This is a genomic window from Pseudomonas sp. TAE6080, from assembly GCF_018732265.1.
Lineage (GTDB): Bacteria > Pseudomonadota > Gammaproteobacteria > Pseudomonadales > Pseudomonadaceae > Aquipseudomonas > Aquipseudomonas brenneri.
Window position 1 is genome coordinate 1 of sequence record NZ_JAHIDY010000009.1, and the last position, 57,671, is coordinate 57,671.

Genomic DNA, 57,671 nt, shown 5'->3' on the forward strand with positions numbered 1-57,671 from the left:
AAAAGCTAGCAGCGTGAGAACCGAAAAGAATGTCCGAAATTACTGGACCAGTTCAATCCGGCTCCTACAGGGGCCCGCCACCCAAACACCGAGTTCAGGCGATGCGTAGCAACTAGTCCTGCATTCAGGCCAGTTCGTTCAATCACAGTGATGTGTTGTTGCTACCGAACCCTTCATAACAATTTTGATGCCTTTTGCCCCCGAGCACGCATTCCAACTGGGCGCATTGGACTCTTTGCCGCCCATCGCGCCTACATCCGGTGCCTTGATCACTGGTGTGGGTGGAAAAAGCCAGTTAAACAGGAGTTCAAGTGGAGCGAAAATTATGAACATTTCCTCATTCATCTCTCCTCCTGGATAGTACTTTCCATTTTTATACCCCCCTGCGTAAATCGGTGCAGACACAAGAACCAGAACGGCCAGCACCATCGTGAGAAATACCCGTGCCCTTTTCATGCAAACCTCCTCAACTGTATAGCGTTGGTTCCTGATGACCTATGGCGTCTCTCAGGGCAACTCAGCCACCACGGCAATATCGTTTTGTGACGCGTCAGTAGACACACCTGAAACAAAGGTGCCGCTGTAAGAAATGCTGTTCAACATGCTCTGAAACCCACCGTTGATCGGGGGAATGGGTCGGGTGCCATTAGTAGGATCCCAGGTGCAGGCGACGGGGTACTTATTGCTATTAGTGCAATCCATCGCAACCGTGTCATTTTCTGTAAGGCTGAAAGCCTGGGTACTGACACTGCCCGGTAAAAACGGAATCGGCTGCACGCTGAAGCTGGAGGTCGTCTCCTCCCAAAAGAAATCCGTGGTAAAGCCCGAAGGCGCAGTGCCTCGCGCCAGCACATGCCCGGCATTGTTCACCGCAAGCCCGGAGTTCATTGCATTCAACGGCAATGTCAGCAGTAGCGGAGTGCTAGTGGGTGTAGGCCAGAATGCTGTTTTGCTGCTGTTGGTGGCCGTGTGGGGATAAATGCAAGTTCCCACGGCTTGATTCTGATCGTTCATATCCACCGCCATGCAGTAACTTGCACCGCTTGGCACAGGCAAGTCAGTGGTGGTGTAGCCACTCGTACCACGCTGGGCAACCCTTGCCACGTTCCTGCCGTTGACCGGACAGTTCATCAGAACGCTGGGGTAACCGTTGACCAGCGTATTGTTCACCACCGTTGCGTTACACATGTCGCCCCAGCCGGAGATCCGCTCGGGCGTGGCAACACCCGGCCGATACAACACAACAGTAAATTCGCTCTTGCCGCTGACACTCCATCCCAGCACCGCGCCTTGCTGGTTCTGGGCCCTTGCAAAGGTATTGACATCGGCGGGACGCAGCAGGGGAAACAACAGCGATGCCGGAAGTGGCGCTAGTTTGGTCGGTGCTGTCGCCGGTGCGGCGGCACTCCAGGTCACGGCAAAAGTGAAATTGCTCGCATCGAGACAAAGCCCGACCATCACCCCGCTATTGCCAATCGCCCCGACCGAGCAGGGCTGATTGGCCGCAAGCGGCGGCAACACTTGCTGGGGCCCAGCCGTAGAGGCCGCATACCAGGGTGCATCGTTGGCACTGGGGGTGGCCGAGGTGCAGTTTCCCACGGTCTGGCCGCTGTCATTGACCGAGGCAGCGGCACATTGCTTACCCGCCGCATTGCCCAGATCAACAAAGGTTGCCGCACTCACTGTCGCGCCATAGCCCCACAGCAATGTGCCGCCGAAGATCGCGTATTTAAATAAGTTCTGCATACTCAGCCCGTCCCTGGAAATTTCCGCCTTCGAGTCCAGCGCATAAACCACCTGGCATGCGCTGCATCTGAGAAGGAGTAAAAACCTGGACGAGCGATCAAACAACTGTCAAATCTGACAGCTTACGCACAAGCAAAAAGCGCTCTATAAAGAGCAGTTACCCAGCTTGACCCTGCCCAAACCGATAAATCGACAGGCAATACAGCCCCAACGCCGCCACCGCCAGCAAGCCCCCCGCCGCGCCAATCCAGGCAAAGCCGAAGTGCCCGCCAACCCAGCTGCCCAGCAACGCCCCGCCACCAATGCCGATGTTGTAGATCCCGGAGAACATCGCCATCGCCACATCCGTGGCATCCGGCGCCAGCACCAGGACCTTCGATTGCAAGGCCAAGCCAAAGGCCATGATTGCCATGCCCCAGAACACGCTCAACACCACCAGGTACGAGACATCGCCGCTCAATGGCAACAGCAGCCCCAGGCACAGCGCCAGCACCGAGACGGCCACCAGCAGAAAACGGTAGGGATTGAAACGGTGCAGCAAACTGAACAGCAACGAGCCAATGATCCCCGCCCCGCCAAACACCAGCAGCACCAGGGTCACCGCATTGCCTCCCAGGCCAGCGACGCCTTCGACAAAAGGCTCGATGTAGCTGTAGGCAGTGAATTGGGCAGTGACCACCATTGCGGTCAAGATATACAACGCCACCAGCGCCGGGCGCTTGAACAGCATCGGCAGGCTGCGCAACGAGCCGGAGTTCTGGCTCGGCAACAGCGGCAAGGTGCGCGCCAGCCAGAACACCAGGGCGGCGGCAAAGCCGGCGATCACAATGAATGTGGTGCGCCAGCCCATGGCTTCACCCAGCAGGCGACCCAAGGGAATCCCCAGGACCATCGCCAACGAGGTGCCTGTGGCCAACAAGCCCAGCGCCTGCACCTGCTTGCCCGGCGGCGCCAGGCGCACCGCCAGGGAGGCGGTGATCGACCAGAACAGCGCATGGGACAAGGCGATGCCGATACGGCTGACCATCAACAAGCCAAAGCTGGTGGCCACGCTGGAAAGGATATGGCTGGCGATAAACATGCCGAACAACACGATCAGCAGCTTGCGTCGCTCAACGTTGCGGGTCAGCAACATCACCGGCAGCGACGTCAATGACACCACCCACGCATAAATCGTGAGCATCAGGCCGACCTTGGCGATGGGCATGTCGAAGCTCGCGCCGATGGCGCTGAGCAGGCCGACCGGGACAAATTCCGTGGTGTTGAATACAAAGGCGGCCAACGCCAGGGCGATGACCGGTTGCCAGTTGGCTTGGGGGGGAGCCGCGGAGGTAGTCATATAAAGATGTTGTACTCGATCGATGGCCTGTCAGGCCGTTGGCTTGATCGCCCTGCGCAGCGGGGATCGGGTGAGACAGTGGAGGATCTTACACGCATACAAAAGGGTGAAGAATCTACTTTTCTCTCTGCGTGTGCGGGTACCCCGCCGGCAAGCCTCGACGGCGCAACTATTGAGCATTATCAGAAAGCCGAAAAGGAATAACCCGCAAACTCTTCATCGCCTATTTATCTGTAAGACTGTCACTTTTTACAGTAGCCAAGGCATTATCGACACACCACTATTTATATAGGCTACGTCTCTATGTGACGTGCATAGAAACCGACTTATTCATCGGAGGTGTGTCATGCCAGAGATTACAAATGGTGCAAACCACAAAGATAAAATTGCTCCAGACTCTGAAGTCGAGAAACTATTCACGAACATCGGCATCGGCTTTGGGTGCGAGGTCATCTATATAAATAAAAACGACACCAGCTCTACCACAACCCTCACGGGCATTCTCAAGAGCTATGACATGCCGAATAGAAAACTTGTGGTAACCCGGCAAGGTAAAGATGAAGAGCTAGACATGAATTATCTATCTGAAATTAGCGCATTCCAAGACGCCGATATCGCCCCCGCCAGTCGAAAAGCACGAAAAGATAGATTAACAAGACTGCTGCACTACCTGCTTGGCTACGTGCCCCCGAGCGAACCGTACAGAGCTCCCCCCTCCAACAGACCATCCGAAGAGTTCGCAGATATTGACCCGCATGAGATGAGGGACTTCTTCGCCTATGGCATCGAAACAATCATCAATCAACTAGAAGCAAGCGAAGGCCTTAGCCCGTACAGGGCACCAGAAGTCAGCACTGAAACCCTAGAGCGTTTTTCGCGTTGGGCCGACGGTGTGAAATAACGATCATGAGTCGATGTGCGCCTTCATCCCCGCCATGCTTTCCGGGCGGTTGGCATAGCGCTGGGCCAGTACCGCGCAAACCATCAATTGAATCTGATGAAACAGCATCAACGGCAGGATCAACACGCCTATGGTGCTGCCGGCGAACAACACCTGGGCCATCGGCACCCCGGTGGCCAGGCTTTTCTTCGACCCGCAGAACAGGATGGTGATGCGATCTTCCTGATTAAACCCAAACGCTTTGCCCAATAGCGCGGACGCTACCAGCACCAGCGCCAGCAAGATGCAGCACGCCACCACCAGGCCGCCCAATTCCCAGAGGGGGATCTGGTGCCAGATCCCTTCGGTGACCGCTTCGCTGAAAGCGCCGTAGACCACCAGCAGGATCGAGCCCTGATCGACGAATTTCAGCCAATTTTTATTGCGCCCCACCCACTCGCCGATCCAGCGCCGGGCGATCTGCCCGGCAATGAATGGCAGCAGCAGTTGCACGCTGATCTTGAGAATGGCATCCAGGGTAGAGCCACCATCGCCGTGTACGTTGAGCAGCAGAGTCACCAGCAACGGCGTGAGGAAAATCCCGAACAGGCTGGACGCCGCCGCACTGCAGATCGCCGCCGGGATATTGCCCCGCGCCAGCGAAGTAAAGGCAATCGCCGACTGCACCGTGGCCGGCAACGCACACAAATAGAGCATGCCCATGTACAAGTCTTTGCCGATCATCGGCGCCAACAGCGGCTTGAGCGCCAGGCCCAGCAGCGGAAACAGCACGAAAGTCAGGCTGAACACCAGCAGGTGCAAACGCCAGTGCCCGGCCCCGGCGACGATGGCCTGGCGCGACAGTTTGGCGCCATGCAGGAAGAACAACAGCGCGATCGCCAGGTTGGTCACCCAGCCAAAGGCCACAGCGGTCTGGCCGCTGGCTGGCAGCAAGGAAGCAAGGAGCACCGTGGCAATCAAGGTCAGGGTGAAATTGTCGGGTAAAAACCGGGGGCGGGTCATGGGCTGTTCTTCCGGGGGTTGCCAGGGCGTTGTGCCGACTCTAACGTAACGATCTATTACCGACTAACGCCAATGAGCCAGTAAATGCCGCCTAAAGGACATGCAAAGGCCGTTCGCCGCACCATCCCCGGGCTCTCCAGCCTGCCGCGCCCGGTGTATGGCCGCACCGAATCCCTGCCCAACCGCGCCCTGACCCGCCGCCATAGCCATCCGTGGGTGCAGTTGTCCTATGCAATCAGCGGGGTGCTGGAGATCCAGACCAGCGCCGGGCGCTTTATCGCTCCGCCGCAACGGGCGGTGTGGATCCCGGCGGGGATGGCGCACCGCGTGTTCAGTTCGCCCCATACCGAAATGCGCAGCTTGTACCTGGACTGTAGCGTGACGACCTGGGCGGCCGAGCGCTGCCAGGTATTGGCGGTGAGCGACCTGTTGCGCGAACTGATCCGGCGTTTCAGCGAATTGCCGGTGGAATATGCCGAGGATGGCCCGGACGGCCGCCTGGCGCAGGTGCTGCTGGACCAATTGGCCGCCGCACCGCAGGTCGACTTGATGCTGCCGCTGCCTGTGGACAGCCGGTTGCGGCAGATCTATCGCAGCTTGAGCCTGCACCCGGAACAGGCGACCACCTTGGGGCAGTGGAGCCAAAAGCTGGGCATCAGCGAGAAAACCTTGAGCCGGTTGTTCTTGAGCGATACCGGCCTGACATTTCGCGCCTGGCGCCAGCGGTTGCGATTGCTCGGCGCCCTGCCCGACCTGGAACGCGGGGAACGGGTGACGGATGTGGCGCTGGGGTGTGGGTATGAGTCGGTTTCGGCGTTCATCGCAGCGTTCCGGCAGCAGTTTGATGCGACGCCAGGGGAGTTTTTTCGCTGATCTCTGGCCCGCACCACACCTTCAGCGCAACACCGAAGAACTCGCCCTCACCTGCAACTGCGGCGCCAGCATGATCGATTCGACAGCCTCACCCTGGATGCGCTTGAGCAATAGCTCAACCGCATGTCGGCCCATCTCGGCCAACGGCAGGCGCACGCTGGTCAGTGGCACCATCAATTCATTGGCCAGCGGTATGTCGTTGAAACCCACCACGGCAATGTCCTTGCCCGGCATCAAGCCCTTGTCACGTGCGGCCCCCATCAAACCGATGGCCAGGAAGTCATTGACCGCAAAAAACGCCTGGGGCCGTGGGCTCAGGCCCAACAGATACTCGCCCTGGCGGTGCCCGGTCAGGCTGTCGAAAGGACCATTGAGCGTCCACTCCGGGCGTAGCGTGATGCCTTGCTCGCGGTAATAGCGGGTAAACCCGCGTGTGCGATCAGCTCCGGTCGAGGCATGTCGTTCACCCGCCAGAATGGCCACCTCGCGACAGCCCAACTGGTACAAGTGCTCGGCCGCCAGCCAGCCGCCCAGTTCATCGTCACTGCACGCAGCCAGATGCCCGGCAATCTGGCGACTGACCAGCACGTAAGGAATGTGTTTGCGCGTCAGAAGGTCGAGCAGCGGCTGGCTTTCGCCCACATGTGAATCACCGACGATCAGCCCCGCCACCGAGCGGCGCAAGGCGTGTTCGGCACGTGCCATCTGGCGTGTTTGCTGGTCGTCGGTATTGGAGACGAAGGTCAGGTAGCCGGCCTGTTCGGCGGCACTGTCAATGCTGTCATAAATAGTCGCCATCACCAGATCGGTGAGCCTTGGCATGAGCACACAGATTTCCTGGCTTTTGCGCAACTTCAGGCTCGATGCCTGGGTGTTCGGCCGATAGTCCAGCTCTGTGGCCAATGCACGAATACGCGCCACCACGTCGGCCGACGCCGCACGCTCTACCCCCGCCGGGTCGCCATTGAGGACCCGGGACACGGTGGAAACATGCACGCCAAGTGCGGTCGCCATGGACTTCAAGGTGGCTGGGCGAGATGGGCTCGACATGGTTGAGAGGCTTCCAGCAGTCGGTTATTTAGCGCGCAGAGTCTACCCGAACAGGCGTGTCGCAACCGCAGATAAATCTTTGCCCAAACGTTTGACTAAAATTTTCTGCCGCCTTACATTTCGCTAACCCAAACGTTTGGGTAACACAATAAAAATACGCCGGACGCGGCCGACTTTTTGACTTCTGCCATCATTTTGAAGAGTCAGATCCCTATGAATAGCCCCGCTATCCCGTCTTTCCGCTATCAGATTTTCTTCTTGATCATGCTGATGGCCTTGCTCAACTACATTGACCGCGGCGCGATTGCCTATGCGTCGGCGAGCATTCTTCCCGAGTATGGTTTCGACAAAGCCGACTGGGGCAATGTGCTGGGTTACTTCGGTTACGGCTACATTCTTGGGGCACTGGTCGGTGGCATCCTGGCCGACCGCTTTGGTGCCAAGCGCATCTGGCTGATCGCCGGCGCCACGTGGTCGATCTTCGAAATTGCCACGGCCTTTGCCGGCGATTTCGGGCTGGCGTTCCTGGGCGGCTCGGCCATGGCCGGTTTTGCCACGATCCGCGTGATGTTCGGGTTTGCCGAAGGTCCGGCGTACTCGGTGATCAACAAGAGCGTGGCCAACTGGGCCACACCCAAGGAGCGCGGTTTCGTCGTCTCGGTCGGGCTTTTGAGCACCCCATTGGGCGCGCTGCTGACCGCGCCCGTGGCGGTGGGCCTGCAAACCCTGACCGGTAGCTGGCGCAGCATGTTTGTGGTGCTGGGTGTGGTCAGTCTGATGCTGCTGGTCTTTTTCATGACCCGCTTCACCAACACCCCGGATGAAAACCCGCGCGTGTCCAAGGCTGAACTCGACTTCCTGCGCAAAGAGCGCGCCGAAGCCGCCAATGCATCAACGCCCACCACCAGCGTGGCGCCGATCTGGCACTTCTTCAAGAATAAGGACCTGCTGCTCAACGCCGTCGGTTACTTCTCGTTTGTATACGTGACCTTCCTGCTGCTGACCTGGACCCCCAAATACCTGCAGGACGAGTTCCACTACAACCTGTCGTCGCTGTGGTACATGGGCATGATCCCGTGGACCGGCGCCTGCTTCACCGTGCTGTTGGGCGGCAAGATTTCGGACCTGCTGCTGCGCCGCACCGGCAACCTGAAAGTCGCCCGCAGTTGGCTGGCGGCGACCTGTCTGCTGCTGACAACCCTGTGCTTCATCATGGTTTCCCAGGCCCAGACCGTCTGGGGTGTGATTGCCCTGATGACGCTGGCCAACGCGCTCAACGCACTGCCCAACTCCGTCTACTGGGCCGTGGTGATCGACACTGCGCCGTCCAATCGGGTTGGCGCCTACAGCGGCATGACGCATTTCATCGCCAACACCGCTTCGTTCATCGCCCCAATGCTCACTGGCTACCTGACCGTTCGTTACGGCTACTCATCGATGTTCGTGGCCGCTGCCGTGGCCACCGCGCTGGGCATGAGCGCCATGCTGATGGTGCGCCCAGGTGGTCGTCAGCAAGCCCCGTCCTCTATACCCGCCGTTGTTTGATGGAGTTGCTTATATGAGCCTGGTGAAGCCTACCCACGCTGGATACTTTTTTGGCCTGTCGATCGTCACGCTGGCCGAGCGCCTGCGTGCCGGCAGCGTGACCAGTGTCGAGCTGACGCAAGCCGCCCTGGACAGCACCGAACGCTTGAACCCGCTTTTAAATGCGTTCGTCAGCGTCGATGCACCCGTCGCACTGGCCCAGGCGCGCAAGGCCGATGCGCTGTTGGCCCAAGGCCAGGACCTGGGCCCGCTGCACGGCATACCGGTAGCGGTCAAAGACAACATCGACACGGTTGACTACGTCACCACCTACGGCTCAGCGCATTTCGACGGCTTCCAGCCGGACCACGATGCGCTGTGCGTGCAACGCGTACGCGAGGCCGGGGCAGTGATTATCGGCAAGACCTTGACCCACGAGTTCGCCTACGGCCCGACCGGCGACCGCTCGCTGCAAGGGGCTGCACGCAACCCGTGGGATACCCGTTGCATCACTGGCGGCTCCAGCGCCGGCAGTGCCGCAGCGGTGGCCAGCGGCATGGTGCCGCTGGCGCTGGGTACGGACACCGGCGGCTCGATCCGGATTCCATCGGCATTGTGCGGCACGGTCGGCTTCAAGCCCTCGTTTGCCTGCGTACCGGTAGAAGGCGTGTTCCCGCTGTCCTCCAGCCTCGACCACGTAGGCCCCATCGCCAACCACGTTGAAGATGCGCGCCTGCTGTTCGAGGTGTTGGCAGGCCGCGCTTGTGCGCCGGCTGCCAATGCGCAACCACTGCGGGTGGGCTGGATCACCCATGGCAGCTTCGGCCCGGTCGACGCCGAGGTGAATCGACAGGTCTATCAGGCGGCGCAGCAGCTGTTCGGCGACGCGCTGCAGGAGACTGACGAACTGCAAACAATGGCGGCCGGCATGAAGGACACCTTGCAGACACTGCAACGTGCCGAAGCCTTTGAGGTGCATGCCGAGCGCATGCGCGATGCGCCGCACACGTTTGACCCTGAGGTACGCGAGCGCCTTGAGGTGTCGCGCGAAGTCAAAGGCTGGCAATACATTCGCGCACAGGCCAGCCAGGCGCAGTACAAAGCGGCGATGGCACGTTTGTTCGAACGTTATGACTTGCTGGTCTCACCCAGCGTGCCGATTACCGCCACCGAGGTTAATGCGCGCGAAGTCCGGGTGGGTGAACAGACCATTGATGTGCGCGCCGCCGTGCTCAGCCATACCAGTGCCTGGAACCTCATCGGACTGCCCTCGATCAGCCTGCCGGTGGGGCACGTGAGGGGCATGCCGGTGGGATTGCAGGTGATTGGCGCGGCGGGTGAGGACGATCGCTTGTTGCAGGTGATGAGCCAGCTGATTGTGCCGATTACAGGTGGTGACTGAACTACCGCTTTCGCGGGCAAGCCCGCTCCCACAGGGGGGCTCGGTGTGGCGGGGAATTTTGCTTACGCTGCAGAACGAAGGTGGGAGCTGGCTTGCCTGCGATAGCGGTGTATCAGCCTACAGAATGGGTGGCTGAACCACCGCTATCGCGGACAAGCCCGCTCCCATCCATCACTCACGCGACGAAGCCAGAATCGCCTGCAACAGCACATCCGCCCCGGCCGTCGACCAATGCGGGTGGATCTCTTCCGCCTCGTTATGGCTCAAGCCATCCACACAGGGCACAAAGATCATCGCCGTCGGCGCGACCTTGTTCAGGTAGCAGGCATCATGCCCGGCGCCGGAAATCATCCGCCGATGGCTATAACCCAAGGCCTCGGCCGAGGCCCGCACCACTTCCACGCAGTCACTGTCGAAGGCAATCGGCGCGTACTGGAAGATCTGCTTGACGCTGGCCTGCAAGCCAATCCCTTCAGCAATCCGGGCCACCGCCTCATGCAGTTGCTGGTCCTGCACACCCAGCACCGCTTCATCGGGGTGGCGGAACTCGACACTGAAGAACACCCGCCCCGGCACCACATTGCGCGAGTTGGGAAAGATATTAGCCATGCCCACCGTCGCACGCCCTTCGGCGCCTTGGGCCAGGCCGATCTGGTTGACCGCTTCCACCACCCGGGCAAAGCCCAGCAGTGCATCCAGGCGGTGGTCCATGGGCGTGGTGCCGGCATGGGCACTGCGCCCGCTCAGTTCGACTTCATACCAGCGCTGGCCCTGGGCGCCGGTAACGACGCCGATGGTCAGGTCCTGGGCTTCGAGGATCGGGCCCTGTTCGATATGCAGTTCATACGCCGCATGCACCGCCTGGCCACCCACCGGGTGCGGACCGGCGTAGCCGATCTGCTGCAACGCCTGGCCGATGGTCACGCCGGCCTTGTCTTCGCGGGACAAGCCGTATTCCAGGTCAAACACCCCGGCATACACCCCCGAGGAAATCATCGCCGGAGCAAAACGCGAGCCTTCTTCGTTGGTCCAGTTGACCACCTCGATCGGCCGGTCGGTCTCGATGCCCAGGTCGTTCAAGGTGCGCAGCACTTCCAGGCCGGCAAGCACACCGTAGATGCCATCGAACTTGCCGCCCGCTGGCTGCGAGTCGCCATGGGAGCCGGTCAGCACCGGGGCCAGGTGGTCATGGCGGCCAGCGCGGCGGGCGAAGATATTGCCCATGGCGTCCACACGAATGCTACAGCCGGCCGCCGTGCACCAGGCCACAAACAGGTCACGCCCGCGTCGGTCTTCGTCGGTCAGGGCCAGGCGCGACACGCCACCCTTGGGCGTGCCACCGATCTGCGCCATTTCCATCAGCGAGTCCCACAAGCGCTCGCCGTTGACCCGCGCCAGAGCGCTCACGAGCGCGGCTCCTGGGGCTTGGCGTGGTAGCGGAAGTCACAGCTTGGCGCGCCGCCCATGATGGTCTGGGTGCGCGTCAATTCAATATTCGGGTTGTAGCCGACGATAAACAGCTCGTCGCGGTTGCACGACAACAGGTGGCCGATCTCGCCCAGGCCCATTTCGTGGTACATCTCGGCATAGCGGCAGCGCTTGACGTCATAGTCGTAATGCTCAGCGTCACTGGCAATGATCTCGACTTTCAGCGCATCGTCCTTTTCCCACAGCACTTGCAGCTCAACGAAGCTCTTGAGGTCGGCGCCCTGCTCTTCCTGGGCGGCAAAGTGCTTGCCCGCCTGAATCGCGGCGTTGCCCACCGCTTCGCCAATCACCGCTGCGGCAAAGGCCTTGCCCTGCTCGCGCACGAGGATTTCGTAGATCGGCTTGATGATCTCGGCTTCGATGCGCCGGCGGGCCAGGATGCCCAGTTCACCTTCCAGTTTGCTCATGGTGTGCCTCATTCAAATGGCTGCGAAGATCCAATGTGGGAGCTCCCTTAATAAGAAGCTCCTACATTGAAATTCAGCGCGTTACTTTTTACCGCCAGCCACGCTCACCGGTTGCCATTGATTGGCCTTGACCTGGTAAACGGTGAACGACGGGTTCTGCAGATTGCCCTGGGCATCGAATGCGATGGTCCCGGTCACGCCCGGATAGCTGATGGAGCGCAGTACTGGCAGGTACTTCTGCGGATCGGTAGAGTTGGCCTGCTCAATCGCGGCGATCAGCACGCCCACACCGTCATAGGCGAAAGGTGCGTGCAGCTCGATGTTGCTCTTGAAGCGCGCCTTGTAGGCCTCTTCAAATGCTTTGCCGCCTGGCATCTGCGCCACGGCCAAGCCCGGTTCCAGGGCAATCACGCCCTCGCCTTCGTTCTGTGCCAGTTGCAGGAAGGTCTGGCTGACAAACCCGCCAGCACCCATCAAGGGTGCCTTGATCCCCAATTGCTTGATGCGCCGGGCCAGCGGTGCAGCCTGGGAGTCGACACCGCCAAAGAAGATCAGGTCCGGGTTTTGCCCGCGGATGTTGGTCAGCACCGCACTGAAGTCGATGGTCTTGTCGTCCACGTACTCACGCGCAACCACCTTGGCGCCACCGGCCTCGATGGATTTGACGAACTGGTCCGCCAGGCCCTGGCCGAATGCGGTGCGGTCGTCGATCACGGCGATGCGCTGCGCCTTGAGGGTCTTGAGCGCGTAGTCACCGGCTACCTGGCCGCCGTCATCGTCGTGGCCCATGATCCGGAAACTGGTGTCGAAACCTTGCTGGGTATAGGCGTGACCGGTGGCCACCGGTGCGACCTGGGCAATCCCGGCGTCATGGTAAACCCGCGCCGCAGGAATGCTGGTGCCGGTGTTCCAGTGGCCGACCACGCCGACCACGCCTTCGTCCACCAGGCGCTGGGCCACGGTGACGGCGGTGCGTGGATCGGACTGGTCATCCTCGGAAACCAGTTTGTAGGTCACGGCCTCGCCATTGATTTTCGGGTGCTTGGCGTTGGCCTGGTCAATGGCCAGTTGCGCGCCGTTTTCCAGGTCCTTGCCGATCCGCGCCGACGGGCCGGTCAAGGGTCCGGCCAGGCCGATGAGTACCGTCTGGTCGGCCTGGGCCACGCCGCTCAGGGCCAGGCTCAACAACAGTACGCGTTTGAAGGGGGCAGTCTTGTTCATGCTTTTTTCCTGTTTCTCATCAGGCCCTCATGGCCTGTGGGGTGGGCGAAACACGCCGGGCGTCCGGTGGCGTTTGTATTTAGGTTATTCACCGAGGTAAGCACTGCGCACCTCGGGGTGGTCGAGCAATTGGTCGCTGGCACCGCTGAGGCTGATGCGCCCGGTATCCATCACATAGGCGCGGTCAGTCACTTGCAGCGCAAGGCGCGCATTCTGCTCCACCAGCAGCAGGGTCATGCCCTGGCGGCACACATCATCGATCACCTGGAACAGTTTTTCGACCATGATCGGCGCCAGGCCCATGGACGGTTCATCGAGCACCAGCAGCCGTGGCTTGGACAGCAACGCACGGGCCAGGGCGAGCATCTGCTGCTCGCCACCGGAGAGCAGGCCGGCCGACTGCTGCAAGCGTTCTTCCAGGCGCGGAAAGTGTTCGAACAACTGGCGGATTTCCAGGTTGACCTGCTGTGGGTCGCGACGCAGGAACGCGCCGGCCTGGAGGTTTTCCAGCACGCTCATGCGCGCAAAAATGCCACGCCCTTCCGGCACCATGGCGATGCCCAGGGTCAGGCGCTCATGGGGCGCCAGGTTGAGGATCGAGCGACCGGCAAAGCGGATCTGCCCCGCAGCGGCCGGCAGCAACCCGGTCAGGGCCTTGAGGCTGGAGCTTTTGCCCGCGCCATTGGCGCCGATCAACGTGACCCGCTCGCCTTCATCAATATGCAGATCCAGGGACTTGACCGCCTCGATGGCGCCGTAGCGCACCTTCAGGCCGGCAATCTGCAACAACGCTTCAGACATGGGCGCCGGCTCCCAGGTAGGCCTGGATCACTTGCGGGTGGCGGCGCACTTCGGCAGGCGCGCCCACGGCGATCACGCGTCCGTAGTCCAGCACGCTGATGCGGTCACACACGCCCATCACCAGCTTCACGTCGTGTTCGATCAGCAACAGGGTATGACCGTCATCGCGGATTTTTTCCAGCAGGCTGCGCAGTTGCACTTTCTCGCTGGCATTCATCCCCGCAGCCGGTTCGTCAAGGGCCAGCAGGCGCGGCTCGGTGGCCAGGGCGCGGGCAATTTCCAGGCGCCGCTGGTGGCCGTAGGACAGGCTGTCGGCGCGGTAGTTGGCAAACCCGGCCAGGCCGACATAGGCCAGCAGGCGGTGGGCATGGGCGCGGGTCTGTGCTTCTTCCTCGCGCCCGCGCGAATGCCCGCTCAAGGCTGCCCACACGCCGTTATGGGTGCGCACATGGCGCCCGACCATGACGTTTTCCAGGGCGCTCATGGCGTTGAACAGGCGGATATTCTGGAACGTGCGGGCGATGCCGGCGCGGGCCACCTGGTGCACCGCCGTGGGCTGGTACTCCTGGCCGTCGAGTTGAAAGCGCCCGGAGTCCGGGGTGTACAGCCCCGTCATCACATTAAAGAAGGTGGTCTTGCCGGCGCCATTGGGCCCGATCAGGCCGTAGATCTCCCCGGCCTCGATGCTCAAGCTCACGTCATCGAGCGCGGCCACTCCGCCAAACTGTTTATTGACCTTCTCGATCTGCAATAACGGATGGTTCAAGGTGCACCTCCTGTGCGGCTCGGCCAAAGGCCGGCGGGTCGATACAGCATCGCCAGAATCAGCGCCAGGCCGTAGAACAGCTGGCGGATAATTTCCGGGTCCACCAGCACCTGGCCAAACAGCGCCTGCTGCAAGGGGCCCATGCTGGCGCGCAACGCTTCGGGTAGGGCGGCGAGCAACACGCAGCCCAGAATCACCCCGGGGATATGCCCCATGCCACCGAGCACCACCATGGCCAGCACGGCGATGGACTCGTTGAGGGTGAAGGATTCCGGTGAAACAAAGCCCTGGAACGAGGCAAACAGCGCCCCGCTGATACCGCCGAACGCTGCGCCAATGGCAAATGCCAGCAGTTTCAGGCGCAAGGTATTGAGGCCCATGGCCTGGGCCGCCTCTTCGTCCTCGCGGATCGCCATCCACGCGCGGCCGATGCGCGAGCGCTCAAGGCGGATGCAGGCAAACAGGATCAGCACTACCAGTGCCGCGAACAGGTAGTAATAGAGGTAGACCGAGGGCAGGCGCAGGCCGAACAACTCCTGGGTGCGCCCCAGGTTGACGCCCAGCAAGGTCACTGGGTCGACCTGGGCGATGCCTTTGGGCCCGTTGGTGAGATTCACCGGGCGGTCCAGGTTGCGCAGCAGGATGCGGATGATCTCGCCAAAACCCAGGGTGACGATGGCCAGGTAGTCGCCGCGCAGGCGCAGGGTCGGCGCCCCAAGGATCACCCCGAACCCGGCCGCCAGCAGCGCTGCCAGCGGCAGAATCAACCAGATCGAGGTGTGCATGCCCTCCGGCAGCAACGCCAGCAAGGCCGGGAACTGTTGCAACAGATGAGGCGACGAGAGCAAGGCCGCCAGGTAGGCACCCACTGCGTAGAAGGCGATAAAGCCCATGTCCAGCAGGCCGGCATAACCCACCACGATGTTCAGGCCCAGGGCCAACATGATGTACAGCAGGGCAAAGTCCAGGGTGCGCACCCAGGTATTGCCGCCGGCATGCCCGACAATCCACGGGGCCAAAACCAGGGCCAGGGCGAACAGCAACAGGCCCAGGCTGGCGCGTTTGCTCGAAGGGCTCACAGCGGTTGCCAGGCTCATGCGCGGGTCGCCAGTCGTTCGCCCAACAACCCCTGGGGCCGGAACACCAACACCGCGATCAACACGATAAAGGCGAACACGTCCTGATAGTTGCTGCCGAACACGCCGTTGGTGGCGGCACCGAGGTAGCCGGTGCCCAGGGCTTCGATCAGCCCCAGCAACAGGCCGCCGAGCATGGCGCCCTTGAGGTTGCCGATGCCGCCCAGCACCGCCGCGGTAAACGCCTTGATGCCGGGCAGGAAGCCCATATAGAAATGCGCGCTGCCATAGTTGCTGGCCATCATGATGCCCGCCAGCGCGGCCAGGGCGCCACCGATGGCGAAGGTCATGACGATGATGCGGTTGGGGTTGATGCCCATCAGGCTCGCCACTTGCGGGTTCTCGGCCACGGCGCGCATGGCCCGGCCGAAACGCGTGCGCTCCACCAGCAGCAACAGCCCGACCATCAGGCTCAACGCCACGCCAATGGTGGTCAGCGCAGTGGCATTGGTCACGGCGGCATGGGTGGCATCGCCAGCCAGCACTTCGATGGGGGCAAGGGGCAGCAACTGCGGGAACATCTGCGGGTTACGGGTCCAGACCAGCATGGCCACGGTCTGCAACAACAGCGACACGCCGATACCACTGATCAACGGCGCCAGGCGCGGCGCGTTACGCAAGCGCCGATAAGCGACGCGCTCGATCACCACCGCCAGCACCGCGCAGAAGGCCATGGCGATCATTGCCGCGACCAGCAGCAACAGCACCGGCGGCATATCCGGGAAGGCCGCCTGCAGCACACGGATCACCGACAGGCCCACCAGCGCACCGATCATCAACACATCGCCGTGGGCAAAGTTGATGATCCGCAAAATGCCGTAGACCATGGTGTAACCCAAGGCCACTAGCGCGTAGAGACTGCCCGACAGCAAGCCGTTAAGCAGTTGCTGGATAAACGCATCCATGAGAACCATCAACTCCATACACAAAAACGTCGGTGCCAGGGCGCGCCGACTAAAAGCCCGAGCGCGGAACACTAGTTATTTATTCTGTTTTTATCAAATATCTGAAAGGAATATGTTTATACCAAATAAAAAACGCCCTATTTACGGCGTTTATTCCATACAAAAGCCGCTTTATTTATCTTTTTACTTGGTATTTAATTCAACACATGAATAATTTAGAACAATTAGCCAACGATCCACCGTTGCGTGCCGTGCGCACCTTCGAGGCCTTTGCCCGCCATGGCGGGGTGAATGCCGCCGCCCGCGAACTGGGGGTGTCGCCCTCGGCCGTCAGCCATCAGTTGCACTTGCTGGAAAGCTTCCTGCAACAACCGCTGACCCTGCGCCAGGGCCGCAACCTGGGGCTGACCGAAGAAGGCCGCGAGTACTACCGGGCGATTCGCTCGGCCTTCGCGGTACTGCGCAGCGCCACCGAACATGTGCGGGAAAAAAGCGCGACGCGCCAGGTCACCATCAGCCTGATTCCGATGTTCGCGACCAACCTGTTCATCCCGTGCCTGCCACAATTTCTCAGTGCCAACCCGGCGCTGGACATCAACATCACCTACGCCAACCACCGCAGCTACCCCAGCGATGCCGCCGACCTGTCGATCCGCTTCGGCACCGGGCACTGGCCGGGCTATCACAGCGAGCCACTGATCAGCGGCGCAGTCACGCCGTTTTGCAGCCGCCAATTCCTGCAGCGCCACGGCCCTATCGCCACACCGCAGGCGCTCAGCGAACTGCCGCTGCTGCACGACGAAGAACGCGGCACCTGGGGGCAATGGTTCGATGTCGCCGAGGCCAGTCACAGCAACACGCACAATGGTCTGTTATTGGAGGACGGCCAGTTGACCCTGACCGCCACCCTCACCGGCCTGGGCTGCTCGCTGCTGCGTGCGCCGTTGGTGGCGCCCTTGGTGGCCAGCGGTGAGCTGGTGCAATTGTTTGATGTGCCGGTCGATGACGGTCGCCAGTATTACCTGTGCCGCCGGGCCAACAGTGAGCTGTCGAGCGAGGGCAATAACCTGTATGAGTGGATCAAGGGCCACCTGGGCCACACCCCCTGACAGTGAGCGGGCAAGTCTTGGCGACTGCCCACGCTGTCGGCTGGTATGATGCCGCGCTTTGAAAAACCAGCCGTAGACCTGCGAGGAAATGCACCGTGAGTAACGACGCAAAAATGACCGGCGACCTGTTCGAAGTGGACAAGCGCCTGTCGCTCAAGCCCGTGGTGGACTTCAATAGCTACCTGCTGGCCGCCTTTGGTGACGGCCCTTGCACCTGCGTGCGCTGCATTGCCAGCGCAGGTGACGAGAAAGGCTACGAGTATCAGCACACCTTCAACTTCCAGGGCCACACCGCCCACCGCCGCTTTGCGTTGACCGCAGGCAGCGATGTGTTGCAGATGCTGAAAAAAGCCTGGCTGTCATACACCAAGGCCGAGCTGCCTGGCAGTGGTGACTTGGCGCTGGAGACGGTGAAGGAATTTGTCGAGCCGCAGTTGCACAAGCGTTTGCTGCCGCTGTTGCTGGCCAGCGGGTTGGTCAAGGATGTCGAGGGTGGGTTGCAGCTTCAGGCTGTGGCGGCCTGATAGGCAACCGCATCATTACAGCAAATGCATAACCCTGTAGGAGCGAGCTTGCTCGCGAAGGACGTCAACGATAACGCGTGCTTACTGAATGAATGCGGCGCCTGTAAGTTCTTCGCGAGCAAGCTCGCTCCTACAAAAAGGCTTGACTGACTGGCATTAGGGCAAGCCCGCTCCCACAGGGATGGCTCTGCTGCTTGCACCTCAACCAAACCACTCCCGCCGTTCCTCGAACGTGTTGACCACCATCGCCACTATCATCTCCACCTCCTGCGGATGCGCCGCCCCGGCATTGACCGCCATCCATACCTGGCGCTGCATGTCCTGGGCAAACAACCCTGGCAGTGCCATCAAACCCCGGTCAAAGCAACTCATGTAGCGCGGCAATAACCCGATGCAGGCGCTGCAGCGGATCATCTCCAGCATCAGCGGATACGCCTGCACCTGCACCACACCCGCCAATCGCTGCTCCACCACTTGGTTCCACGGCGCCAAGGCCTCGACCAACCCATCGGGCTGCCATTGCACCAACATGTAGTCCGCCAAGTCATCCACACTGTCCGGCCGCGCGGCCAGGCGTGAGTAGCGCTTGGCGATATGTGGCACGTAATCCAGGCAAGCCAGCGCCTGCGGTGGATGGGTCGCAAAACCCGGCCCGGGCTGCGGCGAGTCGACACCCGCCAGCCACAGCACCACGTCGGCCTCCACCGCCTGTAATGCCTGCGGGCTGTCGATGGAGACAATCTCCAGGCGCACACTGGCGTTGCGACGCAGCAGGGAGATCAGGTCGCGCCCGAGGATGTCGTGCAGGATGGTTTCAGCCACCGCCAGGCGAATCAAGGGTTGCTCCTGCACAGGCAAGCGCCGTTCGTTGGCCAGGGTCACCAGGCGCGCCTGCAATTGCAGGCCATCACGGCTCAGGGCCAGGACGTTGCCCTGGTAGCTGAACAGTGAACGGCGCATCTGCTCTTCCAATAGCGCCAGGCGTTTGCGCAGCAGCGTGGCCTTGATGTTCAGGCTGCGCGCCGCCTGCATGAAGCAACCGCAACGGGCGCTGATCAGGAAGTAGCGCGCCACCTCCGGGTCGATGCCGGCGGCCAGGGCCAGCCAGGCTTCCCGGGGTTCGCCGGGCGCGCGGTAGGGCATCATGCCCTGGGGTGCAGCGGGCTCTAGATAGTCCATGGGGAACTCCCTGTCTTAATGGGTCTGTGCATCCATGCGGGCAGCCGTTTTTATTCCAGCACCTTGTTCAATTGCGCACCGTCGATGCTCAAGGTGGCAGTGTTGAGCATGCCTTCCAGGTAAGCCTTGGCGATCTGCTCCTGGCGCTGGGCTCGCAGGGCCTCGGTCAGGCGTGGACGCAGTTCATCGAGGCTGGCAGTGCGCGCCGGTTGTTGCTCGGTCAACTTAAGCACATGGAACCCCGCTGCGCTTTGCACAGCCTGCGATACAGCGCCCGGCTTGAGTTGCGCCACCACGCTACGCACCTCCGGCACCAGTTGCTGCAAGGGTTGCAGCCCCGAATCAGCGCCACGCCCGGCGCTGCCCGGTTCTTGGGAATACTGGCTGGCCAACCCGGCAAACTCCGCCGGTGCGGCCTGGGCCCGACGGCTCAGTTCCTGGGCCTGACGCCGTACGGCCTCGGTACTTTGCGGGTCATCCACCGCGAGGAAGATCTGGCTGACCCGGTACAACGGCGGCGTCATCCACTGCGCCTTGCCGCTGTCATAGGCCTGCTGCAACTCGGCGGCGCTGGGGTAATCGGCCGGTACCTGGCTGACCGACAACAGGTAGTCGCGAAACACAATCTGCTCGGTGGCAGCGCGAGTCTGTTGTTCCACTTGCGGACGCTGGCGCCAGCCCTGGGCATCGGCCTGTTCGAGCACTGCTTTTTGCGCCAGGCGCGAGCGGATCCAGGTTTCCAGGGCGCCACGATTGGCGCGCAATTGCTCGCGCGACTCGGCCGGCAAGGTGGCCAGCAACGCTTGCAGTTCCGACACGGCCACCTGCTGATTGCCCAGGCGCGCCACCGCCGGGCCGTCCGCGGCGATCACCGGGGCTGGCTGCTGGGCCGCGACCGGGTCGCTGCCCGAGCGCAGGCCCAACCCGACCGCCACCACCAACAGGGCCAGCGCACCCACCACCAGGGTTGGTTTTTTCACAGCGCCAGCACCTCTTCGCGGGTCTCAACACCAGGTACAGCCTGGGCCTGCAATTGCGCGGCGGTCTGGCTGTATTCACGCAGGTAAACGATAAACTCCTGCAACAGCCGGTCCCACAATTCCAATTGGCTGCGCAGATACAGAGCACCGACGCCCGCCACCACCACGTCCATTTCCATCAGCAGGAATTCACCCTGCACCGACAACCGGGCAAAGCGTCGCGAGGTGTTCCACGCCTGGGTCAAGCCTTCGGGCAGCTCACCCTGGACCCGCAGCGCGCAGCTGTAGGTGAAGTCCACGTAGGCGCCCTGCTCTGGCGCCGGATTACCGAAACGCACGGCAAAACCGATGCCCTGGCTGGCGCTGAGCAACTGCACGATGCCGTTCTGTTCGCTCTGGTTGACCCGGTAGCCGGCCTCTTGCAGCAACTCGGTGAGGCTCTGGGTGGTCACGCTGCTCATCAATTGGCTCATGTTCGTCTCTTCCTTGGTTGATCAGTGATTGAGCGCCGCCTGGGGCGCATCAAAGCGGCTGTTGTACAAGCCGTCGCCAAACCCCTGGGCCAGTTCCTCGAACTTGACCCGCGCGCCGCTGGCGAACGGTTGGCGGATGCTCATGACCTCGGCCACGTCGATTTTTTCGTAGGCCGCGAGCAACTCCTGGGCCACGCCATACATCTGTTGATTCTTGGCTGAACATTGCTGCACTTGTGTGTCACGTTCGCTTAATTGCGCCTGTAGGCGTGCGCGCTCGGTTTCTTTGCCACGGGCCAGCACCAGCAGTTCCTCGTAGGCTTTCTTGAACTTGCCGGTCTGCTCGGCACTCGCCGCCACTTGCGCCTGGGCCTGGCTGTGCAGGCTCTGCTGCTGGCCGGCCAGTTGCTCGGCGACGCCGCGCGCCTTGTCCAAATCGGCGCTCAATTGTTTGATCTGCACCTGGGCCTGCTTGGCCTGGTTTTCTGCGGCAATCCGTGCGGCAGCGGCCTGGGCCTGCTCGCTTTGCAGCGCCTGCAATTGCGCGGTGGTGCTGCGCAGCTGAGTACGCAGGCGCTCCTCCATGCCTTCGGCCGAGGCGCCAGTGGCGACCAGGGCCAGGACCAGCCCGCAAATTCGCATGTTCATGGGTTTCTCCCGACGCGTCAGAAGCGCGTATTCAGTTCCAGTTGCATCACGTCGACTTCAAACGGCGCGCCATACACTTCGGAAGCGCTCAACCAACGGGCGCTGGCGTAGATGTTCTTGTCGATGCCGTAGTTGCCGCCAATGAAATAGCCCTTGGCGTTGGTGCCACCGAGATGGAACGACGAGTCGTTGAAACCGTCCGGCAAGGCATCTGGCTGGATGTACTTGTAGCCAGCCAACAGGTTCCAGTCACCGGCCTTTTTCATCTCCAGCGCGCTGCCGAGGGTGAACTGCACCATCAGCGCATTGCCGCCACTTTCAAACTGGCCCTTGCTGTTGATGTTGTTGACGATCTCGCCTTCGCTGCGCTTGAGCATTTCGCCCTTGTCGTAGGCCAGGTTGTGAATGAAGTTGGCCTGGCTGCGCAGCTTGAAGTCCTGCGGCAGCTCGCTGTCCCACACCAGGTTCAGGTCCAGGACATCGAACTTGGAGGCCAGGCCCACGTACTGTGGCTGCGGGGTCAGGCCCGGAGTCGCCGGGTTGGCGTTGATATTGCGCAGCAGGAACACGCTGTTGCCCTTTTGCATAAAGGCCACGCGCGAACCGTCGGTGTCGCAGCCCGGCGCACCGGCCCACGGCGAGCAAGGGCTGGAGCGCTGGCCTTCGATGTCGTCGAAGCGGTAGTAGGCCAACGCGCCCTTGAGGCTGTTGCTGCGGTTGATCTTCCAGTTGGCGCCGATCTGCCCGCCGAACAGCCATTTGGTGTCGCTGTCTTCTTTGTCGAAACCGTTGCTGCTGGCCGTGTCGGAGGTGTACTCCACCGGGAACGCGCCGATCGTGCCGAACAGGCCCCACTCGTTGTTGAGGCTGTGGTTGAAGATCGCCGCCACACCGTCGAAGTTGAGGTCGTTGGAGTACATCATGTCGGTGGAATAGAACGGGTTGGCGATCCGCCCACCGGTCAGGGTCAGGTCCTGGGTGGCCTTCCAGGTCAGGTAGCCCTGGTCGAGCCAGATGTCTTTCTTGCCAAAGCCACCGCCCAGGGTCTGGGTGGTGGACACCGGGTTGTTGTCGGAGCCGGTGCCGATGCGGATACCGGCAGTCCACTCGGGCGAAATGATTGCCTTCATGCCCAGGCGCGCGCGCAGGCGGAACAGGTTCTCGCGGTCCTCGCGGGTGTTGAGCAACGGCGGCAGGCGGGTATTGGTGTCTTTATTGACGTCGTAGGGGCCGTTCTCGTTGAGCTTGGCGTAGTCGACGATTTCGTTGCTGTTATTGCCCGAGAAAAACCGCGATTCATCGCGCAGGCGAATGTCACCGTCAAAGCTGATGCGCGATACCCAATCCGGAAAGGTGTTGGGCTGCGCCCAATTCTCTTGCTTGGCGGTGGCCATGACTTCGGCCTTGACCTGGTCGCGGATCTGATCACGCACGGCGGCTGGCACATACTGCACCCGCACATCCCCTGGCGCCGCCGCAGGCCCGGCAGCCACTGCCGTCTGGCGCGCCTGCACCGCCTCTTTCTCGGCCTGGGCGATCAGCCCATCGGCCTGTTCCTGCTTGAGCACGCCTTGCTGCACCAGCAGGCGGATCAGGTTGATCGTGGCGTTTTCCGAGGGCGCGACCGGGGCGGCCGTTGCCTGGCCAACCAGGGTCGCGATGACCATGCCGACCGCCAGGGTCAATCGATTCACGTGGGAAATCATCTGCACACAACTCCTGTAGAAAACTGCAAAAAAGGTTCACTCACTCCGGGCGTCGGCCCTTGAGGGACAGGCGCACCGGCAAGGTCAGGGAGGCCGGTGTGCGTTCTTTCAAACGAGGCGTGGCCCGCAGCGCCGCCAGCACCTGGGCATCGGTGTCGGCATCGCCGCTGGACTGGGCCAGCTCCACCCGCGTCACCTCGCCATCGCCGCTCAACCACAAGTCGGCCTGCACCGCATAGGCCTTCTTGCGCAACTGCGGGTCTTCACGCAGCAGGCGCTGGAACACCCCGGCCAGGTACTGCTTGAACGTACCCGTGCCCAGGCCGCCCGCGCCCGACCCAGCCATGCCGCCACCCTTGCCGGCACCGACGTTGAAACCGTCGTTACCGGCCTGGGCATCGCCGTCGATCTGCATCGGGTTGGCCAAGTCGTCGGCGGGGCTGGGCGGTGCCTGCTCTTCGGGCTTGACCTCCTCCGGCGCGGGGGTTGGCTCGGGTTCGGGGATTGTTTCCTCGACCTGGGGCTCGGGCTCCTTGGGCGGTTCCGGCGGCGGTGGCGGTGGTGGCGGCAACGGGATAATCATCGGCACCTTCGGCGCTTCGCGGCGCACGCCACTCATGTCATTGGCCCACTGCCACAAAAACCACGCGGCCACGGCGCCCACCAGCAGGCCCGCGCCCCACTTCAGCAGGCGCAGCGGCGACTTTTTCACGGGCGTGGGCGGGATTGGCACGTGTGCGGTCATGACGGTTTTCCGGTGACCAGGCCAACCTGGGACAGCTCCAGGCGGCGCAACAGATCGAGCACCTCAATGACCTTCTGGTACTGCACCGTGGCGTCGCCGCGCACAATCACCGGGAACTCGGGGTTCAGGGCCTTCTCGATGCGCAGGCGCTCTTCCAGTTCACCCAGGGTCACCGGGTAAGCGTCGAGGAACACCTGGCCGCCGTCGTTGACCGAGATCGCCTTGGTCTTGGCCTCGGACAACGACACCGAGGCACTGGCCTTGGGCAAGTGGATCTGGATCCCTGAGACCTGGGCCGTGGCCGTGAGGATAAACATCACCAGCACCACCATCAGCACGTCCACCAGGGGCGTGATGTTGATGCTGTCGACGGCGGCGTCTTCTTCATCATCGTGGGAGGCATTCACAGAAGCCATGCGGGTTCTCCTCAGGCCGGTACGTGGGCGGGCTGGACGCGACGATGCGCGGCCTCGCTGGACTGGCTCTCGCCGTGCATCTCCGCCAGGCGAGTGATGAACTCATCGACGAATACGCGCATGTCGGCGCTGACTTCCTTGTTGCGCGTGATCAGGCGGTTGTAGCCAAACAGCGCAGGGATCGCGACGAACAGGCCCATGGCCGTGGCCAGCAAGGCGGCGGCCATGCCCGGGGCGATCGCATTGATGTTGACGTCACCGGCCATGGCCGTGCCGAGGAACACCACCATGATCCCCAGGACCGTGCCGAGCAGGCCGATGTACGGGCCGCCGGCGATAGCGTTGGACAAGGTCGAGAGCTTGGCGCTGAGTTGCTGGTTTTCCCGGGTGCGCACACCGTCCATGGAGCAGCGGATGGCTTCGATGGTGGCCGCCGACACCGAGCTGGTGTCGGCGCCCTGGGCGCGGCGGGTGCGGATTTCCTGGACTGCGACGCGGTACAGGCGCCAGAGCGACGAGTGGGTCAGGCGCTCGGCCAGGAGCTGGTCGTCGTAGTACATTTCCAGGCGGGTGCCGATCTGCGCGAACTGCTCGCGGAAAACCTCATTGGCACTGCTGACGCGACTGACCATGCGGTTCTTGCGGATCATGATGACCCACGACTGGAACATCATCGCCACCAGCACCAGGATGATCACCCAGGCATCGATCGGCACGGCCTTGAGCAAAAAGCCCAGGCTGCCAAAACCGAAGCCGGACTGTTCTTCGTCCACGCCATAGGCCAGCAGTTTCGACTCGGAACCCTGGGCACTGGCATCGGCCAGCAACACCCCCGCCGCACGCGCCACCTTGGACAGGCGCAGTTCATCCATCGCCCCGGTAAATGGCAGCAAGCCGCTGGTGGATTGCGGCAGGTCGGCGCCGATGGCCAGTTGTGAGTTGAACGCCGGCATCGCCTGCGCCAGGCTCGCGGTTTCACGGCCGTTGACGTACAGCGTCACGCTATTGCCAGCGGCGGTGAACGCCAGGTGTTGCCATTGGCCGGGGTTCAGCGGCTGGGTCGACACCGCGCGCTGGCCGTCGATCTCGATAAACGGCGTGCCCTGGTTCAAACCCAGCAGCAGGTTGGCGGTGCCTTCACGTCGGGCCAGCACCACTTGTTCACCGCCAGCCTGGTCCAGGCGCAGCCAGGCGCTGAAGGTAAAGGCACCGTTGGCGGTGTGCTGCAATGATGGGCTGGCCGGCAACAGCAAGGGCTGGCCGCTGAACTGCAAGGCCCGCCCGATCACGCCGTCGATGCTCGCACCGGTGGCGTTCAGTGCGGTGTTGCCATAAGCCGTGGTGTCACGGGCCGGGGTGCCGTTGGCGCCATCGAAATGGTAAAGCGCGGTGTAGCTCGGATCGAACGTCAGTTGGCCGTTGCCGGTCGCCGGGGCTTTCTCGTTGCCGTAGTACATCCACAGGTCCTGGCGCTGGCCGCCTTCGACCTTGGGCATGTCGACCCAGATCAGCGCCATGCCCATCAGCGGGTCAAAGCTTTCGATCTGGTGGTTGAACACGGTCTTGTCGTCGGCGCTGACAAAGCGCAGGTCGGCGCCGTCTTCCTTGACCCCGTCGAAGGTGAAGTTGCCGGTGTGCAGGCGTACCAGCAAAGCAGTGCGGCCCAGCGCCTGATTGATCGCGGCGCCTTGGGGGGTGGTGTCCACCGAAATCTGCTTGCGGTAATGCCAGTCGTCCTGCCACCAGGCATGGGCGGTGGCCGGGAGCGCGAAGCCCAGGCAGATCAACAGGCTCAGAAATAGGCGTTGCATGTGAAGGGTTCTCCGGGAAAAAGGGGTCAGAAAGTCGCCTGCACACTGAAGTGCAGTCGCGAGTCCTGTTTCTGGGTGTTTGGTCCATCGAGCAGCGGGTAGCCCCAATCCAGGCTGCCGGACAACCACTTGCTCAAACTGGCGCGGGTGCCGAGGCCGACGCTGGCCAGGCTGTATTCGTCTTCCTGCTCGGGCAACGGGTCGTGCAGGCGCAGGCGCGCACCTTCGGCAAAGGCGTAGAAACGCCATTCCTGCACATAGCTGCCGAGGAACTTGGCCAGGGACGGCGTGCGCAGTTCCTGGGAGAGCAAGTAGCCCTCATCCCCGGTACGCTCGGCGGCCAGGTAGCCACGGATCGAGGTGGCACCGCCGGCGGAGTACTGCTCATTGGACACCAGCGGCCCGGAGGCCAGTTGGAAGGCGGTCTTGGTCGCCGACTGCCAGTCGCCGGTGAAGGTGTAGGTGTAATTCAGGTCGCCCTTGAGCACGGCAAAACTGGGGCTGGCCTGGTCGCGCTTGTACTGGAACTCTTCGGCGTCGCTGCCGTAGCCAAAAAACGCACGGGTGCCGACCACCAGGTTCAGGCCCAGGCCCAGCTGCGCCTGCTCGGTGTAGCGGTAGCCGTTGTAGCCGAAGGTCAATGGCGCGTACTTCAGCGGGATCTGGTCGCGACTGCCGCCAAACTGCATCTGCTCGTCGAAGTCCTTGAAGTCCACCCCCACCGACAACGAATTGGCCCAACTGCCCGTGGCCGGCAGGTTGTAGATCGCCGAGACGCCGTAGGAGTGGCCCTTGCCCAACACGTTGCTGCCGCCAATCGTGGCGATATTGCTGTCGGACTGGTAACCGGAGAACTGCAAGGTCCAGCGCTCGTTGAGCGGTGCGCTGTAGGAACCCGACCAGACCTTGGCGTTTTCACTGTCCTGGGGCGCCGTGAAAAAGGTCAGGGACACGCTGTGCCCCAGTTGCCAGAGGTTGTCGTAACCCAGGGTCGCGACGCTGCGCAGTTTCTCGGTGTCGGCGCTGTAGTCGTTGTTCAGGCCGAGGCTGGCGTGCCAGGGATTCTGGTCTTCGACCTGCAGGTCCACATCCATGGTGCCGGGGCGCTGGCCCTCGCGCACCAACGGCGTGACCTGGCGCCCTGCCCCGCGATTCAAGCCCGCCAGTTGAGTCTGTACCGTGGCGAAATCCGGCACTGCACCCTCCTTCAGTGCTGGCACCTCTTCGCGGATTTCCACCGGCGAATAGTGCTTGGCCCCCACCACTCGCACACGGCCGACCTTGGTCTCGCTGACTTGCAGGTAGACGATGCCGTCATCGACCTTCTGCTCGGGCAATTCGACAAACACCGACTGATAACCACGCGCCTGGTAGATTTTCTGCAACGCGTCGCGGGCACCCTCGATGTCGACCAGGGTCTTTTGCGGGCCGAGGAACGGGTACACCGCCTCCTCGATGGCCCGGGCATCAAGCACGGTATTGCCGCGCACGAAGTACTCATTGACGTCCACCCGGCGCACCGCGGCCTCTTCCTCGGCCCACACCGGCGGCGCCAGCGCCCCCAGCGTCAGGCAACACAGTGCCAACGTTGATTTGAACAGATGCGTCACACCGCCCCCTGGATTACTGAAGTTATTGGCCTTCACTGTTGTTGGCACAGCGTTTGGCCTGCTCAATTGCTGGATGTCGAGGTATTGGCATGCCGTGCCAGCCAGGTGTGCAGCAGCGCGAAGTTCAAGGAGAACTCCGGCATGTGCAGCAAGGCGCCACAGAACACTTCACCGATGATTTTCTGGATCAACTGCACCGCCCGTGGATTGCCCAGGAGCGTGGCGATATCGCGTTGCAGGATGTGGATGCCCCAGACCCGCTGGGTCAGGTCCAGGCCGACGAACCAGCGAAACAGCAGGTTGTAGTTGAGCTGCTCATGCAGTTGCTGTTCGCTGGGTACCGAATAGAGCAGTTGCAGCAGCAGGATCTGCAACACCGTGCGCGGGGCGATGAGCATGCCGGGCTCGGCATTCAGGGCCTGGAGCAAGTCGCGGTGCTGGTCGAGCACCTCGTCGATCTGCGGGCGCAGCAACACCAGGGAGTGACCGGCGGGTATGTAGCTGGACACTTCTTTCAAGGCGCCCTGCCAGTCCTCCTGGGACACGATCCAGACCCAGGGCGCACCATAGCGATAGACCGAAACCGGCTTCTTGCGCGCGGCTTCGACAATCTTTGACAGGCGCTGGTCAAGCTCCTGCATGCCTACTTTCGAGTAGCGTTCCATAGTTCCCATCCGCCCCACTCCTGGCCTGTTTCGCGTGCTTGAGCGCGTTACATAGGCAAGACGGGGGGACGGGGGAGCTACCGAACTTTTGTCACAAAAGCTTCACTCTTTGACGCCCCCCTGTGTAGGAGCCGGCTTGCCGGCGAAGGTCGTCAACGATAATGCGGGGGGCCTGACGGGACGTGGTGATCTTGCGTTTTTCGCGAGCAAGCTCGCTCCTACAGATGCTGCACGCCCTGCAAGGGCAGCTCATAAGACTTCTTCACCGTGCGCACCACCAGCGTCGACGAGTACGTGCGAATCGGAATATCGTGGTAAGTATCGAGAAACCGATAGATGTATTCGGTGTACTCCGTGGCATCGCGAAACTTGGCCACCATCACAAAATCAAACTCCCCGGTCATCAGATAACAGTCCTGGATCTCCGGGTGACTGGCCAGGATGTGCTGCATCTTGCGATCAATGTCGTTGCTGTCCTTGTCGAGCTTGATCAAAAAGAACGCGGTGACCTGGATCCCCAGCTTTTTTTCATCCAGCACCGCGACTTTCGCCTTGATGATTCCTGCACTCTCCAACCGCCGGATGCGCCGGTAACAACTGGTCGAGGACAGCCCCACGCTGTCGCTGAGCAGGTCCAGGCTCTGGGTGCAATCCTTCTGCAATTTGCCGAGAATTTTCAAATCCATGGCGTCTGTCATTATTTCCACTTCTTCCTTGAGAAAACTGCAATGAATCCGCCGTAACGGCCGGCCAATTTGCACAAATCACTGCACAGTGGCCCGTTACTATCAAATCCAGCTTAGCAGCCCCGGCAGATCCAGCATGGGGGCCGCATGAGAGGGATCCTATGATAGTCGCCAAACCGACATGGACCGCTGATATCCAAGGGCTTTTCACCGCGCCTTACTGGATACCATCCGCAGATCGCGCCATCGTCGCAGGCTCGTGGGTGCGCTGCATGAACGCCTACGACGTGTTCCTCGAAGACCCCGATTCGGTCAAGACCTGGTCAGAAACCATCTACCAGCACCTGGCGTCGCGCAATATGCCGCTGACCCTGGATGATCGGCAGTTCTGGCCCATCGATGCCCTGGAAACCTTCCGCCTGTGGGTCAACCAGGGCTGGCGCCTGAACAGCTTTTCGCCGTTCGACATCGCCGAGCGCATCCCGCCTCCAGACCTGCCGCACCCGGTCAAGCGCGTGCGCCAGGACATCCGCGCGTTGAGCCAGGCACAACTGGACCTGTACCGCGCGCGGCTTGACGACGTGATGCAGATAGGCAACCCGGACAGCGGCTCGCCCTGGCAGCGCTATGCCTATATCCACACCAACTGGTGCCTGCATTACCAGGAGGCCTTTGCCCTGTGGCATCGCGCCTACCTGCTGTACCTGGAAGCATTGATCGACTGCCCGATCCCGTACTGGGACTGGATGGCCGAGGACGCCAGTGTCGATGGCAGCCCCCAGGCCGGCCTGCCCCAGGCCTTTCTCGATGAAACCTATGTACACCCGCACAGCGGTGAAGTGCGGCGCAACCCGTTGCGGTATGCGGCGGCCAAGGACGGTCGCTCGAAAGTCTGTGCCTCGGGCAACGTCGAGGGCGTGGACTGCCGGTTCGTGCAACGCAACCCGCTGTTCTATACCCAGGGTGACCAGCAGCGCCTCAAACGCACCCAACTGTATGGGATGAGCCGGATTTTCCAGCAGCAGGTGGTCGACGCCCTGACGTTCAAGACCTTCAGCCAGCCCCAGGGCGTGCCGGGGTATCCCTGGGCCAATATCACCGTGTTTGATCCACCGCAAAAAGACGAGTTGTACCCCAACCGCACGCTGAACTTCGATGGCCTCTACGAGCAACCCCACGACAACTATCACGGCTGGATCGGTGGCGATATGGCCGACAACGCCTACACCGCGTTTGACCCGGTGTTCTGCTCCTACCACGCCAATATCGACCGTGTGCTGGAACTCTGGATCCGCGCCAACCCGGCGGCGCAGTACACCACCCAGTGCCTGCTCCAGCCGTTTGCCGGCAGCCAGGCCGAGACGGTGACCTTCACCAGTGCCGATGCCTGGCGCTATACCACCCTGGGCGATATGGCCCAGGACAGCCGGCATATCGGCTATGACTACGGCACGCCAGTGGCGCCGCCGTTTGGCGCACGCCGCGCCAGCGCGAAAGCCTGCTGCCCGCACAGTGCCGCGCCTGTCCAGGAGCAGGTGCAGGCCAGCGGCCCGTGGGTGGTGTTCGACCATGTGCGCTGCACCCACGACACCTACCTGATCGACGTCTTCCTCAACCAGCCCGACGCCACGCCACAGCAAGTCAACGCCGATAACCCGCACTACGTCGGGCGTTTCAGTCGTATTGGCATGGGGCTGGTGGATGACAAGGGTCGCTGCATCACCCACGGCGTGTGCCGTGCGCTGAATGCCGCGCGCAGTGCCACGGCATTGCACCTTGGCCCCACGCACGCCGTGCAGTTGAGCCTGCTGGTCACCCATCTCGATAGTGGCCGGGTATTGGCGCCGCAAGAGTACGCGCCGCTGCCTGGCTTTATCGCCCAACTGGTGTGGGACGACCCGCGCCAGACCGTTGCCGACCCTCCCCCGAGTGCCGGTTGCTGTGCAGCTACCCCCACACCCCATGGAGATCTGACATGAGCACGCCCTTCAAGCAATTCACCTCCCCCGCTGGGCAAGCGCCAAAGGACTACAACAAGCTGGGCCTGGAAAACCAGTTGCCGCAATTTGAAACCGACTGGAACAACGACGTCACCGGCTGGACCGAGGCCGCGATCATCGGTAACCCATGGTCGGGCCTGTATGACGCGCCCCGCTCGGGCTACTACAACCCGCTGGTCGAGGGTTATGGCCCCGACACCCCGCCTGCGATCACCTGGCAGCCCTTCCCCAACCGACTGTGGACCTTTTTCTACAGCAACGGCACGGCGGTGATCCCGCAACTGGGCGGCAAGGCCATGACCCTGCAACAAGTCATGGAACTGACCGATAACGGCCAGATCACCATCAACGACACCCTGTACAGCCTGTACGACCCGGACAAGAAGGGCACCCTGCTGCAACTGCCGGTAACCCGCTGCCCGAGCATCGACTGGCAGGGTAAATACAAAGACTTCTCGCCCTCGGGGCCACGGGGCTGGCTGGACGAATACTGCGAATGGTCAATTGTGCGCGATGCCAATGGCGACATGCGCAAGATCACCTTCACCAGCGAAAACCCGGCGTACTTCCTGGCGATGTGGCGCATTGATCCGAATGCCGTGCTGGGGCTGTATCGCGACTACATCGACCCGGCCGTACAACTGGAAGACCTGTACCTGCGCTATAGCGCCGACTGCCCGACCGGCAAGGCCGGCGACCCGGTGATCGACCCCACCACGGGCCAGCCCGCCTACGACACCGTCAACAAGTGGAACGCCGGCACCGCCTGCACCCCCGGCCAGTTCGGCGGCGCGATGCACCTGACTTCCGGCCCCAACACCCTCAGCGCCGAGGTGTACCTGGCGGCAGCGGCCACGATCATGCGCCCCCTGAGCAGCAGCCAGAGCCCGCAATCGTTGATCTGCTGCGCGCAATACGGGCAGAACTATCGCAACTCCGACCCGCATATCGGCTTTGCGGCCAACGGCGTGGCCGTCGAAAACCGGATTTCGCTGACCAACCCCATCGCCCTGTACCTGCAACAGCCCACCAACTTCTCGGCGTGGAAAGGCCCGCAGGGCCAGGATGTCAGCCAGTACTGGCGCATTACCCGAGGCACCGCCAAATCAGCGGTCAACGGCTCTGACCAAATTCTGCAGGCGGTGTTTGAAGTGCCGGCCAGCGCAGGATTTTCGATCAATGACATCACCATCAACGGCCAGGCTGTCGACTACGTGTGGGTGATTGCCCAGCAGTTGTTGGTGGGCCTGAGTGTGACCGCCACGCCGATCAGCAGCACGCCGCCGTCGTCGCCTTGTGTGCAGGACCGGGTCAATGGCTTGCAACCCTGGCCGGTGCAATTGCTGCCGCTGGACCTGTTCTACGGCCAGTCGCCCACCGACCTGCCGGCCTGGCTCGCCCAAGGCACCAGCAACCAGTTTGCCCTGGTGGTACAAGGCGCCGACCTCAAGACCACCGCCGCCACCGCGCGGATCCAGTTCAGCAACCCCGGGGTCACGGCGCAGGTCACGAAATTTCTGCCCGATGCCTCGGCGATTCCCGGGCAGACCAACTCCGGTGGGACCCAGGGTTACATCATGACCATCACCGTCGCGCCAAACGCTGCGCCTGGGCTGGTGACGGTACGCGCGCTCAACCCGGGCGAGGCGGATAACGTCAGCGCGGCGGACCATCCGTGGGAGTCCGGGCTGGCGTTGGTGCCGTCCACTTAAGGGCAAACACCGCCCCCTGTAGGAGCTGGCTTGCCAGCGCCTACAGGACCGTTATCAGCTTCACCTTCATGCAAGGAGCGCGATCATGCACAAGTTCCGCTTGAGCAAACTGCTGCTGGTCAGCACGCTGCTGTCCCTGTTTTTCCTGCCCTCGGCCCAGGCATCGGATGCCGACACCTGCGTCCAGCAGCAGTTGGTGTTCGATCCCAACAGCGGCGGTTTTCTGCCCGTCAACAATTTCAACACCACCGGCCAGAGCTTTATGGACTGCTTTGGCTGGCAGCTGTTTATTGCCCTGAACTGGCCAGTGGATCCCGGATGGCCAGCCAATGCGGCCCTCGCGGGCGAGCCGAACCGCAAGATCACCATGGCGCAATTTGGCGTGCCCCAGGCCGCAGGGCAACCCATGGCCACCGCACCGGTGTGGGCCAGTTACAAAGACGCCAACGATATCTTCCTGCCCGGCGCCCGACCGCCCACAGGCTGGGGCGTACAGACACTGGTGCCGTCCAATTGCAGCAGCGAGGGCAGCCTCAAAGCCTTGTCGGTAGGGGCGCGCAAGTTCATGAACGCCACCTCGGAAAGCGCAATCAATGCCCGGCATCGCTTTCACTTGTCCAGCGGCACCCTGGCCACCCTTCCTGACCCGATCATGGAAGCGGCCGGCGGCTGGCTGACCGATCAGACCGGCAACCTGGTGTATTTCGAACGCAAGGTGGGCAAGGCCGAATTCAACTACATCGTCAACAACCAGTTGTATGACGCCGCCCAGCAACTGGCCGTGGCGCAGAACGTCGACGGCCAGCACCCGGCCGGCTTGTCGCTGCCCGCTGGCGAGGAGCTGCGCTCGATGCCCAAGACCCCGCTGCCCCAGGACCAACTCGGAGCACTGGAGCTCAAGGCCGCCTGGCGGATTCTCACCGGCCAGCCCCAGCTCTACGGACGCTACCTGACCACCGTCGCCTGGCTCAAGGACCCCGCGACCCTGCAATGCAACCAGCAGGTAGTGGGCCTGGTGGGCCTGCATATCATCAACAAGACCCAAAGCTCACCGAACTTCATCTGGACCACCTTCGAACAGGTCGACAATGTGCCCGAACCCGGCCAAGTGCCCGCACAACAGCCGCCGGTTGAAGGTTTCACCTTCAACAACCCCGACTGCACAGGTGGCCCGGACGTGTGCACGCCCAATGTGGCGCGCATCCAATGCCAGCAGCACAACCCGGATCGCCAATGCACCGAACCCTACCCACGGGACCAGCCGGTACAGACCACCCGGGTCAACCCCGTGCCCTCAGAAATGCAGGCGCTCAACGCCGCAGTCCAGGCCAGCTTCGCCCAGCAGACCCAGGGCCAGTCAGTGTTCCAGTACTACAAGTTGATCAACGTGTTGTGGATCACCTCACCGACGCCGCCGAACATACCGGAGCCGGGGCCCAAAGCGACGGTACCGCTGTCGTACGGCGCCTTCATCAGCCAGGACAACGTGCCGGTGGCCAACACCACCATGGAAACTTACGTGCAGGGCAAGGAATGCAACGTGTGCCATCAGAACGCGACGATCGCCGGCAGTACCACCCTGGCCTCGGACTTCTCGTTCCTGTTCAACAATGCCGACTCGGCTACACAAAAAGGCCTGATCAAACGTGTACAGGCTTTCGAAACCCTCAAGGACGTCCAACCATGAAACGCTCACTTGCCACCCTGTTGCTCGCCCTGCTGACAGTCCTCAGCCCCCACGCCCTCGCCCACTCGGCCCACGAACTGCACGCCGTGAGCAACGGCGCCGATGCCGATGTACCGGGCAACCACGGCATGTTCATGGTCGGTTCGCAGACCTTGTTCCTGGTGCATATGCCGATGTTCACCACGGAAAAACACATGTACCAGATCGTCCTGCAGGCCAGCCTGCCGGCTGACGTGATGACCAAGTACCAGGCACTACGCGCGGCCAATCCGAGCAAGCCGTATAACCTGATCAACGTCGATAACGACACCTTCACCTTGCCCCAACTCAAGTCCGGTGAAGTGACCTCGTTCAAGGCGACGATCTATGACGGTTACTCCAATGACGGCGGCGGTACACCAGGGCCGGTGCTGTTTGACAACGTGCCGGTGACAGTTCAATCGGTGGTGATCTACCGGCCGTTCAACCTGGGCATCGACCGGCCCAAACAGCTGGTGTACACCTTGTTTGGCCGGGGCAAGGAGGCGCACCTGACCCACTACATCGCCCAGGATCCGGACTTCCAGGAGATCATTACCCTGCCTGGGCCGCCAGCGCCGTTTTCGGCGGCGCAATTGGTGTCTACGGTGGATTTGAACTTCACCACCGTGCAGTCGTTGCCGATTGTCTGCCAGTCGCCGCTCAAGCCTGGGGTCTATCCGACCTTGCTCGAAGGCCGGGCGGATGCGCCAGTGGCGTTGGACCTGGGGCCGGCGGCGCAACGGGTCTGGTATTCGACGGGGAATTTGTTGAACAAGACGGATCCTTGTCAGCGTTAGGCGAGGCGCCTGATCGTCGAAGCGTACGCGTACCCCTGTGGGAGCGGGCTTGCTCGCGAATGCGGTGGACCAGCTAACGCTTGCGGTGACTGATACACCGCATTCGCGAGCAAGCCCGCTCCCACAGGTAAGCAGCTTCGCACTTTGCTTTTGCTCTTGCTTTTGATCTTAGGCGCCCCGTTAAACCACGATGGCCGCAGGCAGGTATTGCGCAGTCGGCACCCCGGCAGGATGCCGGGGTAGCCGCGACACCGGATATGCACACTCTCCCTACAAACTAATCTGCCCCCGCTCCTCATCCGTCAACCGCGCCTTGGCCTGTTCACTCAAAGGCCCCGCCCCCAACACCTGCACCGGGCTGTGCGGGTCATACGCCGGCGCCCTGCGTGCCTCTTCCTGCCCCCGCTGCACCGGCTCCGCGCCGAACCCCAGCACTTCCACCGTCACAATCGACGCCCTGCCCTGGCGCGCCGCTGCCTGTTGATTGCGGGCCGCGTCTTCGGCCGCCTGGGACGCTGCCGCCCCCGCCGCACTGGCCGAGCTCATCGCCCCGGTGTTGACCGCCGCCGACACCGGTACCCCCGACGATTTGCCCTGGGTCTGGATATTCGCCGCGTTGACCACCCGCAGCGCGGCAATGTTGATATTGCCCGACACACGGATCCCCGCCTCACCCGCATCAATGGTGCCCAATGGCGCAATCAGGTCGATATCCCCCGCCGGCACTTCCGGGATCGGGTTGAGGGTGGCGATGCCCGCCCCGGTGCTCGGCACCGACGGCGACAGGCTGACATTGCCCCAGTTGTCGTACACCCGCCGTGGCGGGGTGTAGACCACGGTGGTCTTGGACCCCCGCCCGGCGTTGATATCGCCCGCAGCGGACCAGCCCATGATCGAGCCGCCAAAGGTGGTCATGATCCGGCTCTGGCCCAACAGGATGCTGTCCAGGGAATACAGCTGGATATCGCCCGCGCCCTGGGTGATGACCCCGGCCGTCGACGGTGGCGCCGCGCCCTCGATACCGAAGGTCTGGCCACCGCCCGGCGTGAGCATCTGGATCGAACCACCGAAGTTGGTGTGCACTCCGGCGCCGCCAAACAGTGTGATATCGCCCTTGTAGGCAATGGTATTACCGGCCACGTCCTTGTCCGGGAACAACCCGGCAATCGCCGCCCGGCCGCGCACATAGCTGCCCTCGCGCACGCCACCGGCCTGGTTGTACTCGCGGCCGGCAGCCTTGAGTTCAGCGAAGTACACCTCACGGGCAAACACCCGCTGCTGCTCCGCTGGCAGCGCCGCGTAATAGGCCCTGGCCTGTTGGCTGTCACCGACAAAGCCGAAACGCCCGGCCAGCCAGTCCAGCAGTTCACGCTCGTAGGTCTTGGCAACCTTGCCGCCCAGCAGCGTCAAGGGTTCGCCCGCTTGCAACTGGTTCTCAGGGTTCAGGTAAGCCTCGACAAAACGTCGGTAGTCCGGGCCGTTGGGGCCGGCTCCGGCTTGCATGACGATACTCGTACCGGGACGGCTATCACCCGCTGCCACAGCGCCAAGGCTGTTGACGCTGACCTTGTCCTCCATGAGGATGTTGCGCCCTGCCATCAACTCCAGCGTACCGGGCCCCGCCGCATTGAAACTGCTATAGAGAATGTCGCGCCCGGCACTGACGATGGAGACATCAGTCAGGCCGTTATGCACAAACAGGTTGGCGTCGAAAGCATATTCACCGGTCGCCGATTCACCACCGCTGGCGCCACCCAGACGCGTGCCGCTACTGACGATGTCACGCCCGGCCAGCATCCATACCGGACCTGCGCCTTCATAAAACGTTTGCCCCACACGCGGGTCACCGGCACTGGTGATGGTCAGGGCACGCCCACTGTTGACGCCCAGCAGGTCGCCGCTCAGCGCATAAAAGCGCGCAGGGTCCAGGGTATCGCCCCACAACGTGCTGGCCGTGTTGGCACCGAAGGTGAACAGTGGGGAAAGCCCCAGGCGCGCAATATTGCTATCACCGCTAAGGTTGCCACTGCCCGCGATCGGCAGGGAGTTGGCAAAGCCCAGGAACGCCGGGTTGAGGATCGTTGCCAGGCTGTCCGGCGCGGCGCTGGAGCGACTGACGGTCAGGTCGCCGCCATAGATCGAATCCCCAGCCAGCAACTGCAATTGGCCGTTGGCCGATGGCGCCAGCACCAGCGCCGCAAGCGCTGGCATCGAGCCGGGGTTCGCAGTCGCCGCCCGCCCGTAATACAGGCTGCCGCTGGCGGCCACCGCACGTAATGTGGCGGGATAGACTGCCGCCATGTCTGTTTCCAGGGTCTGGGTCAGCGGTGTCAGGTTGCCGCCGGCAGAGAACAGGTCCACTGCCGTGTTGCGGGTCCACAGGCTGAACCAGCTTTGCCCGACGCCGTTGACCCCATTGTTAACGTAGGCCAGGGCATTTGTCTGGGCGACGCGCCCTGGATCGGCCACATCCTGCAACACCAGGTCCCCACGGGTGGCCAGGTTGAAGGTCGCATCACCGGGCAACAGGCTCAAGCCACCGGCCGCCGAGGCCGATGTGGCGCGCAGTGGGTCATAGGCGCGGACTTCACTGGGGCTCTGGTCGATAGCCCGGCTGCCATACCGCAAGGTCAGGCTGCCCAGGGCACCGCCGGTCAACTGCACATTCCCGCGCAGGTTCACCAGCGCGCCATTGAGGTGATCCATAGCGATCTGACTGCCTGGATTCACCGCGCCGCCAACCCGCAGGTTCAAGTCGCCACCGCCGGTCAATTGCAGGCTGCCATCAGCCGCTACGCGCCCGCTGCTGCCCACCGCCAACACCACCCCTTGGCTGCGCAAGTTCACCGCCTGAGGTACATAACCGGCAGCCAACGGCCGGATGATCCCGGCATCGCCGCCCACCTCGACATTCAGGTTGCCCCCGCCCAATGTGCCGAAGCCGGTGAAGCCCAGCATCTGGTCGGCGCCTCCCGCCTGGGCCAGGTTGGTGGCGTAGGAGCCAAAGTTGATCCACCAGGCAGTGGCTTGCGCCTCAGGGCCACTCAAGCCATTGCCCTGGCGCCACAACCAGTTGCCGACATTCGCCGAGTCTTGCCCACGATCGCTCCTGACCGGGCGGCCCGAGACACTGAGTGACGGGCTTGTGATGTTACCGGTCAGGTTCCCGCCCACTTTCAACAACAGGTTGCCACCCGCCTGCGGGTACCAGGCGCGGTACACACTGTCGGCGCCGCCGTTGACCAGTTTTTCGTTGCCGCCCACGCTATTGCCCAGCACCTTGCCATTTTCGCCCAGTGCCCGCGGCAGGTTGTAGGGGTCGTTGGCCGAGGTGCCCGTGGAAGAACTGCCAGCGGTGTAGACCCCGTACAGCGATTCCATGCTCAGGTTGCCAGCCGCCAGCAGGTCCAGGTCGGCGGCGCCAGTGCGGATCACACTGAAACGGCTGCTGCCCCCTGCCACCAGGCTGTAGGCATCACCGCCGGACTCACAGGAACCGGGGTAGTCAGTACATGTTCCAAGGTTGCCGGCGCTCACGGGTTTGCCGACCATGCTGGTGTCGCCGTAATTGTCGATGGAGCCCTGCTCGGTCCACACCAGCACACCCTCGGCGAACATACCGAAATGGCTGTCGGCCAGGCGCAGGTTGCCGGTCGACGGATACGGCTGCAGCAGCCGACTGTCAGCCGCCTGGGTGTCGGCCCCGGCCACCAGGCGGATCGACCACGCCTGGGAGCCTTCCGTCAGCATCGGCGCAACGCCCCAGTTCTTGCCCTGGCGCCCCGCCTCCTCGACGCGCAACTTCACCGACTTCACACCGCCCGACAACTTGACGTCAGTACCTGCCGGCAGCAGTGCGCCACGGGGCAGCGCCTTGCTGCCATTGAGGGTCACGAATGCCGTACTGCCCAGGCGCCCGGGCAATGGCACGCCCTTGGGCCAGATAAACGCCCGCACGCTGGTGTTGCTGGTCAGCAGGGTGCCGGCCCCCAGTACAGTGCCGCTCGCCAGGGTCTGGCTCTGGCTCAGCAGCGTCCCCGCAGCAAACAGCTCCTTGCCGGAGGCATCCAGTATCGCTGCCGCCAGCACCGTACCCGCAGGCAGTACCAGAGGCTGGCTGAGGGTCACCGGCACCGGCAGCCGTGTACCGTTCGCCAGGCTCAGGGCCTTGATCGACACATCGAAGTTGAGCACCGCACCCGCCGGAAACTTCGTGCCGTCAGCCAGGGTCACGCCCGTACCCGGCACCACTTGGGTGCCACCGGTGTAATCGATACCGGGGCGCAATACCCAGCCGTTGTCATCGTCGGTCGGCGGTGGCGGCGCAAAGCCGTCGGTGATGCTGCCGTAGATATTCAGGTCGCCGCCGGCGCGCAGGGTCAGGCGACCCACTTCGCCGGAGCCGTAGATATCCGCGTTTTTCTGGGTATGCGGGTTGAGGCTGGCGTAACGATAACCGGAGAGGTCAAGATCGCCCTGCACCACCAGATCGCCCTGGGGCGTCTTGCTGACAATCTCCACGCCCGGGCGCAGATGGAAAGCGTCGGCATAGGTGGCGTTGTTCAAGCCTGCCAGTTTGTTTTGCAGCAGGTCGTTGTTCTTCAGGGCAGCGTTGATGAACAACACACTCAGGGCATGTTTGGCGTCGAGGTACTTCTGGTCAATCGCCTGGTACGGGCGCCCGCTGGCCGTGGCATCGGTCTTGGTCGCAGCGTCGTCGTAGCTGATCATGCCGTTGAGCGCAATCGAGCGCGCACCCTGGATATCCAGGCGGCCACGGGCATCGATGGCAATGTCATTGCTGCCCAAGCGCGGCGCATTGAGTTCCAGGGTGCCACGGCTGCGACCATCATTGCCCGCCGCCTCGGTAGCGTGGCGCAGGTCAATGCGTACACCATCGGCGAGGGTCAACTGGCCCTGGCCCGAACCGAGCACCACCGTGGCGCGGTTCGGCGCATCGATGATCTGGCCATGGCTGTCCACTCGCAGTTGGCTGCCATGGGCATCGAGCACGGCGCTGCCGTCCAGGGCCAGGCCTTTTTTGGCCAGCAGGTTGATGCTGCCCACCCGCTCGCCACTGGCATCCACCCGCCCGGTAACGCGCAGGCTGCCATTGTCCAGCGAGACACTGACGCTGTTGGCCTTGATGTCATTGCCAATGCTCAGGTCGCCCTGCTTGAGCTGGAAGCTGCGCGCGCCAAATACCTGGCCCTGGTTGAGCCGCTGGTTGAGAGCAGCAAACTGCTCGTCCAGGGTACCGCGAGTGCCCAGGCGCTGGGCCTGGACCTCAACCGCACCGGCCAGGTACGGCACCAGCGTGCCGCCGGCATCGTAGTCACCGCTGCTGCCCGCCAGGAGCTTGCCCGCCAGGTCAACCACACCGCCGGCTTCACCCACCGCCACCGCCCGCAGCTTGCCCGCCTGGTTGTGCTGCGCCGACAGGTCGATGGTCGAGCCTGCGGCCTGCAGCACATTGCCCTCGCGGCTTTGCAACGAGACCTCGCCACCCGCGCCGTATTTAGTCAGATCGTTGAAGACGATGGCGCGCCCGGCCACATCAATCAGTGCGTCATCGCTCAAGACCACGTCGCCACGCGCATCGAGGGTGACCTTGCCGCTGGGCAACACCACCGCACTGGCCAGGCGGATGCTGTCGCCCTGCAACGCCAGCTCACCGCCCTGGCCTTCGACCTTGCCACGCACACCCTTTGATGCCGCGATATCCAGTACGCCACCGGCGGTGATGCGGTTGACCGATCCCGCCTCACCGGTCAGCAACGGCGCCAGGATGTTCAAGTTGCCACCCGTGTAGGCAAACCCTTTGATGGGGTCGTAAGCGCCCTGGCGCTGATAGACCGACAGGCTGCCCTTGTGGTTGGCGGTGATGCGCTCGCTGGCCTTGAGGTTGACGTCGGCAAATCCCAACGCGAGGCGGTCGAAGCGCTGGGTGGTGCTCGGTTGGGCAAAATCGCCATAACCCAATTCGATGCGCTCGGCGCTGATATCCAGGCGCCCGCTACCACTGCCGGCCCCGCCCGCGATTGCCGCGCCGGCAGGTGTTTGAGCACCGAGCCAGATCAGGTTGGCGGTGTGAATGCTCGCCACATCACTGGCGCTGCCGGCCCCGTAGATCGCCGGGGTGGCGAGCATCAGGTTGCTCAGCAACGATTTGCCGGTCACTGCGTCATACGTATCGAGGGTGCTGGAGCCATAGAAGTTGAAACTGTCACGGGCCGAGAGTTGCAGGGTTTCCAGGGCCGGCGCGCCGAATTGCGTGTCGCCACGCAACAAGCGATTCAACACATCCTGGGTCAGGGTCATGCCGGCCGGCAGGCGATTGCCGGCCGCCGCCTCGGCCAACGCTTGCGGGCTGCCGACGTTGATGCTGGCCAGCCCCAGGTTGAGATGACGGGTGCCGTAGCGCACCTCATCCCCCATCTGCAACGTCTTGTCGGTCAGGGCGACGATACTGCCGTCTGAATACAGGGCAGTCTGGCCATTGCAGGGCGCGCTGTTGCACACCCCCAGATTGATGCCGCCACTGGAAGCACCGCCCGCCTGCACGGCGTTGACCACGTTGAGCAAGCCGTTGGAGACCGCCAGCATATTCGCGACCTGGTAGACAAAACCGTCGCGTGCGTCATAACTGGCCTTGCCCCGACCAATCGTATTGATCGAGGCGCCCTGCTCCATGACGATCTCGCCGGTGGTACTCACCAGGAACACTTCCGGTGCGGCCAGGTTCGCCCCTTCACGCAAGGTGATAGAGCCGCTGTTGGCGCCGACCACATTGATGTAGTTGCCGCTCTGGCCATACGAAACCTGGGTCATCCCGCCAATCATCAGGCGTGCCGCGCCCAGGGCGTTGAGGCTGTCCGCCCTCACGGTGACGCCCCCGAACCCATCAGTGGCCGCCTTGCCTGGCGCCACCACTTCCATCCCACCGGTCCCCATGTTCATCACCGCAACCGTGCCGGCATAACCGTCAGTTGCCGCCTCGAAGCGGCCGATACCGGCGAAGGAAAAGGCGTCTGCCCCGCCACCGGGGTTCAACGCCAGTTTCAAGGTCTTGGCATCCACCGGCAGCAACGCCCGTGGCACGCCGAGCTTGGCGGCATCGGCCACGGCGAACTGGGCATAACCGGTTTCGTTGTACTGGGAGTAACGGCGCAGGGTGTCGGCCGAAGTCAGGATCAGCTGGCTGGCCACACGGTTGCTGATCCCGGTATTGACGATGGACAGGCGCCCGGCAGCCGCCCATGAGCCATTGCGCAGTGCCTGTGGCACGTCTTCGGTCCCGCGCCCCGCCAGGCCGTTGATTTCCACACGGAACGCCCCCGGCATCAAGGCATAGGTGGAGGGCATCAGGGTATAGGTCCCCGCAGCCAGTCCCGGTACGCCAACGTCCAGGGTGATTTGCTGGCCGATCAACGGGTCTACCGCACCGCCCTCCGGTGCCACCGGGGCATAACCCGGCTGCACCCCAGGCACGATGGCGTAGACCGGGTTGCTGCCCAGGCCCGGCAGGACAAAGCCGCCGTTGGTGCCGATCTGCATCAGCGGGTTGTAGCGCGCATCGGTGGAACCGCCGCGTCCGGAAATAAACCCGGCGCCGAGCAATTCGCCGCCACCGGACAGGTCCAGCGTGGCCTCTGGCAGCACCGCCACCGATTGACCGCCAAGGATCACCCCCACATTGAGGTCGCCATTGAGGTTCGCAATCGCCCCCTGGCCAAGGAACGACACGGTCTTACCGTTGTACTGGTAGACCTGGCCATCCACCGTGCCACCGTAGGGCAACACCAGGCCCTTGCCGCTCACCGAAGTCAGGCTACCGGGCAGCAGCTCGACTTTTTGGGTGCCCAGGATGCCGACTTCGATCAGCCCCAGGGGGGCGCGCACGACCCCGCCCTGCTGGATGGTCGGGCCGCCCAGTTGCAGGCGACCGAAGGCCGAGTAAGGGACAGCGCCTGCTTCGTTGCCAGTACTGGCGATGGTCAGGGTACGCGTCGGGTCGTAGCCGGCAACCCCGTCCACGTAGCCAGCCAGCACCCGTGCCCCGACTTCGGTCGCCGGGTACAACTGCGCTGCCCGCAGGGTCATGTCGCCCCGGGTCATGACCTGGGTACTGATGCCCAGGGCGATTGCATCCGCGCTGGCCCCGGCGAGGAAACGCAGGTCACCCTGGCTGCTCAGTTGCACATCATCGAAACCACGCCGTTCGACACTCACCTGGCTATTGTCGGCCTGAGTCAGGCTGCTCTTGTTGCCGAACAACACATTGCCGCGTACCTCCAGCAGATTGGCGCTGGCGTTGAACACCGCCTCGGTGGCGCGTTGCGACATGGCGCTGGTCAACACCGGATGCAGGTATTGATCCTTGGCTTCCAAGGGCGCAAGGATGCCCGCCAACAGCAGGTGAGGTGCCGACAGATTGACCCGGGCATCTGGCGCAGCATTCTCACTCAGGCCGAGGGCGCCGCTGTACAGGCGCAGGCTCTGGCCCATCTGCAGCGATAGATCACCGTCAACACTCAGCAGGCCATTGCTCAGCAATGCCAGGTTGTCAAAGCCACCGGCGCTGACCTGATCCACGCCCAGGCGAGCATGTCCATATTCCAACTCGACAGCCGCAGCCTGGGCAGTGCCCGCCAGGGTGCTGTCCTGTCGGGTCTGGCTGAGTACCAGCTCCCGTGGCTTGAGCACCCGGTCGGAGACCGCATTCTTGATGTAATAAGGGCTTTCCAGGGCCAGGGCCAGGCTCCCGCCCGATGCACCGGCACCGCCGGCCTGGGCCACAAGGCTGCCGTCCAGGTACAGGCCATTGTTGGAGGCAATATTGATGCTGCCGCCATTGCTGGCCACCTGCACCCGGCCCCGACCCGGCAGATCCAGGCCCGCCTGGGCACCGGAAGCATCCAGGCGCGCGCCATCGCGTACCACCACAAACACATCACTGGCCTTGGCAATGCCGGTGGCGAGGTCAAGTTCGCCGCCGAGGCTGATCGTGCCGCCATTGCGCACCAGGCCATAACTGCGGCCACGACTGTCCACGGCACTCGCCGCCCGCGCGGCCACATCGATCAGCGCCTGCTCGCCAACCCAGATCGAACGCCCGTGACCCGCGGCATTCACCGCCTCGGAACTGGCCACGTTCAGGCCACTCAGGCTGACGCTGCCGCCCCAGGCGTTGAGCGTGCCATTGAGCGTCAGTTGGCCGACACTGCGCAGGTTGATCGCCTGGCCCGGGTCGACCGTGATGACCGCCCCCTGGCCCACGCTCAGCGACGTAGTTGCCAATTGCGCAGCGGTGGACTCCTGATGCCCGGCCGTCAGGCTCAAGCTGGCGCCTCGACGCTGGCTCAGCACGCTGTTGAGCGCATCCTGCTGATACAACGGGGGTGTCCAAAGCTCCATCAGGCTGGCCGGATCACTGCCGCTCGGCACCGTCTGCACCTGCTCGCCAACACGGTAGACCGGCATGTCGACCGCGACCTGAGTGCCGTCAGCGACGATCAACCCTTCATTGCCAGTGATGTCATACGCCGAGAACCCTTTGTTGAAAAAGTCTCCCGCCAGTTGCAGGGTGCCCGCGTCTGGAGTGCTTGCCTCACCGATCAGCACCTTGTGCGATTGCAACGCCAGGGTGCCACCACCACTGACACCGTAACCACGAATCTCACCGCCCAACACCAGCGCCCCCAGCGCGTCCAACGTCACGCTGCCGCCCTTGCCCCCGCTGACCTTGCCATCCTGGCCGGCAGTCGCGCCCGAAGACACCTGCACCAGGCTCCCCGCCCCCAGGCTCACATCGCCGGTGCTGCGCAGCGACACCTTGCCGCCATTGGCGTAAGCCACGCCACCGATGATGGACGGCTGCAGTGCCAGGTTGCTCCAACGCCCGGAGGCATCCAGCACCGCCCCGGAGGCCACAGCGACTTGCCCGCTCCCCGCCAGAATCACATCTTCAACGCCATTCTGCCGATTGAGGTTGACCTGGCTCAGTACGTTGCCGGCATTGATGCTGCCGCCATGGGCCGTCAGGTTGGCGTTGACCGCCACCTGCGGCGCGTACAGGGTGATATCGCCACCGTCCGCCACCGACAACGCGCCATTGACCGTGATCTGCTGTTTGGCACCCACCTTGATCGCGCCCAACTGGAAGCCGTTGAGCTGCTCGCTGTCGAGCACCAGCCTGCCCTGGCGCCCGGCCGGCAGCGCGGCGCTCAGGTCCAGGCTGTCGGCGATGGCTGGCGCGCCACTCTCGATCACTACCTGCTCCATGCCCGGCGTCAGGGCGTAACGCAGGGTACCCGTGCTTTTGTTGAAGATCGGCGTGTACTGGCCAATGATCAGTTGCGCACGCTGGGCCTGAGCCTTTTGCGACTGCTGATAACCGTCAAGGTTGATGTTCGGTGCCTGGGTCTGGCGATCGCCCTGGAACACATCACTGAGCAGTTGGCCTTCAAGCACCGCACTGCTCGTACCCACCACCAGCTTGCCGGCATCGCGGCCCACGGTGTAACCCGCCTCGAAGCGACGCTGTGGGGCGATCAACGGGTTGTAATACAGATCGGTCCGGCCCCAGCGCTCACTGGTGTCTTCAAAGCCTTTGTAAAGCCCGCTGTAGAGAATATCGCCCGGTGCTTTCGACAGCTCGTACAAGCGCCCGTCCGGCCCCTTGAGCCAGGTTTGCTGGACATAACCGGCCTGGACATCCACGGTGCCGCCCGACAGATTGATCTGCGCGCCCTGCTGGGTCACGACGTCACGGCCAGTAAACGTCACGGTACCGCCCTGGGCCATCCACTCACCCACCGCGTGCCCTTGCGTGCCCAGATAGCCACCGACTTCCAGCAGGCCGCCGGCGGTGTACCAGCGGTCCGTCGCGTAGCCGTTGGTACCCGCTGGCACAAACACCAATTCACGCAGGTCGACCCACACATCGTTGTTGATCAACTGCCCGCCATCGCGGTTGACCGGCGCATCGCGTTGCTCGTTGCCCTGCACGTTGATCTTGATGTTGTTGGCTTGCATCGCCACCTTGACGCCGATGGCGCCGGACACGTCGATCATCGCACCGTCGCGCACCAGGCTGCGCTGGCCGGCGCTGACCGCGACCTGGCCACCGGTGGCAAGGGTAATCGAGCCCTTCTGGAAGTCCACGGTGGCGCCGCTGACAATCTCGATGCGCGACTGATCGGTACGGTCGGCCACACTGCCCAGGTTATTGAACTGCCCGCTGATCAAGGGGTTCGCCAGCCCGTCAAGATTGACCAGGCCATTTTCGCGCTGGCTGTTGAGCGCGGTGGAGCCGCTGCTGTCGAGCAGGATCGCGGTGGTGCTGCCTTCGCCAAGACTGACGCTGCCCGTGGTGTCACTGGACGAATTGAGCAGGTGAATGGTGCCACGCGTGTCCACCGACGTGCTGGCCAGGGCGACGCCGTTTTGCTGCACGGCGTGGCCGGTCAGGGTGATGTCGCCGGTTGCGGCCATGATCAGGCCGCTGTTGGTCACGCTGCCCGCGCTGCTGCCGGCCTTGAGGCTGCTGGCGACTTCATTGCCGCGTGTGGTGGAACGTGCATTGCCGGTGGTGCCCACGCCTTTGCGGATATAAAAACTGTCGCCGGCGGCCAGGGTCGTCTGGCCCTTGGCGGTGATGAGGGTCCCGGCGTTTTCCACTTCCGAGCCCAACAACAAGGCATAGCCACCGGCATCGGTGGACGTGGCCGCATCATGGGTCTGGATCAGCGCACCGCGCTGCACCTGGACCTTGCCCGCCGCATCGGTGAACGTTGGCTGGGTGCCGTTGGCGTCGACGTAGAGCCCGCGCTGGGTGAATTGCTCATCGCTGATATTCGCTGCGGCCGCCACCAGGTTGCGCACATTGACCTGGCTGCTGCCGCTGAACACCACGCCATTGCGGTTGATGATCATCACAGTGCCAGCGCCCTTGATCTGGCCCTGGATTTCACTGGGGCGCGCGTTGGGGTCATTGACGCGGTTGAGCAAGGCCCAGTTGGACTGCTGCTGGAAGTCGACAGTGGTGTAGCGCCCGACGTTAAAGGTCTCCCAATTGAGGATGGCCTTGTCGGCGGTCTGCTCGATGCTCACCGTGGTCTGGCCACCGGCTTGGCTTTGGGTCGGGCCCTTGGCGTTGATCCATCCCTGGGTGAGGCTGTTGTCTACCTGCAAGCCGCCTTTGCCCAGGCCATCGGGAATCGTCGAGACCTGCCCCAACGCTGCCTGGCGCCCCGCCGCCTGCGCGGCCTGCTGGGCGGCAATCGCCGCAACGCTGTTGTTGAGCGTGCTCAGTGAGCGCTGCATCTGCTGGTTGACCCGCGCCTGCTGGGACAACGGCGGCGGCATCCCCGGCACCTGCGCCCCCGGACGCGCCGCCGTGGCCGCCTGGGACGCGCCCTTGGCCGCAAACCAGCCGGAGCTGAACGCCGTGGCCCCCTGGGCACTGCCCGCCACCAGCAACAAGGCAATGGCATGGGCCAACGGCTTGAGGCGCAAGACTGTCTGGCCGTGCGGGCCGCGGGCATTCAGGTTAACCGGTGGTTTGCAGCGGACCATCTGGAATCATCCTTGTGTGTTGAGATGCACATCACGTATGGGAGTTAGGCGGTTGGCGAGGGACGGGACTGAACTTCTGTCATGCAAAATTCATCTAGCGCCCACCGCCCTCGGCAACGGCTACTGGGGCCGGTGTTGGCGGGTAGGCAAATAAAAAATCAGCAACGGCACAGGCCGTTGCTGATCAGGTGTTGCAGGTCGATGAACGCTGGGGTTACAGCGGACGACCGATACCGTTGCAGACGTCGGTCTTGCCGATGCTCAGGGAGTTGCCGGCGGTCAGGAAGCTGCTGCGGATCGCGCTTTTCCAGGAGTCTGGCAGCGGTACGAAACGGTTGGCACGGATCGCATCATCGTTGTTGACGGTCTCGCCGTAGTGCTGGGCAAAGAAGTCACGCACCTGGTTGGACTGGTCGCCGTTGATATAGCACTGGCTGAAGATCAGGTTGGTGAAGCCCAGGATCGGGTAGCCCGACGTTGGGTAAGGCACCACACCGGCTACGCCGCTTTTACCGAATACAGGTACCCACTTGTCCGGGTTGGAGCGATCAGCCACGGCAGGTACCGACACGTCATCAATTGCAGCGGAAACGTTATCCGGCGCTGGCGATACACCTGCAGTGTTGCTGGCCACGTCCTTGCCAACGCGAGCGACCTTGGTAGCGTCGTCCAGGCCTTCCAGGGTAGTGGCGGCGTAGTCAGGGCTCATGTAGGTGATACGGCCTTCAGCGACCGTCGTATCGTTCAAGGCATTCATCACACCTTGGCTGCCCGCAGCAGAAACGGCACCGGCCGGCAGGCCACCGCTGTAGCTGTTGGCAAAGGTGGTGGTAACGGCGAAGCTGCCGGTTTCAGCGCACTGGGCGTTGAGGAAGCGCGTGAACAGTTCGGTGGTGCCGCTGCTTTCGCTGCGGTAAACCACGGTGATTGCACCGCTACGGCCAGCGCCCGTGATCTGGCTCCAGTCAGTGAGACGACCCGAGAACACACCACACAGTTCGTTGACGCTCAGGTCAACGGCGTTGGCACCGCTCTTGCGAAAAGGAATGGCAACCGAAGTGGCTACCGAAGGCACCTGGATCAGCTTGCCCCAGCCTGGTTGCTTGGCCGATGCGTAGGTCGACAACTCAGTGGCATTGAGCTTGGAATCGCTGCCCGCCCAGTGCACGTTCTTGGTGGTCACGCCAGGTACGAGCTTGTCGTACTTGTTTTCCAGGAATGCCGCTTTGCCGTTGCCGCTGCCGACACCGATGTACGCGGCGAAACCGGCAGTCAGGACGCCGGGGGTCTGGTACAGCGGCTGTGGCAGGGTTGCACCGCCACCGTTGATATCAGCGAATGCTGCCTGGGCCGAGCACAGGGCCGCGAGGGTCATGGATGCCGCGAGAACGTTGCGCTTAAACATGAAGAAGCTCCTTTCGTCGTGTTCATACGTTGAGGTAGATGGCTCTTGCATGACGCCATGGCACTCGGTTCACACGCCTTGATCCAGAGGGCTTGCCGGGCGAGGCCATGGACACGAAGTTCGCAGTTTCCGATGACAGATGTAGGAAAAAACCTCGGGAGGAACAGCTTGATTTTTAAAAAGATTCTCGGGTGTTTTGGCAATGATTCTGGCTTTTAACGGGGTGGGGAACAGACAGGTTTCACCGGGTGCGGTGCCGGCTGTGCGCCTCGATTGGAAAGATGACGCAATGACGAACCCGAGGTTGGATAGAACTGACTGCGAACACCGCTCCCACATTTGGATTTGTGTGTATCAAGTGACCAGTTGGTTGATCTCGATGATCGGCAACAGCACCGCCATCACGATCACCAGCACCACCGCGCCCATCACCACGATCATCAACGGCTCCAGCAAGGCCGTCATGCCCATGGCCCGCCGTTCGATATCCCGTGACAGGGTTTGCGCCGCGCGCTCCAGCATGGGCGGCAGGGAACCGGTTTTTTCACCGCTGGCGATCAGGTGGATCAACACCGGGGGGAAGACCTTTTCCAGCGCCAGTGCCGGCGCCAGGTTGACCCCCTCGCGCACCTTGGCCGTGGCATCACTGACGCTCTGGCTCAGGCGGTCGTTGGACAGGGTCTGGCGCGCAGCTTCCAGGGCACGCAGCAACGGCACCCCGGCGCCACCGAGGATCGCCAGGGTCGAGGCAAAGCGCGCAGTGTTGAGCCCCAGCACAAACCGCCCGATCAGCGGCAGGCGCAATACCCGGCTGTGCCAGTTCAAGCGCGCCACGGGATTGCGCAGGTACAGGCGCCAACACCAGAAACCACCCACCAGGGCGGCAAAACACAGCGCGCCCCAGGCGCGGATAAAGTCACTGGCATTGAGCATCGCCAGGGTCAGCCCCGGCAGGTCCTGGCGCGCTTGGGAAAAGGCACTGACCACCTGCGGCACCACATAGCTCAACAAGAAGATGACGATGCCAATCGACACCAGGCCCACCACGCCCGGATAGATAAACGCGGTAAGAATCTTGCCGCGCAGGTTGTTGCGTTCCTCGATGTAGTCGGCCAGGCGCTCCATGACCTGGGCCAGGTCGCCAGACTCCTCCCCTGCCGCAATCAACGCCCGGTAGATCGACGGAAAATCCCGTGGCCGTGCGGCCAATGCATCGGCCAGGCGCATGCCACTGCGCACATCGGCGCGCACCGCACTGAGGGTCTGGGCGATGTGTTTTTTTTCCGCCTGCTCGACCGTGGCACTCAGCGCCGCCTCCAGTGGCAAGCTGGCACCGAGCAGGCTGGCGAGTTGGCGGGTGGCCCAGGCCAGGTCGTTGTCCGACAGCTTGGCACTGAACAGGCTGCTGCCGCCCACTGCGTTGGCGCTGCCTTCGACCTGCACCAGCAACGCCGTCAGGCCCCGGCTGCGCAGGCTGGCAAAGGCCGCGCCCTGGCTCTCGGCCTCCAGGTGTCCGGCTTCCAGCTTGCCGCTGGCATCACAGGCTTCATAGCGATAGCGATTCATCAGGCGTCCCGTGTTACGCGCAGGATTTCTTGCGGCGCAGTGGCGCCGCTACGGACCCAGCGCTCGCCGTCTTCACGCATGCTGAACATCCCGGCCTCGCGGGCGGCGATGCGTATTTCCTGCTCGCCGGCGCCCTGGTGGATCAGCCCACGCACCGCATCATCGACGCAGAACAGTTCATGGATACCGGTACGGCCGCTGTAGCCGACCTGGTTGCACTGGTCACACCCCACCGGGCGCCAGGTGCCGGGCGCCGCCGGGTCCAGCTGCTTGCAGTGCGGGCACAGGCGCCGCACCAGGCGCTGGGCCAAGACGCCGAGCAGCGACGAGGCCAGCAGGAACGGCTCCACCCCCATGTCGATCAGGCGATTGACCGCCGACACCGCATCGTTGGTGTGCAGCGTGGCCAGCACCAGGTGGCCGGTGAGCGAGGCCTGCACGGCGATCTGCGCGGTCTCCAGGTCACGGATTTCACCAATCATGATGATGTCCGGGTCCTGGCGCAGAATCGCGCGCAGGGCCAGGGCGAAGGTCATGTCGATCTTGGCGTTGACCTGGATCTGACTGATCCCCGGCAGGTCGTATTCCACCGGGTCTTCCACGGTGAGGATATTGCTGGTACTGGCGTCCAGCCGCGCCAGGGCTGCGTAGAGGCTGGTGGTCTTGCCGCTGCCGGTGGGCCCGGTGACCAGCACGATGCCATGGGGCTGGCGGATCAGGCCATCGAGGCGCGCCAACAGTTGCGGGTCCATGCCGAGCGTTTCCAGTTGCAGGCGCCCGGCCTGTTTATCCAGCAGGCGCATCACCACCCGCTCGCCATGGCCGGTAGGCACCGTCGACACGCGGATATCAATCGGCCGCCCGGCGACCCGCAGGGCGATACGACCGTCCTGGGGCAGGCGTTTTTCGGCGATGTCGAGCTGAGCCATGATCTTGATCCGCGACACCAGCGCGCCATGCAGGGCTTTGCGCGGCGACACCACATCGCGCAGGGTGCCGTCGACGCGGTAGCGCACCACCGAGTGGGTTTCGAAGGGCTCGATATGAATGTCACTGGCTTCGTCGCGGGCGGCCTGGGTCAGCAAGGCGTTGATCATGCGAATCACCGGAGCGCCGTCCTGGGTGTCGAGCAGGTCGGTGATTTCGGGGATGTCTTGCATCAGGCGGTCGAGGTCGACTTCGTTTTCGGCCGCGCCGACCACCGCTGCAGCACTGCCGGTGTCGGCGTAGGCGCTGGCCAGCAGGCCGTCGAGTTCATCGTCGCGTACATGCTCGATGGGGGCCTGGCCGAATTGGCGATGGACTTCGCTGATCGACCAGCCGGGAGTCGAGGGGCAGATGGTCAGGCGCGGGCCGTTGGGGGTGGGGTGCAGGAGAATGCGTTGGGATTTGGCCCAGGCGTAGGGGAGCAGGCTCATGGTGTTTGAGCCCTTTGATTGGGGACATATCCGTTATTTTTGTGATGCCAACTGGTGGTTTCGCTCTTACAGCAAGTCACCTTGGAAAAGCCCCAAAGTAACCAAAAGGCTCTTGCCCCACCACTCGCTGCCTCGCCCAGGCTCGGAACGGGGCGCTCAAGATCAAAAGTACCAGCAACCCCCTGTGGGAGCTGTCGAGCCCTAGCGAGGCTGCGATAGCGGTGGGTCAGGCGACATGGATGTTGATCATGCCGCCGCCATCGCAGCCTCGCTAGGGCTCGACAGCTCCCACATTTTGAATGGGGTGTCTCTGGACTGGCTGCATTGACTGGGGGGGCGTTTGCCAAAAGTGACCCGCTGTAAGAGCGAAACCCTAAGTAGCCGTTACCACAGGAATGGATATGTACCCCCACAACACAATTGCCGCCACTGCAGGCAAGCCAGCCCCTACAGGTGATACAACTCACGGCTGTGTACTCCCACGAACCGGCACCGCCCCCGGAATCGCCTTCTCCACCGCCGGCAACTGCGGCGCCTGCACATCCGGCAGCGCCCAACTGTGCTGCGGCTGCAACCCACCCTGGGCACGGCGCATAAAGTCATAGCGATTAAGCGTAATACTGCGCCCCGCGCCACTGTCGCGAATGATGTAGGGCCGCAAGAACACCATCAGGTTGGTCTTGTTCACACTGCGCGACTCATTGCGAAACAGCGCGCCCAGCCCCGGGATGTCCGATAGCCACGGCACCGCGTCGTTGCTCTGGGTATAGCCATCCTGCAACAACCCGCCCAGCACCATGATCTGTCCATCATCGAGCAAGATGCTGGTATCGATCGCCCGCTTGTTGGTCACCGTCCCCGCCTCCACCGACGCGCGGGCGTCGACGCTGCTGACTTCCTGGTAGATATCCAGCTTCACCGTGCCGCCCTCGGAGATCTGTGGCCGCACGTTCAGCTTGAGGCCCACTTCTTCACGCTGCACGGTCTGGAACGGGTTGTTGCTGGTGCCACCGCCACCGGTCACGTAGCTGCCGGTGACGAAGGGAATGGTCTGGCCGACGAAGATACTCGCCGCTTCGTTGTCCAGGGTCAGCAGGTTGGGCGTGGACAACACATTGGTCCCGCCCTTGCTCTTCAACGCCCGCGCCAGGACCTTGAGGTCCAGCACCCGGCCGATCCCCGGAATATCCACCGTGCCGTCCACCAGGCCGATGTTCAGGCCCTTGGGCAACACGTCGATACTGGTCTTGCTGGTGGGGGTGCCGTTGATTCCGCTGCCGCCCAGGTTGACCCCGCCAAAACCACCCTTGCCGCCCAGGTTGCCGGCCTGCCACTGCACGCCGAATTCGCTGGCATCGTCTTCGTTGACTTCGACGATCAGGCTTTCGATCACCACCTGGGCGCGGCGCTGGTCGAGCATGTCGATCACTTCACGCAGGTTGCGGTACAGCGGATCGGGTGCGGAAATCAGCAGGGTGTTGGTGGTCGCATCGGCCTGGATCGTCACGCCGCCGGCACTGAAAGCGGTGTTCTGCTCGCTGGTGGTATTGCTCGCACCAGCGCTGTCCTTTGCATAACCACTGGGCTGGACACCACTACCGGTCGGCGTGCCACTGCTGTTCTGGGGGCTGCCCTGACTGGTAGTGCCTGCCCCGCCCATTGCACTCAACTGGGTGCGGGCCTCGTCACTCACGCCACTTTCGCTTTCACCGGTGAGCATGCCGCGCAGGGATTGCGCCAGCTTGCCGGCCTGGGCGTTGCGCAGGTACACCACGTGCATATTGCTGGGGTTGCTCTGGGCATTGTCGAGTTTGTAGATCAGGTTGCGCGCCAGTTCCGTACGCTCGGGGCTGCCGGCGCGGATGATGATCGAGTTGGAGCGTGGGTCGCCGACCACGGTGATCTTCTGGGTCTGGTCGTTGCCCTGGGTTTCCAGCAACTCGGCGACCATCGCCGCGATATCGACGGCAATGCCGTTTTGCACCGGCACCACGTCGGTGTCGATGGCGCTCGGGGTGTCGATGCCGTCGATGATCTGCGCCACCCGCGCGAGATTTTCCGCATAGTCGGTGATGACGATGCTGTTGTTGCCGGGGTAGGCATTGATCGGATTGTTTGGCGAGACAATGGGCCGCAATACCGGGATCAGGTTCACCGCGTTTTCGTATTGCAGGCGGAAGGTGCGGGTCTGCATGCCATTGCCACTGGGGCTGGCGGCATTGTAGATCGGCCCGCCCAGCAGCTTGGCATCGGCTTCCGGGACCACCTGGGCCACACCGCCGACGTCCACCACGCTGAAGCCCTGCATGCGCAGCGCCGCCAGCAGCATGTCATAGGCCTGATGCGCCGGGACCTGGCCTTCGCTGACCAGGGTCAGGTTGCCCTTGACCCGTGGATCCACCAGGAACTGCTGGCCGGTGGCGCGGGACAAGGCGCGCACCACCGCCTGGATTTCGGCTTCGACAAAGTTCAATTGCACCGGCTGGTCGCCCAGCGGGTTGCGCTCTTTGGCCGGGGCGGCGGCATGGCCACGGGCGCGTTGGGTCACCGGGTGCTGGACCCGTGGCTGTGGGGTGATTTCACGCTGGCGCTCGGGTATCGGCACACCGTTGCGCCGGGTATCGGCCAGGGGCTGGCCGAGTTCGCTGTCCACCAGCAATGGCGCGGGTGTCGGCGACTGGGTGTTGCTGCAGGCACTGAGCGCCAGCAACAGCAACGGCGCTACCTGGCGAAACGGCGCCGAAAGGGCGAATGACCACTTCATGAAGCTTCCTTAGCGCCAGGCGCCTGATCCATGCGAACGGTCCCGGACAATCTGCCGGCCGGGTTTTCAGCGGTGTCGCCAACACGCTGCAAGCGCGCTTGGGACACCTCCAGGGAAAGTGCGCGTGGGCTCGCCAGCAACCATCCGACCACGGCATCCGCTGGCGCGTCGGTAAAGGTCAGGCGCCAGCCGTTGGAGTCCACGACCTGCAATTGATAGCGGCCTTCAAGTCCGGCAGCGTCGAGGGCCTGGCGCAAGGCACCTTCGCGGTCTTGCCCGGCGCGCGCGCCGGCACTGGCGCCCTGCAACAGCGCCTGCAAGGTGGCAGCCTGGGTACGCAGCTTGGGGGTTTCGGCTTGCCAGTAGTCGATCTGCTGCAAGGGCGGTTCAATCAACAGCAACCACACCAGCAGGCCCGCCAACACTGCCCCGCCGCCGCCCAGCAGGCGTTTTTCGCGCAGCGCCAGGGCGTTCCAGAACGCCTGGAACTGACCACGCAGGCGTTGATAGCTGAGCTTACTCATTGGCGTCTTCCGGGCTGTCGAGCGGCCCAAGGGTCCAGCCGTGATCATCACGGGTGGCGGTGAAACCGGCCTGGGCCAGCGCCGCCTGCCAATCACCTGCGGCCGTCGGGTTGCGACTGTCGGGCAACAATTGCAGGTGCAAACGGCCTTGTTCAAAAGCCAGGGCCTGGACGCTGCCGACCATAAACGGCAGGTGGCTGCCCGCCAATTGCACCAGGCTGCTGAAACGCTGGCCGGGGTCGGCGCCGGCGCCTTGCGCGGCGGCCAATTGCTGGCGGGCCTGTTGCAGCGGATTGAGGATTACCGGCAATTGCGGGAAGGCCTGCTTGACCTGGGCGATCATCTGCGCCTTGAGCTGTTGCCCTTCGCCCACCTGGCGCGCGGCGTACAGGTTCAGGCCCAGGGTCCAGACCGCCACGGCCAATGCGCTGAGCCCCAGTGCCCGCCCCCAACCACCGTTGCGGGTACGTTTGAGACGCCCGTGCAAACCCCAGCCGGGCACCACACCCTGCCAGCGCTGGGGCGTGTGCTCATCGATCTGATGCAGTTGCGCACCACCGTTCAATAGCGCCTCCAGGGCTCGCGCGCCCAGGGGATGCAAGGCGCTCTGGTGCAGGCTCTGGCGCAGCAGCAGATGCCCCTCGACACACGCTACGCTCAAGCCTCCCGCAGGCGGTACGGGCAAGGCATAGGGCGCCGGGTACAGGCCACGCAGGCTGATATGCACCTGGGCCAGGACTCGGTTCAGTTGTTCCAGGCCCGCCTTTGGCAGCCACCCCACTTGCACTTGCCCGTTGCTCTCCCGGGGGCCATGGACCACCTGCACCTGTGCCATCGGGCCGAGGATCAGCGCCTGGGCTGCACAGGTCACAGCTGCCGTCACCTTGGCCGCCGTCAATGGCGGCAGTTCCAGGCTGGTCAGCAAACTGTCCCCAGGGTGCAGGAAGCACTCGGCCGCCAGGGTCTTGCGCGGTGGTGCCAACTGCCCAAGGCTGGCCTGCCCTTGCCGGCTGACCTGCCCGGTGCGGTCCAGCCAGGCATAGTGCACCAGGCTCTCGGCGCTCAGTTGGTCCAGCGGCGGCAAGGCAATCCGCAAGCGCGTCATGCGCCCACCCGCCACCAGATCACCTGGGGTTGCCGGTCTTCGGGGCGATACAACAGCGCTTGCGCGGCAACCCGGCGCTGCTCGCGACGCGCGCGGCCGTGCCAGCGGAACCACTCGCTGGTGATCCCCACCTGCACCGAATCCACCACCAGGTGGGGCATGCGCAGGCGGTTGACGAAATCGCCCCGGTTGATAAACCAGCGCCCGCTGTCCCGCTCGGCCACCAGCCCCTGGGCCTGGGGCAGGCTGAGCCCCGGCACCACCGCACTGAGCACTTCGGCGCTGGCAGTGTTGCCATTGACCCAGGTATTGCCGGGCAGCACGCTGACATACGCCGCCAGGCGTTGCAGCACACGCGGTTCAAGGCCGTCGATACCGGCGAGGTCATCCAGGCTGCGCAGCATTGGGGCCTTGGCCGGCAGCAGGGTCTGGGCGGCCTCGGGTGAAGTGCTGCGCAGGCTGCTCACCTCACTTTCGCCCGCACGCTGCGCATACGAAGCAAGCACCCGTTGGCTGATGCGCTGGCTGATGCCAGGGTCGATGCCAAGCAACTGGCACAGGCGCTGGAAGCTCTGCAATTGCGCCGCATCGGGCTGCTGCTGGCTGACCAGGTTGCGCAGGTTGAACTTGCCCTGTTCGTCATCCAGGCGCCCCTCGACCGCCCCGGCAAAGGGGCGCGCCCAGGGCTGATCGAGGCGGGTCAGCACGTCTTTGCGCCGCGCATCCCACAACTGTTGTCGACTGGCTTGCAGCGCACCCTGCAACAGCCAACTGCCCTGGACCCGCAGTTGATCGGCCTCCAGGCTGCGGGTAAACACGCTTTGACGGGTGAGCATGGCCCCGGCGAGCACCGCCACCACGGCGGCAATCAGCAACGCGCTGATAATCGCCATGCCATGCTGCTTCGCCGCACTGGGCAAATGCCTGTTCATGGCGCGCCTTACAACTGCCAGGAGCCGATATCGGCATTCACGCCGTCG

At 63.0% G+C, this 57,671-nt stretch carries 42 protein-coding genes (1 of these 42 running past the window's edge); 10 read left to right on the top strand and 32 right to left on the bottom strand.

What is annotated here, in order from left to right:
- Window positions 1-138: 138 nt before the first annotated feature.
- From KL786_RS08865 to KL786_RS08875, 3 genes are all read right to left on the bottom strand, one after another.
- Complete coding sequence (locus tag KL786_RS08865; protein ID WP_215517351.1) at window positions 139-456, bottom strand: hypothetical protein; 318 nt, start codon at window positions 454-456, stop codon at window positions 139-141.
- Between the two features lie 51 nt (window positions 457-507).
- Window positions 508-1,746, bottom strand: a complete 1,239-nt coding sequence (locus tag KL786_RS08870) for a hypothetical protein (protein WP_215517352.1) — start codon at window positions 1,744-1,746, stop codon at window positions 508-510.
- Window positions 1,747-1,903: 157 nt separating this feature from the next.
- The gene (locus tag KL786_RS08875) at window positions 1,904-3,085 is read right to left on the bottom strand and encodes a sugar transporter (RefSeq protein WP_215517353.1); all 1,182 of its coding nucleotides are present in this window, start codon (window positions 3,083-3,085) and stop codon (window positions 1,904-1,906) included.
- Between the two features lie 346 nt (window positions 3,086-3,431).
- Here KL786_RS08875 and KL786_RS08880 point away from each other — a divergent pair, with 346 nt between their 5' ends.
- Window positions 3,432-3,986, top strand: a complete 555-nt coding sequence (locus KL786_RS08880; protein WP_215517354.1) for a hypothetical protein — start codon at window positions 3,432-3,434, stop codon at window positions 3,984-3,986.
- A 3-nt stretch (window positions 3,987-3,989) separates the two neighbouring features.
- On the opposite strand, the gene KL786_RS08885 is transcribed toward KL786_RS08880, so the two are convergent.
- On the bottom strand, window positions 3,990-4,988 hold the full coding sequence (locus KL786_RS08885; RefSeq protein ID WP_215517355.1) for a bile acid:sodium symporter family protein: 999 nt from the start codon (window positions 4,986-4,988) through the stop codon (window positions 3,990-3,992).
- Window positions 4,989-5,072: 84 nt separating this feature from the next.
- On the opposite strand from KL786_RS08885, the gene KL786_RS08890 reads away from it, so the two are divergent.
- Window positions 5,073-5,861: an AraC family transcriptional regulator gene (locus KL786_RS08890; protein ID WP_032860992.1), complete on the top strand. Its 789-nt coding sequence runs from the start codon at window positions 5,073-5,075 to the stop codon at window positions 5,859-5,861.
- A 21-nt stretch (window positions 5,862-5,882) separates the two neighbouring features.
- On the opposite strand, the gene KL786_RS08895 is transcribed toward KL786_RS08890, so the two are convergent.
- Window positions 5,883-6,911, bottom strand: coding sequence for a LacI family DNA-binding transcriptional regulator (locus tag KL786_RS08895; RefSeq protein WP_215517356.1), 1,029 nt, complete (start codon window positions 6,909-6,911; stop codon window positions 5,883-5,885).
- Between the two features lie 213 nt (window positions 6,912-7,124).
- Here KL786_RS08895 and KL786_RS08900 point away from each other — a divergent pair, with 213 nt between their 5' ends.
- Window positions 7,125-8,456 (top strand): MFS transporter, encoded by a 1,332-nt coding sequence (locus tag KL786_RS08900; RefSeq protein WP_215517357.1) that lies wholly within the window; start codon window positions 7,125-7,127, stop codon window positions 8,454-8,456.
- A gap of 13 nt (window positions 8,457-8,469) precedes the next feature.
- Window positions 8,470-9,837, top strand: a complete 1,368-nt coding sequence (locus KL786_RS08905) for an amidase (protein ID WP_215517358.1) — start codon at window positions 8,470-8,472, stop codon at window positions 9,835-9,837.
- Between the two features lie 171 nt (window positions 9,838-10,008).
- On the opposite strand, the gene KL786_RS08910 is transcribed toward KL786_RS08905, so the two are convergent.
- The 7 genes from KL786_RS08910 to KL786_RS08940 all read right to left on the bottom strand — a co-directional run bounded on the left by KL786_RS08910 (window position 10,009) and on the right by KL786_RS08940 (window position 16,561).
- A complete protein-coding gene (locus tag KL786_RS08910) occupies window positions 10,009-11,244 on the bottom strand; it encodes a Zn-dependent hydrolase (protein WP_215517359.1) in 1,236 nt (411 codons plus the stop codon).
- Window positions 11,241-11,732: an L-2-amino-thiazoline-4-carboxylic acid hydrolase gene (locus KL786_RS08915; protein ID WP_029292963.1), complete on the bottom strand. Its 492-nt coding sequence runs from the start codon at window positions 11,730-11,732 to the stop codon at window positions 11,241-11,243. Before KL786_RS08915 ends, KL786_RS08910 begins: the two co-directional genes overlap by 4 nt.
- Window positions 11,733-11,813: 81 nt before the next feature.
- A complete protein-coding gene (locus KL786_RS08920) occupies window positions 11,814-12,953 on the bottom strand; it encodes a branched-chain amino acid ABC transporter substrate-binding protein (protein WP_215517360.1) in 1,140 nt (379 codons plus the stop codon).
- Between the two features lie 84 nt (window positions 12,954-13,037).
- A complete protein-coding gene (locus KL786_RS08925) occupies window positions 13,038-13,754 on the bottom strand; it encodes an ABC transporter ATP-binding protein (RefSeq protein WP_029292968.1) in 717 nt (238 codons plus the stop codon).
- On the bottom strand, window positions 13,747-14,520 hold the full coding sequence (locus KL786_RS08930; RefSeq protein ID WP_032861001.1) for an ABC transporter ATP-binding protein: 774 nt from the start codon (window positions 14,518-14,520) through the stop codon (window positions 13,747-13,749). The genes KL786_RS08925 and KL786_RS08930 overlap by 8 nt, the downstream gene beginning before the upstream one ends.
- On the bottom strand, window positions 14,517-15,617 hold the full coding sequence (locus tag KL786_RS08935) for an ABC transporter permease subunit (protein WP_032861002.1): 1,101 nt from the start codon (window positions 15,615-15,617) through the stop codon (window positions 14,517-14,519). The genes KL786_RS08930 and KL786_RS08935 overlap by 4 nt, the downstream gene beginning before the upstream one ends.
- Window positions 15,614-16,561, bottom strand: a complete 948-nt coding sequence (locus KL786_RS08940) for a branched-chain amino acid ABC transporter permease (protein ID WP_215517449.1) — start codon at window positions 16,559-16,561, stop codon at window positions 15,614-15,616. The genes KL786_RS08935 and KL786_RS08940 overlap by 4 nt, the downstream gene beginning before the upstream one ends.
- 206 nt (window positions 16,562-16,767) lie before the next feature.
- On the opposite strand from KL786_RS08940, the gene KL786_RS08945 reads away from it, so the two are divergent.
- Window positions 16,768-17,670, top strand: a complete 903-nt coding sequence (locus tag KL786_RS08945; protein ID WP_215517361.1) for a LysR substrate-binding domain-containing protein — start codon at window positions 16,768-16,770, stop codon at window positions 17,668-17,670.
- Window positions 17,671-17,765: 95 nt separating this feature from the next.
- Entirely contained in the window at window positions 17,766-18,194 is a 429-nt protein-coding gene (locus KL786_RS08950; protein ID WP_215517362.1) for a hypothetical protein, read from the top strand.
- A 201-nt stretch (window positions 18,195-18,395) separates the two neighbouring features.
- On the opposite strand, the gene KL786_RS08955 is transcribed toward KL786_RS08950, so the two are convergent.
- The 11 genes from KL786_RS08955 to KL786_RS09005 all read right to left on the bottom strand — a co-directional run bounded on the left by KL786_RS08955 (window position 18,396) and on the right by KL786_RS09005 (window position 29,113).
- Window positions 18,396-19,373, bottom strand: coding sequence for a LysR substrate-binding domain-containing protein (locus KL786_RS08955; protein ID WP_215517363.1), 978 nt, complete (start codon window positions 19,371-19,373; stop codon window positions 18,396-18,398).
- A 50-nt stretch (window positions 19,374-19,423) separates the two neighbouring features.
- A complete protein-coding gene (locus KL786_RS08960) occupies window positions 19,424-20,353 on the bottom strand; it encodes a peptidylprolyl isomerase (protein ID WP_215517364.1) in 930 nt (309 codons plus the stop codon).
- On the bottom strand, window positions 20,350-20,826 hold the full coding sequence (locus KL786_RS08965) for a YbjN domain-containing protein (protein WP_215517365.1): 477 nt from the start codon (window positions 20,824-20,826) through the stop codon (window positions 20,350-20,352). Before KL786_RS08965 ends, KL786_RS08960 begins: the two co-directional genes overlap by 4 nt.
- Window positions 20,827-20,847: 21 nt before the next feature.
- Complete coding sequence (locus KL786_RS08970) at window positions 20,848-21,474, bottom strand: DNA repair protein (protein ID WP_215517366.1); 627 nt, start codon at window positions 21,472-21,474, stop codon at window positions 20,848-20,850.
- A gap of 17 nt (window positions 21,475-21,491) precedes the next feature.
- The gene (locus tag KL786_RS08975; protein WP_032861015.1) at window positions 21,492-23,180 is read right to left on the bottom strand and encodes a putative porin; all 1,689 of its coding nucleotides are present in this window, start codon (window positions 23,178-23,180) and stop codon (window positions 21,492-21,494) included.
- A 40-nt stretch (window positions 23,181-23,220) separates the two neighbouring features.
- Window positions 23,221-23,925 carry an energy transducer TonB family protein gene (locus KL786_RS08980; RefSeq protein WP_215517367.1) on the bottom strand — a complete coding sequence of 235 codons (705 nt, stop codon included), beginning with the start codon at window positions 23,923-23,925 and terminating at the stop codon, window positions 23,221-23,223.
- Entirely contained in the window at window positions 23,922-24,341 is a 420-nt protein-coding gene (locus tag KL786_RS08985) for an ExbD/TolR family protein (protein WP_065942435.1), read from the bottom strand. The genes KL786_RS08980 and KL786_RS08985 overlap by 4 nt, the downstream gene beginning before the upstream one ends.
- An 11-nt stretch (window positions 24,342-24,352) precedes the next feature.
- Window positions 24,353-26,152 (bottom strand): DUF2341 domain-containing protein, encoded by a 1,800-nt coding sequence (locus KL786_RS08990; RefSeq protein ID WP_215517368.1) that lies wholly within the window; start codon window positions 26,150-26,152, stop codon window positions 24,353-24,355.
- Between the two features lie 26 nt (window positions 26,153-26,178).
- On the bottom strand, window positions 26,179-27,762 hold the full coding sequence (locus KL786_RS08995; RefSeq protein ID WP_032861120.1) for a ShlB/FhaC/HecB family hemolysin secretion/activation protein: 1,584 nt from the start codon (window positions 27,760-27,762) through the stop codon (window positions 26,179-26,181).
- A gap of 62 nt (window positions 27,763-27,824) precedes the next feature.
- Window positions 27,825-28,427, bottom strand: coding sequence for a transposase (locus tag KL786_RS09000; RefSeq protein WP_032861019.1), 603 nt, complete (start codon window positions 28,425-28,427; stop codon window positions 27,825-27,827).
- A gap of 218 nt (window positions 28,428-28,645) precedes the next feature.
- Window positions 28,646-29,113, bottom strand: a complete 468-nt coding sequence (locus KL786_RS09005; RefSeq protein WP_215517450.1) for an Lrp/AsnC family transcriptional regulator — start codon at window positions 29,111-29,113, stop codon at window positions 28,646-28,648.
- A gap of 161 nt (window positions 29,114-29,274) precedes the next feature.
- Here KL786_RS09005 and KL786_RS09010 point away from each other — a divergent pair, with 161 nt between their 5' ends.
- From KL786_RS09010 to KL786_RS09025, 4 genes are all read left to right on the top strand, one after another.
- Window positions 29,275-31,092, top strand: coding sequence for a tyrosinase family protein (locus KL786_RS09010; protein ID WP_215517369.1), 1,818 nt, complete (start codon window positions 29,275-29,277; stop codon window positions 31,090-31,092).
- Window positions 31,089-32,825, top strand: a complete 1,737-nt coding sequence (locus KL786_RS09015) for a DUF8225 domain-containing protein (RefSeq protein ID WP_215517370.1) — start codon at window positions 31,089-31,091, stop codon at window positions 32,823-32,825. The genes KL786_RS09010 and KL786_RS09015 overlap by 4 nt, the downstream gene beginning before the upstream one ends.
- 85 nt (window positions 32,826-32,910) lie before the next feature.
- The gene (locus tag KL786_RS09020) at window positions 32,911-34,512 is read left to right on the top strand and encodes a hypothetical protein (RefSeq protein WP_215517371.1); all 1,602 of its coding nucleotides are present in this window, start codon (window positions 32,911-32,913) and stop codon (window positions 34,510-34,512) included.
- Window positions 34,509-35,330: a hypothetical protein gene (locus tag KL786_RS09025; protein ID WP_215517372.1), complete on the top strand. Its 822-nt coding sequence runs from the start codon at window positions 34,509-34,511 to the stop codon at window positions 35,328-35,330. Before KL786_RS09020 ends, KL786_RS09025 begins: the two co-directional genes overlap by 4 nt.
- Window positions 35,331-35,600: 270 nt before the next feature.
- Here KL786_RS09025 and KL786_RS09030 read toward each other — a convergent pair whose 3' ends face one another.
- The 9 genes from KL786_RS09030 to gspG all read right to left on the bottom strand — a co-directional run.
- A complete protein-coding gene (locus KL786_RS09030; protein WP_215517373.1) occupies window positions 35,601-47,909 on the bottom strand; it encodes a filamentous hemagglutinin family protein in 12,309 nt (4,102 codons plus the stop codon).
- Between the two features lie 214 nt (window positions 47,910-48,123).
- Complete coding sequence (locus KL786_RS09035) at window positions 48,124-49,314, bottom strand: substrate-binding domain-containing protein (RefSeq protein ID WP_032861026.1); 1,191 nt, start codon at window positions 49,312-49,314, stop codon at window positions 48,124-48,126.
- A 354-nt stretch (window positions 49,315-49,668) separates the two neighbouring features.
- On the bottom strand, window positions 49,669-50,880 hold the full coding sequence (gspF, locus tag KL786_RS09040; RefSeq protein ID WP_215517374.1) for a type II secretion system inner membrane protein GspF: 1,212 nt from the start codon (window positions 50,878-50,880) through the stop codon (window positions 49,669-49,671).
- Window positions 50,880-52,298 (bottom strand): type II secretion system ATPase GspE, encoded by a 1,419-nt coding sequence (gene gspE, locus KL786_RS09045; protein ID WP_215517375.1) that lies wholly within the window; start codon window positions 52,296-52,298, stop codon window positions 50,880-50,882. Before gspE ends, gspF begins: the two co-directional genes overlap by 1 nt.
- Window positions 52,299-52,761: 463 nt before the next feature.
- Window positions 52,762-55,062 (bottom strand): type II secretion system secretin GspD, encoded by a 2,301-nt coding sequence (gene gspD, locus KL786_RS09050; RefSeq protein WP_215517376.1) that lies wholly within the window; start codon window positions 55,060-55,062, stop codon window positions 52,762-52,764.
- Entirely contained in the window at window positions 55,059-55,586 is a 528-nt protein-coding gene (locus KL786_RS09055) for a type II secretion system protein M (protein ID WP_215517377.1), read from the bottom strand. The genes gspD and KL786_RS09055 overlap by 4 nt, the downstream gene beginning before the upstream one ends.
- Window positions 55,579-56,691, bottom strand: a complete 1,113-nt coding sequence (gene gspL / locus KL786_RS09060) for a type II secretion system protein GspL (protein WP_215517378.1) — start codon at window positions 56,689-56,691, stop codon at window positions 55,579-55,581. The genes KL786_RS09055 and gspL overlap by 8 nt, the downstream gene beginning before the upstream one ends.
- Complete coding sequence (gene gspK / locus KL786_RS09065; protein WP_215517379.1) at window positions 56,688-57,623, bottom strand: type II secretion system minor pseudopilin GspK; 936 nt, start codon at window positions 57,621-57,623, stop codon at window positions 56,688-56,690. The genes gspL and gspK overlap by 4 nt, the downstream gene beginning before the upstream one ends.
- 8 nt (window positions 57,624-57,631) lie before the next feature.
- A protein-coding gene (gspG, locus tag KL786_RS09070) for a type II secretion system major pseudopilin GspG (protein WP_215517380.1) crosses the window boundary here: on the bottom strand, window positions 57,632-57,671 show its 3' end. Its footprint extends 410 nt past the window's final position; the window shows 40 of its 450 coding nt (coding positions 411-450); its start codon lies off the right edge, out of view; the stop codon is at window positions 57,632-57,634.

What these genes read in the sequence shown, in the direction of transcription:
- KL786_RS08875 (WP_215517353.1), bottom strand. Translation starts at nt 3,085, where the DNA reads ATGACTACCTCCGCGGCTCCCCCCCAAGCCAACTGGCAACCGGTCATC.
- KL786_RS09025 (WP_215517372.1), top strand. Translation starts at nt 34,509, where the DNA reads ATGAAACGCTCACTTGCCACCCTGTTGCTCGCCCTGCTGACAGTCCTC.
- KL786_RS08920 (WP_215517360.1), bottom strand. Translation starts at nt 12,953, where the DNA reads ATGAACAAGACTGCCCCCTTCAAACGCGTACTGTTGTTGAGCCTGGCC.
- KL786_RS09015 (WP_215517370.1), top strand. Translation starts at nt 31,089, where the DNA reads ATGAGCACGCCCTTCAAGCAATTCACCTCCCCCGCTGGGCAAGCGCCA.
- KL786_RS08970 (WP_215517366.1), bottom strand. Translation starts at nt 21,474, where the DNA reads ATGAACATGCGAATTTGCGGGCTGGTCCTGGCCCTGGTCGCCACTGGC.
- KL786_RS08885 (WP_215517355.1), bottom strand. Translation starts at nt 4,988, where the DNA reads ATGACCCGCCCCCGGTTTTTACCCGACAATTTCACCCTGACCTTGATT.
- KL786_RS09030 (WP_215517373.1), bottom strand. Translation starts at nt 47,909, where the DNA reads ATGGTCCGCTGCAAACCACCGGTTAACCTGAATGCCCGCGGCCCGCAC.
- KL786_RS08880 (WP_215517354.1), top strand. Translation starts at nt 3,432, where the DNA reads ATGCCAGAGATTACAAATGGTGCAAACCACAAAGATAAAATTGCTCCA.
- KL786_RS08870 (WP_215517352.1), bottom strand. Translation starts at nt 1,746, where the DNA reads ATGCAGAACTTATTTAAATACGCGATCTTCGGCGGCACATTGCTGTGG.
- gspK (WP_215517379.1), bottom strand. Translation starts at nt 57,623, where the DNA reads ATGAACAGGCATTTGCCCAGTGCGGCGAAGCAGCATGGCATGGCGATT.
- KL786_RS08940 (WP_215517449.1), bottom strand. Translation starts at nt 16,561, where the DNA reads ATGGATGCGTTTATCCAGCAACTGCTTAACGGCTTGCTGTCGGGCAGT.
- KL786_RS09020 (WP_215517371.1), top strand. Translation starts at nt 32,911, where the DNA reads ATGCACAAGTTCCGCTTGAGCAAACTGCTGCTGGTCAGCACGCTGCTG.
- gspF (WP_215517374.1), bottom strand. Translation starts at nt 50,880, where the DNA reads ATGAATCGCTATCGCTATGAAGCCTGTGATGCCAGCGGCAAGCTGGAA.
- KL786_RS08955 (WP_215517363.1), bottom strand. Translation starts at nt 19,373, where the DNA reads ATGGACTATCTAGAGCCCGCTGCACCCCAGGGCATGATGCCCTACCGC.
- KL786_RS09010 (WP_215517369.1), top strand. Translation starts at nt 29,275, where the DNA reads ATGATAGTCGCCAAACCGACATGGACCGCTGATATCCAAGGGCTTTTC.
- KL786_RS08965 (WP_215517365.1), bottom strand. Translation starts at nt 20,826, where the DNA reads ATGAGCCAATTGATGAGCAGCGTGACCACCCAGAGCCTCACCGAGTTG.
- KL786_RS08890 (WP_032860992.1), top strand. Translation starts at nt 5,073, where the DNA reads ATGCCGCCTAAAGGACATGCAAAGGCCGTTCGCCGCACCATCCCCGGG.
- gspL (WP_215517378.1), bottom strand. Translation starts at nt 56,691, where the DNA reads ATGACGCGCTTGCGGATTGCCTTGCCGCCGCTGGACCAACTGAGCGCC.
- KL786_RS08895 (WP_215517356.1), bottom strand. Translation starts at nt 6,911, where the DNA reads ATGTCGAGCCCATCTCGCCCAGCCACCTTGAAGTCCATGGCGACCGCA.
- KL786_RS09005 (WP_215517450.1), bottom strand. Translation starts at nt 29,113, where the DNA reads ATGGATTTGAAAATTCTCGGCAAATTGCAGAAGGATTGCACCCAGAGC.
- KL786_RS08915 (WP_029292963.1), bottom strand. Translation starts at nt 11,732, where the DNA reads ATGAGCAAACTGGAAGGTGAACTGGGCATCCTGGCCCGCCGGCGCATC.
- gspE (WP_215517375.1), bottom strand. Translation starts at nt 52,298, where the DNA reads ATGAGCCTGCTCCCCTACGCCTGGGCCAAATCCCAACGCATTCTCCTG.
- KL786_RS08945 (WP_215517361.1), top strand. Translation starts at nt 16,768, where the DNA reads ATGAATAATTTAGAACAATTAGCCAACGATCCACCGTTGCGTGCCGTG.
- KL786_RS08865 (WP_215517351.1), bottom strand. Translation starts at nt 456, where the DNA reads ATGAAAAGGGCACGGGTATTTCTCACGATGGTGCTGGCCGTTCTGGTT.
- KL786_RS08925 (WP_029292968.1), bottom strand. Translation starts at nt 13,754, where the DNA reads ATGTCTGAAGCGTTGTTGCAGATTGCCGGCCTGAAGGTGCGCTACGGC.
- KL786_RS08900 (WP_215517357.1), top strand. Translation starts at nt 7,125, where the DNA reads ATGAATAGCCCCGCTATCCCGTCTTTCCGCTATCAGATTTTCTTCTTG.
- KL786_RS08985 (WP_065942435.1), bottom strand. Translation starts at nt 24,341, where the DNA reads ATGGCTTCTGTGAATGCCTCCCACGATGATGAAGAAGACGCCGCCGTC.
- KL786_RS08990 (WP_215517368.1), bottom strand. Translation starts at nt 26,152, where the DNA reads ATGCAACGCCTATTTCTGAGCCTGTTGATCTGCCTGGGCTTCGCGCTC.
- KL786_RS09055 (WP_215517377.1), bottom strand. Translation starts at nt 55,586, where the DNA reads ATGAGTAAGCTCAGCTATCAACGCCTGCGTGGTCAGTTCCAGGCGTTC.
- gspD (WP_215517376.1), bottom strand. Translation starts at nt 55,062, where the DNA reads ATGAAGTGGTCATTCGCCCTTTCGGCGCCGTTTCGCCAGGTAGCGCCG.
- KL786_RS09035 (WP_032861026.1), bottom strand. Translation starts at nt 49,314, where the DNA reads ATGTTTAAGCGCAACGTTCTCGCGGCATCCATGACCCTCGCGGCCCTG.
- KL786_RS08975 (WP_032861015.1), bottom strand. Translation starts at nt 23,180, where the DNA reads ATGATTTCCCACGTGAATCGATTGACCCTGGCGGTCGGCATGGTCATC.
- KL786_RS08980 (WP_215517367.1), bottom strand. Translation starts at nt 23,925, where the DNA reads ATGACCGCACACGTGCCAATCCCGCCCACGCCCGTGAAAAAGTCGCCG.
- KL786_RS08935 (WP_032861002.1), bottom strand. Translation starts at nt 15,617, where the DNA reads ATGAGCCTGGCAACCGCTGTGAGCCCTTCGAGCAAACGCGCCAGCCTG.
- KL786_RS09000 (WP_032861019.1), bottom strand. Translation starts at nt 28,427, where the DNA reads ATGGAACGCTACTCGAAAGTAGGCATGCAGGAGCTTGACCAGCGCCTG.
- KL786_RS08905 (WP_215517358.1), top strand. Translation starts at nt 8,470, where the DNA reads ATGAGCCTGGTGAAGCCTACCCACGCTGGATACTTTTTTGGCCTGTCG.